Origin of the sequence: Pseudoalteromonas sp. S2721 (assembly GCF_005887425.1) — a bacterium.
GTDB lineage: Bacteria > Pseudomonadota > Gammaproteobacteria > Enterobacterales > Alteromonadaceae > Pseudoalteromonas > Pseudoalteromonas simplex.
In genome coordinates this window covers 115,343-173,013 of record NZ_PNCZ01000012.1, presented here as the reverse complement: position 1 = coordinate 173,013, position 57,671 = coordinate 115,343, and the positions used below count along the sequence as shown (strand labels likewise).

Here is a 57,671-nt window from a genome sequence, read left to right as displayed (position 1 = left end):
GTACCAAAGCTAATATTTGTTCTTTTTTTGGTATAGGGAGGGCTATATCGAAAGATCCAAGATTTAGTTCCTGATGTAAGAACTCTTAAAATTAAACCTTCGCCATCTGATAACTCATAATTTTTATCTGATGCTTTAGCTCTTTTTATTTGAGTATCATTTAATCGAGTTGCTACTTTAGGCATTGTTTGCACCTGCTGAATGTGGTCACTTTGAATTTATGGCCCATGGCTTTTGGCCTATCAATTTGGTGGGCCACTCTATGGTACATCGTTACCCGAAAAGTGCAAAACAACGTCGAACAGTACAGATACAAAAAACCCCTCAAACCTAGAAGATTTGAGGGGTTTCAGGTCGTCTTCGGTGGTAACCGAATACTGTATTGGTGGAGCTGGGGGGATTTGAACCCCCGTCCGAAAAGCCTCGACCTTTGGTACTACATGCTTAGTATCGTCTTTTAGTTAACCTTATACAGCTCGGACGAACACGATCTGCAAAGGCGAGGCCGCTTAGTTTTAGCCCTTCAACCCCGGCCAGGGTTTCCGTAGCGAGTCCGTGTAGGGTGACACTTCAGAACCGGGTCCACAGACATACACCGGAGAAGTGCTAGCGGGCTATTATGCCGCTAGAGCGTAGTTATCGTCGTTTGCGATTACTTTAAATTGCGGCTTTTTTACGAGGCCAACCGCACCTCGACATGCACCTCGGGCGTCTTGAATTCCGTCGAATCCTAATCAGCCCCTGAATTTGCTATCTCATTCAGAGTGTCTGTGCAGTATAACTGAGTAGCCTGTTCAGACTCAAGGCATTAATCGGGAAATTTTTGCTAAGTGCCTTTGACTGCTGAAATTTCAAGCAGGAAAAGTCAGTTTTATACATATTTTCACATTTTAATCATACAAATCCTTAACATAGTACAAAAGTTGTGCTGAAATAGGAAACGTTGTTACCCTTCTCCAAAAATAACCTGTAACAACACATAACTATAATAACAGGCAGTTTTTTACAGGGCTTTTCAGATGTCGATGTTTTCATTCGATGAACAAAGTGGCTATGTCTCTTTGTGTGAGCATCCTAGGGATGCGGGTTTTCCTACTACGAGTTCTCAATTAATTGAATTACTTGAGCAGTCGCCTTATGCCAACTACGAATATATTGATGCCAATATAGGTAAGTTGTTCATCCCTAGCAGCCAATATCAAAACCAATCTTTAGTGGTTGCTAAAGCCGTTGATGCTCACCTTGAAGTAAAAGTCGATGCTAAAAACATGGTGGTTGAAGCAAGCTTAACAACAGCCCGTGGCGGTAAAATTGTTAGCATGGATATGGCGCAAGAGGTGCTTGCAGCGGCGGGCGTGATTAAAGGCATTAGTTTACGTGCCCTTGATACCTTTTTAGGCCAACAATTTAAGCAACCACCCGGCGCCCATTACACCGCAATTGTTGCCCATGGCAGAATGCCTAAAGAAGGCACTGATGCTAAATTTGTACGCTTATGCTCTACAGCACAAGACCGCGTTCTTAGCCCGCAAGCGACCTCTGGCGGTAAAGTCGACATGCGTAATTTAGGTGCCATTATTACCGTTAAACCCGGCACGCCATTAATGCAACGAGTGCCTGCAACACCCGGCGAAGATGGCTTTACGGTGTTTGGTGATGTGATGCCAGCTAAGTCCGGTAAAGACTTACCTCTTGAGCCATTTGAAGGAACGCGTATCGATCCAAACAATAGCAATATGTTAATTGCCGATGCTAAAGGCGTGCCTGTTGCCCTACCCCGCGGTATGCGTGTGGACGATGTATTGTGCTTTCATCATGTTGATGTAAGTACTGGCCATGTCGAATTTGATGGCAGTGTCATTATCAGTGGTGATGTAAAAGATGGAATGCGCGTCAAAGCAACGGGTGATATCACTGTATTAGGCTTTGTTGAATCAGCCACAATTGAAAGTAAAAGTGAAGTCACCGTGATGCTTGGGGCTGTTGGCAGAAAGCGTGAAAACGTTGAAAACTTTACCTGTAACATCACTGCTTCGCGCACTATCTCTGTTGGTTATGCTCAGTACTGCCATATAAAAACAGAGCAGGATTTATTCATTGAACGTCAGGCTTTGCATTGTGATTTAAGCGCTCGTCGCCTTATTCGCGTTGGCAAAGCCAATAATCCGCGAGGCAAAATTATTGGTGGCAATATTTTAGATGCGATGCGAATTGAAACCGGCGAGCTTGGTGCGCCGTCAGGCACTAAAACACGGGTTTTCATTGCTCAGTACTGGCATGATTTACGCCAAAAGCAGCAGCAAATTAATGACTTTGAAAAACTATTAATGACCAAAGCAGCTGCCTTACAACAGGCTCGCAAAAAAGCCAATAAAATACCCGACCCAGCTCAACGTGCGCATTATATTAAAAAGATCACTGCCAGCGAGCAGCAGATTAAAATTAAAACAGCCAACACAAAGAAAAAGAAACACTTAGTGAAAATTAAGATTGCGCGCTTATTAGCAACAAGTCGCTTAAAAGTGAATGAATTAATGCATCCAGGGGTGGAGCTTAAGATAGCGCAAGAGAGTAAACAGTTTTCACGTATTTACCCTCCTAACATGGTACGATTTTTTGAAGGTAAGATCACTCAGTCGTTTTAACGGCTGAGTCTTGCTCCTCTTCTGTCGCTTCAGTTTCGGGCAATGGCCAACCGCCGAGTTGTTGCCAGCGATTAACGATTAAACAAAACAGTTCTGCTGTGCGTTCGGTATCATAAAGTGCTGAGTGAGCTTGTTTATTATCAAACTCAATCCCTGCCGCCCTACACGCTTTAGCTAATACTGTTTGCCCTAGTGCAAGGCCTGCCAATGATGTGGTATCAAAGCTAACAAATGGATGAAATGGCGTGCGCTTAATTTTACAACGCTCAATGGCGGCATTTAAAAAGCCGTGATCAAACGCTGCATTGTGTGCTACTACCACTGAACGCTGACAACCCGCTGCTTTTTGTGCCTTGCGCACAACTTTACAGATTTCTTTAATCGCTTCTTCTTCAGGCACCGCACCACGCAACGCAGAAAAAGGATCAATACCATTAAACTCTATGGCCGCTTGTTCAATATTCGCGCCTTCAAATGGCTCAACATGAAAATGCACAGTATGATCAATACTTAACACGCCGTCGTCATCCATTTTCAGTACAGATGCAGCAATTTCTAATAACGCATCGGTTTCTTTATTAAAACCTGCGGTTTCAACATCAATCACAACAGGAAAAAAGCCACGAAAGCGTTTTGCGAAAAGAGTTTGTTCAGTATTTTCCATAGTCTTCTTGGTTTGCCAGTGTAAGCTGGCTATTATGTCAAAAACCACGGCTACTCTGCTAGAGTAAATAGTGTGAAATCGCAGATTCTTACTGAGTTTTTAGGCACATTACTTGCTTTATATTAATCAGCTAGCCCTGTGTTTAGTGTGCTGAAGCAATTAAACACAAAAATTGCCAATTATTTGGCATTGATGATTTGTTGGAGAATTACCGTGATGAAGCTTTCATTACTTCCTTTAAGCCTAGGCCTATTAACCTCAGTTGCAAGTATAAATGCGCATGCAGCCATGCGTGAGTATACCGCTAATGCTGATATGTCGAACTGGCAAATGGTTAAAACATCTCGCTTAGAATGCCAATTAAATCATGAAGTTCCTTACTATGGTGAAGCAATTTTCAGCACCACTGCCAGTAAAAATAAAGACGTAAACTTTAACCTTGATATGGTCGTACGCCCAGATAACTACAGTATTGCTGGTCTAAAAGCCGTACCACCTAGTTGGCGTGCAGGTATGCCCGCTCGAGACTTAGCGAATATGAAACTATTACGCAAGTTTGACGGCGAGCTTGGCAACAAAACTGCTTGGGAAATGCTGACCGAACTTGAAAAAGGTTACCAACCGACATTTTATTACCAAGACTGGCAAAACAGTGCCGATAAAATTGCCGTTGGTTTATCGAGTGTCAACTTTAAGCAAGCTTATTGGGCGTTTTTACAGTGCCGAGATGCAATGCTGCCTTACAGCTTTGAAGATATTTCGTTCACAGTGATGAACTATGAGCCTAATACCAGCAAGCTGACTAAATCATCACAAAAACGCTTAGATAAAATTGGCGAATACTTAAAGTACGACACCAACATCGAATCTATTTCAATATCTTCTTACACCGACAGCTACGGTGGTCGCTGGAACAACCTCGAATTATCAAAAAAACGCGCTAAAGCGATTAAGGATTACATTGTTAGCTTAGGGGTTGATGAAAGCAAAGTAGATACCGATGGTTACGGTGAAAAGCGCCATGTTGCTAGCAATGACAACATTTTAGACCGAAACAAAAACCGTCGTTTAGTCATTCAAATTGCAAAAATGTAACCGCCGAAGCGGCTACTAGCTTTAACTCATTTCTACCGACTTCACACGTTTAAAGCGCTTTAACCACTTATCACCAAACTGAAAAAATGCGAGGCTAATCATAATGATGGTCGCGCCAACAATCAGAGCTTGGTCAATGGGCTCATCATTAAGTAAACCACCAATCGCGATTGCAAAACTTGGTGTGATCAGGGTTGTTAATGCGACCGTGCTAGCGTTCAACTTTTGCAATACATGAAAATACGCCAGCGCACCAATTAATGATCCAAACACACCTAAGTAAACAATTGAGTACAGTGATTTTGCACTCCACATCTGGCTATTAAGTTGGCCATCTACCAGCAACCAAGTAATAAAAAACAGTGGGGTTACAAAAACCAACGCACCAAATGTGGTGGCCATTGGATGAATAGCAATTCTTACCCGTTTGATCATCACACCGCTCAAACTAAAAAAGCACACTGCCATAAATACATATAACAGGCCACTAAGCTGCTCTACTCCCCCTTGAATATGGCGCTGGCTCACTAAAAATAAACCAATTAAGGCACAGCCAAGTGCGCCAAGCTTAATGGCGCTGAACTTAGGTTCGTTCAAGATCTTTTGCGCAAGTAAGCCCGATAAAATTGGCGCAAGGCCAAACATCAATGATATTAACCCTGAAGGCACTGTTTTAGCGGCCATGTAGCTTAATAACATGCCGCCAAAAATACCTATGCTTGAATAGCCATAAAGGAATAAAGCACGGCGATGCCAGGGCACTCGGATATTGGCAACAGCAACGACAAACGAAGCCAACACCAACCCCACCAGCATGCGTAAAAACACAGCCAAGGTTGGTGCTACCGTTTCACTACTCCAAACAATACCCAGTGGTGTTGTTGACCAAATCACCACCATTAAAAAATATGAGGCTTTAACAGGCACTAGCTTATTCCTTTAAAAAGGCGAAAAAAGCGGAAGAAAATTTAAAAGGGAAATAACCAACCGCTTAGAACGCGGTTAGTAAAACTTACTTAATTAACCGCAGCAAATAACAGACCATACGACTGATGAGGTCAGGCGCATACAATTGTTTGTTGGTCGTTGGTTTAGCTGCATCATGGTATTTAATAAAGTAAGTTGAAGAAGCTTAAGAATCCGCCTAAATGATGATTTTGTCAACACGAATACTCATGCTATTTGGCAAAAAGTTTTTTGCTGATTTCAACAGCCTGTTTGCACATGTAAATCATAGGTTACATTTAATTTCTTTGATTTATAACAAAACTATTTAAGTTTTGTTAAACAAGTTATATCTTGCTTGCCTCTCACGAAGTTTAAGGGGCAAAAAGTGCTTAAAAATAAAACAATAGGTAGCATGTTAATTGTTGCTGGCACCACCATAGGTGCAGGGATGCTGGCATTGCCTATCGCCTCCGCAGGGCTTGGTTTCACAACAGCGTTATCACTAATCTTTTTAACTTGGGTTTTAATGACCTACACAGCATTGCTGATGCTAGAGCTCCATCAATATGCCGACAGAGATGCAACCCTCAATACGTTAGCTAAGTCATGGTTAGGTAAACGTGGGCAATGGGTCGCTAACTTTTCGGTGATGTTTTTGTTTTACGCATTATGCGCTGCCTATATCGCAGGTGGAGGCGCGCAATTACAAGAAAAGCTCAACAATGGTTTATCGCTTTCTTTAGCGCCGCAAGTTGGCTCAGTTATTCTGGCTGTTGTGATTGGTACTGTGGTAACACTCGGTACCAGCAAAGTCGATAAGCTTAACCGCGTACTGTTCACGATTAAAGTGTGCGTACTAGCCAGCTTATTTTATATGCTGACACCTTATGTTCATGGCCAACACTTACTTGAAATGCCGATTGAACAAGGTCTGATTTTATCTGCAATCCCGGTGGTGTTTACCTCGTTTGGTTTTCATGGCTCTATTCCGTCGATAGTGAAATACGTGGGTTTAGATATCAAAACACTTCGTAAAGTAATGGTGGCAGGTGCAGCATTGCCTTTAGTGATTTACATTTTTTGGCAATTACTTAGCCAAGGTATGATGAGTCAAAGTGACTTACTACAAAGCCAAGGGTTACCCGGTTTTGTAAGCAGTGTTGCTAGCATTGCTCACAGCCCACATGTTGCCACCGCTGTGAACATTTTTGCTGATTTAGCATTAGCCACGTCTTTCTTAGGGGTGAGTTTAGGCTTGTTCGACTTTTTTGCTGATGCATTTAAAAAAGGTGATGGTAGTAAAGATCGTATCAAAACAGCCTTGATCACCTTTATTCCACCGCTAGGCTTTGCGCTATTCTATCCACAAGGGTTTATTATGGCACTTGGCTACGCCGCCATTGCGCTGGTTATTTTAGCGGTATTTTTACCGGTTGCTATGGTCTATAAGCAACGAAGCAGCAAACCTGATGTGGGTTACCAAGTTAAAGGCGGTAATATTGGCTTAGCACTGGCCGCCCTGTTTGGTGTGCTTATTATTAGTGCTCAAGGTTTACAAATGGCGGGGCTTATTCCAGCGATTGGTTAAACAGCCCATCAAAAAAAGCACCCTCGAGTGCTTTTTTTTGTACCTGTGTTTAAGGTGTAATGCCAATTCGCTTAATTAAGTAGTCTATTTTGAGGCAAGAAAACCTTGTTGATAACAAGACAAAAATTTCGTTATTTAGTTGTTCTAAATGAGAAATTTTTAACGCAGGTAGCGACAGGTTTAATCCCTCAAAATGATTAAGTATTATTGCGGATTGGTATAATTAAAACACCATCGCCTTACCTCGGCCTGATGCTTCAGAAGCTGCATCTAATTTACCGTCTTTATTGATGATCACATGCATATCACCAAAATGGCGTTCATCAAGTGTATAACCCATCTTCTCAAGCGCTTTAACAACCTTTGGTTCAAGACCTGTGTGGTATCTAATCACATTTTTAGGCCATAACTGGTGATGGAAGCGTGGGCTGTCTACCACTTGCTCTGCAGTCATATCAAATTCAACCGCATTTAAAATTGACTCATACACAGAGCTAATAATCGTGGTACCACCCGGAGAGCCAGTTACCATTTTAACTTTGTTATCCTGAAGTAGAATGGTGGGTGTCATTGAGCTCAACATGCGTTTATGAGGTTGGATTTCGTTAGCTTTACCACCAATTGCACCAAATACATTCATCACACCGGGTTTGGCACTAAAGTCATCCATTTCATCATTCAAAATGAACCCTGCGCCCGATACAACCACGCCGCTACCGAAGCTTAAGTTGATGGTCGTGGTATTCGCAACGGCATTGCCCCACTTATCTAGAATAGAAAAATGCGTTGTTTGCTCACTTTCGTGTAAACCTGGTTTGATGTTCTCGGTAGTTGAAATGGCATCTGGGCGAATTGTACTTGCACGATTACTAAGATAATCATCTGCAAGTAGAGCTGTTTTTGGCACCGCATAAAAATCTGGGTCACCTAAATATTCAGCTCTGTCGGCAAATACGCGTTTACCAACTTCAGCCAAAATATGAACATAGGTGGTTGAGTTGTGCTCAAGCGTTCCTTCTGGCTTTGCCAAGTCGTACATTTTTAGCCACTGTAAAATAGCAATACCACCTGAACTTGGCGGTGGTGATGTGAGCACTTCGTAACCGCGCCAATTACCTTTAATCGGTGTACGCGATTTAGCTTGATAAGCTTTTAAGTCTTGCTCAGTAATAATGCCGCCGTGTTGCTTCATAAACGTCGCAATGATCTTCGCTGTCTCACCTTCGTAGAAACCTGCTTTACCTTGATCGCGAATACGTTTCAGTGTGGCTGCAAGTTCCGGCTGCTTAAATACCTTATTTGCTTTGGCATCGGCAAAGTAATCAGCAAAGTTAATGTTTACCGACTTTTTGGCCATTCGCGCAATGTAACGCTCGATACTCGCAGCTAGCTTAGGATGCACAATAAAGCCCTGCTCGGCTAATTTAACCGCGGGCTCTAGTAGAGTCTTCCACTCTAAGCTGCCGTGCTTTTGATGGGCAAGCCACATACCAGCAACACTGCCCGGTACACCACTTGCGTGAATACCGTACACAGACATGTTATCAATAACATCGCCTTTATCATCAAGGTACATATCGCGATGAGCTGCAGCAGGGGCTGTTTCGCGGTAATCAATAAAATCACCTTTGCCATCTTTTTGGATCAGCATAAAGCCACCACCACCGATATTTCCAGCTTCTGGTAAAGTCACTGCTAATACAAACTGTGCCGCAATTGCCGCATCAACGGCGTTACCGCCTTGCTCTAAAATAGCGCGCGCCGTATCACTGCTGTAGCTATCTGGCATAGCGACGGCCGCTTGCTTTGCAAAGCTTGATGGATGAAAGAATATAGCGGTAACGATAAATAGATGTGCCGCGTATTTGACTAAACTTGCCATGGTACTTCCTTTTTCTTGATGTTATTTTAACCATTTAGACATGTGAAACCGATAAGGTCAATTAGTTACGATTAACTTAGCTAAGCTGCTCTTTAGGACATGAATAAAGTACTGCAGGTAATTCACCTTGCTCATCTTGATGGGTATAGTTTTTTACAAACTTAAGGCCCAGCTTTTCCATCAGCTTTATTGAGCCTAGGTTATCTTTAAGTGCTGTGGCACTGAGCAACTTTACTTCTTCTGGCTCGCTTACGGCTTTAGCAATGGCAAGTGCTGCCTCAGACGCATAGCCTTTGCCCCAGCTCATTCTTTTAAAGCGCCAGCCAATTTCTAAATCACTAAAATCAGGTTGTTCAAAAAAGCCCATGGGCCTGACTAATACCCAACCGATAAAGGTATTGCCCTCGATGATGTTTACTTGCCAAAGCCCCCAGCCTTTTTGCTCATTTCGATACGCATTCAAGCGTGGAATAAACACCTCTTTAATGCTCTGCATAGTGGATACTTTGCCGCGAGTGAGATGTTTCATTACCTCAGGGTCGTTATCGAGCTCATAAAGTAGCTCGGCATCATTTTCATCCATTAACCGAAAACTTAATCGTGCTGTTCTAGCTATATTCATTTTTTATTGCTTATACTGCTTAATAGTTAATTAACCATTAGAGAAAAATATGAACAAATTAGCAAGCTTAGTTTTATTAGGCTGTATTGCCTTAACAGGTTGTGATGACGCAGAGCAAGCCAAGAAAGATGCCAGCGAAGCAAAAGAGGAAGTAAAGCAAGCGCTAAATGATGCTTGGAGCGACGTAAAAAACGCCACCAATGAGTTTAACGACGACTCACTGCAAGAGTTACTCGAAGAAAGTAAAAAGATGGGCTTAAGCATGTATGATGACGGTAAAGAAATTGCCTTAGATGCATGGATTGAGAGTAAAGAAGCGGCTGGTGAGCTTTCTGAAAAAACCAAACAAAAAGCAAAAGAACTGGCTGAAGAATTAAGAGAAGCGCGCGAAAAACGCGAGCAAGAGAAAAATAATTAAAAAGAAAGGGCAAGTATTTACTTGCCCTTTTTTGTTAGTAATTAAAGCTCAAATTCTTTTTTGAATTTTAAGCCAAATTCACTGCGGTCATTGCTGCGCATTACGCCAACAAAACCAGATTGTTGTAATCGACCTACATCGTATACTTCGTTTAACACGTTCTCACCGTAAAGAGTCACTTCAAAGTCACCGTTCGGGTTTAAGTAAGAAATGTTGAAACCCACTAATTCACGAGAATCAATGTGTTCACTTTGGTTGTAAACTGATTGACCTTGCATATCGCTACGGTATGAATAGTTAGCGTTTACTGCCACTGTGCCACCGTTACTTAAATCAATGAAATAAGAAGGAGCGACCATCACAGTCCAACGTGGTGTAAGTGCTGGCGAGTCACCTTTACCAATACCTAATACGCCGTCATCTACTTCTGTGATTTCTGAATCTAGGTAACCAATTGCGCTACGAAGCGTAAAGTCATCTGTAAACGCAATTGTTGTTTCAAGCTCGATACCTTGTGCTTTAGACTCACCCGCATTTTCTACGATAGTAACGAAACCGCCACCTGCAGTTGGATCTGAGAATGGTAATGCTAGGTCTGTGTAGTCAGTAACAAACACCGCAAGCATCATAGATACATCTTCGTGTACTTGACCTTTAAGGCCTAGCTCGTAGTTAATTGCTTTTGTTTCATCGAAAGAAACAAATTGATCAGGACCACCAAATGGACGCGGTGGGAAACCACCTGTTTGATAACCTTTTTGGATTTGGCCATACACGTTCATGTTATTGCTAAGCTGGTACGACGCATTTAAATCCCATGTTACTGCATCAAAATCAGCACTTACGTATTTGCGTGTTGCAAACGTTGGGAATAAGGCATCGGCTTCTTTTTTATCTTTCGAATAACGAAGACCACCGCCCACTGTTAAATCGTCGCTTAGGTCATAGCTTGCATTGATATAAGCTGCGTATGAGTTAGTCTCTTGGTTGATATCAAAGTAACCGTAATCACCAAAAGACGCAGTAGTACCGTCGTTCAAAAGGCCATCTGGTGTGTTGAATGGGCTAAATACAAACGGACCAGAACTTGTGAAGCCATCTTCATTAAAGAAGTATAAGCCAGACACAAAGTCCATATTATCGAAGCTACCATTTAACTGGATTTCGAATGAATATTGATCTGCACCGCCTTCTTCAGGGAACTCTGATAAGTTAAGGGCAACAGCGTCATCATCAAGACCCCCTTCGTATTCTGAGCTACGGTAGCTTGTGATAAACTTAGCTGTATAGGTGTTATTGATATCCCAATCAGCTGTTAATGAAGTACCCCAGCCTGAGTAAGCCGTCGACTCAATACCCGCTACCGTCGTTGCTAAATCATCAGGATCGCTCGGTAACATGTCTTCTGTAAGTAATGGGAAATCACCATTGAATGGGTCATTCGGGTCAAGTGGCGCCGTTAGCTCAATTGTGTATGGTGATTGGCCTGATTCGTTATCAACACCATCAATTGAGAACACAAAAGATAAATCGCTACTTGCTTGCCATTTAAGCGCCATACGACCACTTAACTCTTGCTCTTCACCAATTTCTTTCTCTGGGTTAGCAAGGTTAATCGCTTCACCTACACCATCGCGTTGTTTATAAGACACGCTTGCCGACATGCTTACAGTGTCTGTAAGGCTGTTATTAAAGTAAACGTCACCGCCTAAACGACCACGGCTACCTACTTTTGCATTTGTAGTCACAATGCCTTCATCACCCGGTTGCTTAGTAATAATATTTACTGCACCACCTAATGTGTTGCGACCGTACAAAGTACCTTGTGGACCACGTAATACCTCTACACGCTCAACATTTGGTAATGATAAGTTAGAGCCCATTTGGCGACCAAGGTAAACGCCATCTAAGTAAACACCTACACCCGGATCAGTTGTGATCACATGGTCTTGTAAACCAATACCACGAATGAATACAGATGCATGTGCCGCATTACCTACACCGTAACGAGTGATGTTTAGGTTAGGTACGTATTTGCCAATGTCTTCTAGGTTACTCATGTTCGCTTTATCAATCAGGTTTTCACCGATTGATGTCACTGCTGTTGGCGACTCAAAAATGCTTTCTGTACGCTTACGCGCTGTTACTTCGATTTTTTCGAAAGCATCTTGTTTAGCAGTGGTTTTTTCTTGCTCAGCAAAGGCTGAAGTAGATAATGCAGCAACAATAGCTACAGTTAACTGTGAGAGGTGACGTAATTTCAATTAAAACTCCAAAGGATACCGTGTGTGTGTATTTTTACCCGTAAATTTCAGGCATAAAAAAAGACGCTTAGGTGTAAGCATCTTTCCTCTGGAGGGGTATTATATGTCAGTTTTGTGAAAATATGTATAATTTTTTTAATTTAATGCTGATTATATTAATTTAAACAATTAAATGTATGACAATTTGAATAATCTCTTCATTTAAATGACTATTGCAATTAAAATTATTGCGCAAATTCAAAGAGTAACATAACGGCAGTATAAATTTATCCTATTCCCACGCATTTAGTAGTAGTTAGATTATTCTATCGTAACACTTCAATTTGATTGAATTTCAAACAAGTAATAGTCTATGCTTTTATTTGATCCCATTTTGCAAGGAGCAAATTTTGAAATTACTCACCCCCTTTCGTGCTGCAATTTTAATGGCAGTCGCTGCGGTCTCATTGACCGGTTGCCAGCTTTCTTCAAGCGAACTACCCGCAATCAGTGATTCAGGAACAAAGAACTCAGGTCACGTAGTGTGGCATGATTTGATCACACCTAATTTGGCACAATCTCAAGCATTTTATGCCAGCGTGTTTGGATGGCAATTTCAAGCCGTTAACGACAGCTACACGCTGGCATCATTAGATGGAAAATTAATTGCAGGTATGGCAGAACTCGATAATAAACAAAATGCCAGCCATTGGCTGAGCCTTATCAGTAGTAAAGACATCGCTGGCGTTAGTGAAAAAACTATCAAAGCCGGAGGTAAAGTCTTAGTAAGCAGTACCGAAATTAAAGGCCGTGGCACTATTGCTGTATTAGAAGATCCACAAGGAGCTGTTTTTTCACTGATCAATGCCGTAAATGGTGACCCTGAAACTCAGCAAACTGATAACGGCTGGATTTGGCAAGAAGTATGGAGTGATAACCCAGAGCAGAGCAAAGCCTTTTACCAATCACTTGGTAATTATTCAGCACAAAGTAAACCGCTTAAAAATGGCAATTACAGCTACTTAGCCTTAAATGGCACACCTGCGATTGGCTTTGTAAAAAAACCAGATGCCGAGATTGGTAATACATGGGTGAATTACATTAAAGTAGCCGATATTGATGCAACCCTATTAAAAGTAACCTCGGCAGGCGGCATCGTATTGATGGCACCAAGTGACAAAGTACGAAGTGGCAGTGTCGCAATTATTCGTGATCCAGCGGGTGCTGGTATTGTTATTCAGGAACAAATGTAATGAATAAAAAAATAATTCGCCTAGCTGCTCTTGCGGCTGTAGTGTTAGTTTTAAATGCCTGCACCCCCTATGCAAGCCTAGATATTAATGCGCCGTTTAAAGTAGGCCCTGTGTACGTTAACCCAAGTATTGGCATTGGCGGTACACTTTAATCAATTTCAGGGCACTGCGTTTTAAACAAAGCGCCCTATCATTAGTGTTTTACTTTTAAGCGCTGTACCTGGGTCAGCACATCTTCAGCTTTGGCGCCTAGGTAAACGTAAATTGCCAGTGCAATCAACAAACCTACCACAGCAAACATCATCAATACAGCAGGTATAACATACTCAGTTTGCCCGAGTGCTGCTTTAAACATGGTTAGTAAGGCTTCTATCGATACTGCAATCAAAATTGTTGAGATAAAGCGTGTGATCGTACGTCTTGTTGAGCTGTGGCGAAAAATATCCTTATGCATGAGGATTTCTTCTTCTAGAATTGTTTTACCTAAATCAAAAATAGCCAACGCTAAAGTAACAAAGATAATAATAGTAAATGGTTTAAGCGGGTCTGACTGGGTGTCTTCGCTAATCACTAAGTCCACCATTCCAGCAAACACTTTATATAACAGATAGAACACCAAGCAAAACAAACAAGTGACAATCAAGCCATAACCTACCTTAAAGTAAGGTGTCATTCTGGCTCGTTTTGTGTCTCCCATAATAAATTCAATCAGTTCTGTTAAACACACATCGATGACTAAGAACTGCTGCAGATTATTACCTGCGGGAATTGTTTTAATAACAGAAATACACAAGTGCTTTGTCGCCGTGGAAATATACGGCGATGTAAAGTGCGGCTCCGGCGTAGCAGAAGCGAGTAAAAAATAAGGTCGAGCGCTTAAATCCTGCCCTGCACCAATATGAGTGAGCTTCTTTTTATATTGACGCTTAAAGCAGACATTATCACCTTGCTGAATGCCTTGTTCATTCAAGCAATATTGCAATTCTAGAAATGGATATTGATTAACGAGCTGTTGATAGGCTTGCTTGTTAGTCAACGATGCCTGAATGCTGGCAAGTATAGAAAGAAGCAGTTCATGAATAAGCTGTTGTTTCTCTTCATAACGTTCTATAGCACTTAAATAACTCATTCTGGCCATCTTGCTTCCTCAAAGTAGTGATATCAACTCTAGTTAAGCAAGGAAGACTCCAATTTTTATTTCAATTAATAATCAATTAGTTAATTTCGTGCACGGGAATGACATTAGAATAAAAGCACTATAAAGGTGCGCATTTTATTTTATGAAGCACTAAAACGAAAAAAGCTGTAACTCAGTGAGTTACAGCTTTTTAATTTTGGTGCGGATGGGGGGACTTGAACCCCCACGGCCGAAGCCACCACCCCCTCAAGATGGCGTGTCTACCAATTCCACCACATCCGCATACAATTCTGTATGTTGTTAAGCTTTAAGTTTACTTGAGGAATGAAAACTGCTTAACGCTAATTAGCAAAGCTAATTAGTTAGGTACGTCAGACGTTTTATCTTCTGTCGCAGGCACATCAGATTGTGCTGGCGTTACAGTTTCAACAGCTGGCGCAGCTTCTAGGTTTTCCCACTCATCAGTCTTTTTGATTTGACCTGCAGTAAGGTTACCTAGAACAATACTTAGTACGAAGAAGATCGTTGCTAAGATTGTTGTTGTTTTAGTCATGAAGTTACCAGCACCTGATGAGCCAAACACGGTACCAGAAGCGCCAGCACCAAATGATGAACCCATATCTGCGCCTTTACCTTGTTGGATTAAAACCATACCAACTAATGCTAAAGCAACAATTAAATAAACTACTAATAAAATTTCGTACATCTTATACGGTCCCTTTTGCACTTTCACAGATAGCAGTAAATGAATCTGCTTTAAGACTGGCACCACCAATAAGGCCGCCGTCTATATCTGGTTGTGCAAATAATAATTCGCTATTTTTTTCATTCACGCTACCACCATATAAGATGGTTAATTGCTGTGCTACATCGCTATCCGAAGAAGCAATCTTCTCGCGGATAAACTTGTGCACGGCTTGCGCTTGCTCAGGAGAGGCAGTCTTACCTGTGCCAATGGCCCAAACGGGCTCGTATGCTACCACAGAATTCTTCAGTGCTGCTACACCTAATTTGCTAATTACAGCATCAATTTGAGCTGCAACCACTAATTCAGTTTCGTTTGCTTCACGTTGCTGCTCGCTTTCACCCACACATAGGATAGGAGTTAAGCCAACTTGCTGCGCTCGCGCAAACTTATCTGCAACAACGTCATCTGACTCACCGTAAATGCTACGACGTTCAGAATGGCCAACTAACGTATAAGCTGCGCCTAGGTCTTTGACTAGCTGAGCATCTACTTCACCCGTAAATGCGCCTGCTTGATTTTCAGAGACTGTTTGCGAACCAAACGTGACGTTTTGTTGCTGCAAAGAACTCAACAATGGGAATGGTGGAAACACCACTATATCCAGTTCATCCGTTTGAACATTTTTAATAGCAGTTGATAACTGTTCAACAAGCTCTAAAGAGCCGTTCATTTTCCAATTACCTGCGACCATCGGCTTACGTGTTGCCATTATTCCACTCCACATTTGAAAGCGGGCAAGATACTAACTCGACTTGCCCGAAGTTACAAGAGGTTATTGTTATGCCTCGGTTTGTTTGCTCACAGTTTCGACAACTTCAGCTATTTTGCGAGCACTATCAAGTACAACTTTTTCTTGCTCAGCTTCAACCATTACTCGAACAACAGGCTCTGTACCTGATTTTCGAAGTAATACTCGGCCTGTATCACCTAATTGCTCTTCAACATGCGCTACCATCTCAACTACAGCTTGATCTTGCGTTGGATCGGTACCTTGTGGGTAACGAACATTGATCATTTTCATTGGGTACTTTGTAAAACCTGCCCCTAAGTCTTGCAACGTTTTATTCTGTGCAACCATTGCCGCTAACACTTGCAAGCTTGAGATAATGCCGTCACCCGTGCTGATTAAATCAAGATTTAATACATGGCCTGAGCTCTCACCACCGATTTTCCAGCCATTTTCTTGCAGTAGTTCCATCACGTAGCGGTCGCCTACTTTACTACGAGCAAAGCCAATACCGCGCGCTTTTAATGCATTTTCAAGGCCCATGTTAGACATAACAGTGCCAACAACACCCCCACCTAAAATATCGTCATTAGCGGCTTGGCAAGCAATGATATAAACAATGTCATCACCATCAAATACACGACCATTGTGGTCAACCATCATTACTCGGTCACCATCACCATCGTAGGCAATACCAACATCAGCATTGTGTTCTAATACTTTGCGTTTAAGCGTTTCAACATGGGTTGCACCACACTCTAGGTTGATATTTACCCCGTTTGGCTCACAAGCATGACAGATAACGTCAGCACCTAACTCACGCATTACTGACGGTGCAATGTGGTATGTAGCACCATTTGCGCAATCGAGTACAATTTTTAAACCTTCAAGCGATAAGCCTTGTGGGAATTGGCTTTTACAAAATTCAATGTAACGACCATCAGCCGTTTCTAAACGACGCGCTTTACCAAGTTTGTCAGAGGCAACGCAGGTCATTGGCTCATCCATCATGGCTTCAATTTCAAGCTCAACATCATCTGGTAATTTTAAGCCTCTGCTTGAAAAGAATTTAATTCCGTTATCATGGTAAGGGTTATGAGATGCACTAATTACAATACCCGCTTCAGCACGGAACGTTTGCGTTAAATAAGCAACCGCCGGCGTTGGCATTGGGCCTAACAAAACAACATCGATACCAGCGGCGATTAAGCCAGCTTCAAGTGATGTTTCAAGCATATAGCCAGAAATACGGGTGTCTTTACCAATAATGACTTTTTTGGTACCAATTTTTGATAAAACGCGACCTGCAGCCCAACCAAGCTTAAGCGCAAACTCTGGAGTGATTGGGAATTCACCCACCATGCCACGTACACCGTCCGTGCCAAAATATTTTCTTGTTTTACTCATTTGTAATTCCTTTAGTACATGCTTGCCAAACGCTAAGCACATCAACTGTTTCTTGTACGTCATGAACGCGAATGATTTTTGCACCATTTTGTGCAGCTATCAGCGCACCGGCAAGGCTTCCCGCTAAGCGTTCATTGGTATCTCTATTTAATAAATTACCGATCATTGATTTACGAGATAATCCCGCAAGAACCGGTAATTTGAATTGGTTAAATACATCAAACTTATTTAAGATTTGGTAATTATGAGCCAGTGTTTTACCAAAGCCAAAACCTGGATCTAAAATAATACGTTCAGACTGAATGCCCGCTTGCTCACACACGGCTAAACGCTCTGCAAAGAATTCGTTAATATCAGCAAATAAATCATCATAATATGGGTTACTTTGCATCGTACGAGGCTGACCTTGCATATGCATTAAACAAATTGCCACCTCAGGGTATTGTGCTAATACCTCTATTGCCCCTGGCTCTTGCAAAGCTCTGACATCATTAATGATATCAGCCCCTGCAATTATCGCTTGGCGCATTACCTCACTTTTGCTGGTATCAATAGAAATAATACAGTCGCTGGATGCTCTTAGCGCTTTAACTAAAGGGATAACGCGTTCAAGCTCATCCTCAAGAGATACATCAGGTGCCCCAGGGCGGGTTGACTCACCACCTATATCAATTATTTTTGCGCCTTGATTTAATAACGTTTTAGCTTGTTTGACAGCGCTGTCGAGTTGACAATAACTACCACCATCAGAGAATGAATCAGGAGTGACATTTAAAATCCCCATAACAACAGGGGAATCGAGGCGTAAAATGCGACCTCGCGGTAATTTAAGAGCGGTCATTTTTACTTAAACTTCCATGCGTTTGCTTCACTGGACTCCACTGGAATAGTGAGCCAATTTTATGCTACAAAAAAGCCCCGGCATCCGGGGCTTTTGCTTTTTATATTCTAGCGATTATTCAGCTTTGTCATCAAGGCTTGTTTCATCCTTTTTTACTGAATCATCAGATTTAGTTTCATTAACTACATGCTCAGCTTTCGCACTCGGCTTTTTATCGTCTGAACGGCGGTCATGAACATCACGTGGCTCACGTACAGGCTGACGTGCCATTAAGTCATCAATTTGACCCGCATCGATCGTCTCATACTTCATGAGTGCATCTTTCATTGCATGTAAGATATCAATGTTATCTTTAAGGATTTGCTCTGCACGTTGATAGTTACGGTCTGAGAATAAACGAACTTCGCTGTCGATAACTTTTGCTGTTTCATCAGACATGCTCATAGCACGGCTACCGCCGCCACCCATGTACATTTCGTTTTGATCTTCAGCGTAAAGTAACGGACCAAGTTTTTCACTTAGACCCCATTGGGTAACCATTTTACGAGCAATATCTGTTGCACGTTCAATATCGTTACTTGCACCGGTTGTCACTTTATCTTCACCGTAGATAAGTGCTTCAGCGATACGACCACCGTAAAGACTCGAGATCATTGACTCTAATAGCTCTTTTGAATGGCTTACACGATCTTGCTCAGGCAGGTACATAGTGACACCTAAAGCACGACCACGAGGAATGATAGACACTTTATACACTGGATCATGTTCAGGCACCATGCGACCAACAATCGCGTGACCCGCTTCATGGTAAGCAGTCATTTCTTTTTCCTGCTCACTCATCACCATGGTCTTGCGCTCTGCGCCCATCATGATTTTATCTTTTGCAGCGTCAAATTCTGCCATGCTTACAACGCGTTTGTTACCACGGGCTGCATATAAAGCGGCTTCGTTAACTAGGTTTGCAAGGTCAGCACCAGAGAAACCAGGTGTACCACGTGCAATTACCGCAGCTTCAACGTTGTCACCTAATGGCACTTTACGCATGTGAACTTTAAGGATTTGTTCACGGCCTCGAATATCAGGAAGACCAACAACAACTTGACGGTCAAAACGGCCAGGACGTAATAGCGCAGGGTCTAATACATCAGGGCGGTTCGTTGCAGCGATAACGATAATACCTTCATTACCTTCAAAGCCGTCCATTTCTACAAGCATCTGATTTAGCGTTTGCTCACGCTCATCGTGACCACCACCCATGCCAGCGCCACGTTTACGGCCTACTGCATCGATTTCATCAATAAAGATGATACAAGGTGCTGCTTTTTTAGCTTGCTCGAACATGTCACGTACACGTGATGCACCAACACCAACAAACATTTCTACGAAATCAGAGCCTGAAATTGTGAAAAACGGCACTTTAGCTTCACCAGCTACCGCTTTAGCTAGTAATGTTTTACCTGTACCAGGAGGACCAACCATCAACACACCTTTCGGGATGCTACCACCTAGCTTTTGGAATTTTGATGGGTCACGTAAGAAGTCTACAAGTTCAGTTACATCTTCTTTCGCTTCGTCACAACCAGCAACATCAGCAAACGTTGTTTTAACTTGGTCTTCACTCATCAGGCGCGCTTTACTCTTACCGAAAGACATCGCGCCTTTACCGCCACCACCTTGCATTTGACGCATGAAGAAAATCCACACACCAATAAGCAGTAACATCGGGAACCAAGAGATTAAAATGCTGGCGAGGAATGACTGCTCTTCTGGCTTAACGCCTTTGACATTAACGTTGCTTTTTAAAAGATCATTCAAGATGTCTTTATCATACATAGGCATGATGGTTTGAAAGCGCTCACCATTTGTTTTAGTACCAGTAATCGTACCAGTGGTGCTTTCAATTGAGACTTCTTGGATAGCGCCACTGCGAGCGTCGCTAACAAATTGAGTGTAACTTGTTTGGCGATCTGCCTGATCACCACCATTAAAGCTCTGGAACACTGACATTAGCACTACTGCAATGACCAGCCAGAGTATTAGATTTTTCGCCATATCGCTCAAGGAGTTAACCTCTTGTATCCAATTAATTTAAATTCAACTTAACGCAGCACAACTGTACTACAGTTTGTAACCTGTCGCCACTATATATACTTCCCGAGAGCGGGCACGTGACGCATCGGGCTTTCTAATTTTCACTGCTTTAAAGCTATTACGTACTTCTTGTAAGTATTGATCAAATCCTTCACCTTGGAAGACTTTGACACAAAACGCACCATTTTTCTTTAAAACTTGGTGGCACATATCTAATGCTAATTCGACTAAATACATACTACCCGCTTGGTCCACTGATGTATTACCACTCATATTGGGTGCCATATCAGAAAAAACTACATCAACATTTTTTCCGTCAATACGTGTTAATAGTGCATCAAGTACCGCTTCTTCACGAAAGTCACCTTGCAAGAAATCAACACCTGCTAAGGAATCCATAGGCAAGATATCACAAGCAATAACCTGACCTTTATCACCAACCTTTTCAGCTAAATACTGTGACCAACTTCCTGGCGCAGCACCTAAATCAACCACCGTCATCGATGGTTTGATTAATTTATCTTTGTTTTGAATTTCGTCTAATTTGAATACCGCACGAGAGCGCCAACCTTTCTTTTGCGCTTCGTGAACATAAGGATCGTCGAAATGTTCCTTCAGCCAACGCTTAGAACTGGCTGAATGTTTTTTATTTGCCATAAAATTAATACGTAACTAATTAGTAATATTCTCTAGATGGCGTTAGAATACCCTTAATTCAAGCCATATTCAGCAAAATTTGTAACATGATGAAATTATCGAACAAACAAAAGCAGTTTTTAAAAGGCCAAGCGCACAGTTTAAAACCTGTTGTATTACTTGGTGCAAACGGATTAACCGAAGGCGTTTTAGTTGAAATCGAAAGCGCTCTTGAAATCCATGAGTTAATCAAAGTTAAAGTTCCTACAGATGAACGTGAAACTAAAACATTGATTTTTGATGCAATTGTTCGCGAGACAGGCGCAACAAAACTACAAACAATTGGTCATACAATTGTACTGTATCGTCAAAGCGAAGAGAAAAAGATTCAATTACCGCGCGGTTAATCCTGCCTTGTGGAGTTTCGAATCAGAAAAAGCCAGCAAATTTGCTGGCTTTTTTGTAGGCAAAAATAATTTTCCATTAATTTGTAACTAAACTTTTTTACCTAAGCTATTTTTGCTCTCGCGTGAATTTAAGAACCCGATTGATAAACTCGGTAGTAAGCTCGTTAATTAACCCAGTTTCGGCATTAAGAACTAAGCTAAACCCGATGTTTAGATGCGGAAATACAACAATATCGCTGCGATAACCTTGTACCCAACCGCTATGGTAGTAAAGCACTTCATCATCATAATCATAAACACGCCAACCTAATCCATAATAAGCATCTTTTACATGTTCACGCCAAACCCTACGACGAGTTTCTTTTTTAGTATGTGTGTAAGGGCGGGTTTGTTTGATCAATGCCTCGAGTGGTAATACGTCAGGGTATTGCCCTAACTGTGCATTCAACCAAATCGCCATGTCATTTGCGCTGGCGTTCACTCCTGCAGCCGCAGGCACTTTATAATAGTTTTTCTTCAAGCGTGATGTATACCATCGTTTTCTGCCGCGCACATGAGGGTGAGCATAATTATCATCTTTCACCATCCCCTCAAAACCAACACTCGCATCCGCCATTTTTAATGGTGCAAAAATATACTCCGAAATCCAGTGTGAGTAATCCATCTGTGTTGATTGATAAATCACAGAATCAATCAAGCTAAACATCACATTTTGATAACCGTAACATTCACTTGGTTTGCAGATAGGCTCAACAGTCAATAGCCGCTCGACAATATCTGGGTAGCTCATACGCGACTCAATTAGGTTATCGTATGCGTTAGGTACCAAGCCACTAGAGTGACTCAATATGTGATAAATTTTTAAGTCATCTTTATAATCAGTATTAGCAAAAGCAGGAATAAACTTACTGATAGGGTCATCAATATTAAACTCCCCTTGTGCTGCCAGTTTAGCGGTTAATGAACCCGCAAAGGTTTTTGAGACGGATGCCAATCGAAAGCGGGTATGTTTATCGACTCTGCGGCCTTTTTCTATTTTTGTTCGACCAATACCGTTAATAAAATCATCATGACCAATATTTACAATTGCCAATGAGCCACCTGGGATCCCTTTACTTTTTAGTTTTCGGGTGAGGTGTTTATTATAATCAGCAACGAATGTTTGCCATTGCTTATCACTCGAAGCAGCTTCACCACTAACAAAAAGCAGTGTTAAAGAAAAAAGAAAGGAAATTAAAAATAAGCTGTACTTCATTATTTATTTTTTTAAGTCTGTTTAGGAAGTTTCTTATAACATAATATCATGAACTTTTGCCTCGACTAACGTACAATACGCTTAATCTTAATTATTTATGGGTAGATTATTTTTTATGCGCTTATTCGTGCTTTTATTTTTTGTTTTAATTTCAGTCGGTTGCGCCCTTAAACCAGAGCCAGCGCCGTTACTTACAATGCCAAAAAAACCGAGCTTACAGAGCCAGCGTTTTCAAGTTGAGTATCAAACAGAGCATGCATCACCTAAAGTAAAATCGGTACAGCTACCAGCTCATACAGTAAGTAAAAATCAAACCGTCATGATAGTTGCCGACAAAACCAGTGTCACAGATACACTGTACTCTCAACTAACTGAGGCACTTACAGCTAAGCAGTTAAAAGTCGTAGCCGAAAGCGCACAAGCAGATTATACCCTATCTATCCATCAGCTTGATCTTGAGCTTATTGAAGAAACAGAATACCAATTGGTGAAACCCAAAAAGCCACTTTCTTTATTCGATGAAGTCGCCAAGCAATACCCTGTTCAACAATGTGCGACTATTTTAGGCCAAGTAAGTATGCGTTTAACTCATAGAAAAACCGGTGATGTCGTGTGGTTTGCAAAATCGTCAATTGATAGCGCAAGCTTTCACCGCGAGCCGCTAATCTACAGCTTTGAGCAACAACAACTAATAAAGAATGAACTTGAAGTAGCCAGTTTTGTGCATGAGCAAAATTCAGAGCAAGCACGTATGGCACGTGTGAATAAAGACGTGACGATACCTGAGTATCAGACCATTACACGCATGGACATGTTAAAAAAAGAACAAGGCCCGTGTACCCGTACTGAAGTTAGTGCTCTTACGCCTATGATGCAATACTATCTTAGCAGTATCTTAATCGATAAAATCAAAGTTCAATAAGTAACTTTCGCTGTTTGTCTGCCCATAGGCAAACAGCGCCCTTCACTATCTCCTCAACATCATTTCATTCGTCTGTTGCTACATTTTTTTACAGATTACAGGAACTCATTAACAATATACTATATGCTATTACCCTTTCTTACAGACAGACAAGGAAGCCACGTTGCGAGCTCAAAGTACCCTATTTTTAATATGTTTAACCTTGCTAAGTGCCCCAAGCCTAGCAAGTAATCGCTATTATGCCGACAATACACTAGAGCCTAGCCAAGGCTTTGCATGGGACTGGGGCATAGGCGCTGGGTATTACATTGAAGACTCGTATCTAATAGGCATGGACTCTTACAATGATGGCTTTGAACCAGATATTCACCTTGCCATTACTTACAACAATTTTTACCTTGATTATGATCAAAGCCAACTTAGTGGTGGTTTGACTCTGGGTTATAGTGTTATCGACAAATTTGAATGGGGCTTAGACCTAGTAGGCACAAATGTTCAATCTGGTTTTGATGATACAGGCTTAACTTTTTACGGTGACGAAGTCATCGCAGAACTCGAAGGTATAAAAAGCCGTAATTATGATTTTGATGTTGGCCTTCGCCTATCACGCCGTTTCGAAAACTCACAAATCTCATTTGAGTATTTACATGATGTTTCTGGTACCCACAACGGCTGGGTGATGAATTCATTTTTTAGTCAGATTATCCCTTGGCGAAATTGGGAGTTCCGCTCTGGTGTTGGCTTAAGTGCTTACTCTAATGATTTTACTGACTATTACTTTGGAATTTCACCATCAGAATCTTTATTAACACGCCCTGTCTATGATCCTGATACCTCGTACAGTTTAATTTTTGAATTCCATGCTGAATACCCTATAAATAGGCATTGGGTGTTTCTAACTGGCTGGCTTTCAACCTGGTTTTCTAAAGACATTCATCAAAGCCCAATTATTTCGCAAGAGTATCAGCATAAAGCCAAGGTAGGCGTGCGTTATGTTTTTTAAGTATTGTGTAACGTTAACAATATTATTTGCAAAACCCGTGTTTGCCCAAGATCAAGCAAATACAGATAATGCGTTAGTTGCATTGCCTGATACATGCGTAGCCTTACGTGAAGGTAGAAATTGCTTTGCCGAGGTGGATATAACCTGGCAACAACATAATACTGGCAATTACTGCTTACGCAACGCTCAAAGTAAGCACATTATGCAATGCTGGTTAATGCAACAAAAAGGGCTATTTAGATACCAGTTTGATTCTGCTGAAAGTATTGGTTTCGAGCTAATAAATAGTAATAACGGTAAAGTTGTCGCAAGCACAGAAATACAATTGCAATGGGTCTATAAAAATCGTCAGAAGAAACGACGCTGGCGATTGTTTTAACTAGGAGTGAATAATGGAACATTATGGGACCATCTTATTGGTTGAAGATGATATATCTCTTGCCAATTGGGTTGCAGAATATTTAATCGAACAAGGCTACCAAACAACACTATGTCAACGCGGTGACCAAGTTGTTGAGCAAGTACGTAAAACAAACCCAGACTTGGTTTTGTTAGATATTATGCTACCAGGACAAGACGGTATTAGTGTGTGCCGTGACTTAAGGCAGTTTTATCAAGCCCCAATTATTATGCTAACCGCTCGTGATGATGAAATGGATGAAGTGATTGGCCTTGAAGTGGGTGCAAGCGATTATATGATGAAGCCCGTTCGTCCCCGTGCATTATTAGCACGTATTAAAGCGGCACTGCGCTCTAAAACTGATACGCAAGAGTCAACAGCCAACTCTGAACTAATAAATGTGGGTAAGTTATCAATTAATACTGAATCACGTACCGTTTACTTGGCAGATGAAGAAGTTCATATTTCAAGTGCTGAATACCTTCTACTCCATTACTTAGCAAGTAATGCAGGCCAAGTTGTATCCCGCGACTCTGTGTTTAAAGCGACGAAAGGTCGAGAGTATGATGGCTTAGACAGAAGTGTGGATGTGCTCATTTCATCGTTACGTAAAAAATTTAATGATGACCCACAACACCCTGAAAAAATTAAAACCATCTGGGGCAAAGGCTATTTACTTGTTGCCACGGCATGGCAATAGCATTGAGCGCCTGTGAAAAAGTTTTATCTTTCGCTACTTGGTAGTGCTTTACTTTCAATCATTGTTTTGGGTTGGCTAATTGATGCTTTCAGTCAGCAAACCCAAGCTCCTCAAGATGTGTTTTCTAGCGAAACACAAATGATTAAAGGTTTTGCAAAACAAATCGCCAAGCTTGACGCTAAACAGCGCGAGCAAGCTATCACGGATATTAATCAAGACTTTGCAGTGCAACTTGAGTATCGCCCGACGCAATCGCTTGCACTTCACCATTCTCTATTATCACAAATAACCCAACCTAGCGGTCTGATCCTCGAAGATCAACAAGGCTACTATTTACTTTATAGTGAAGCCGCTTTAGGCACGCACCACTTAAAAATGCGTTTAGATAAAGACTTAACACACGAACAAGGCAACGATGTGTTACTCACCTTGTTGTTCTACGCTGGGTTATGCGTATTTATGGGCTTTATCATTGCGCCACTAGCCAAGCGTTTAACCGTTTTAAACGAAGCAGCAAAACGCTTTGCCAAAGGCGATTTAAAAAGTCGTATTCACTTATCTCATTTTACCTATATCAAAGATGTTGAGCTAACATTCAACCGTATGGCTAGCCAAATCGAAAAACTGCTTGATGAAAATAAGTTGATGGCATCGAGTTTATCTCACGATATTCGCACACCTATCGCCTGCTTGCGGTTTGGTCTTGAAGCAGCGCAAGATTGTAGTAGTGAAGAAAAGCGCCTTGAGTATCTTGCTCGCATGGAAAACGACTTAGATCAAATGGAGTCAATGCTAAAGAGTTATCTGGCATTTGCTACCCTTGAGCAAAAAGCGAATCAATTGACCTTCAATCATTCTGATTTAGAAACCTACATCCTTACACTCATTCATCAAATTGAACCTAAAGTAGAACAACATGGCTTACGCATTAATCACCGCGTTGAAGGCGAAGATATTTGTGCTGATTTGCACTGGTTAGCTCGGGCCATTGTTAATTTATTAAGTAATGCTTGCGACTTTGCTGAATCTGAAATTTTACTCAGTGCAACCAGTACCAGTGAACTCGTTACCATAAAGGTTGAAGATGACGGCCCGGGTGTCAGCGAACAAAACTGGCAAAAAGTATTTAGTCCATTTTTCCAAGAACAAACACATCGAAATCGGGATGGAGAAAGCTACGGGCTAGGTTTAGCCATTGTCGCTAAAGTTGCTGACTGGCACCACGGCACCGTCAGCGTTACAAAGAGCGAACAGCTCAGAGGCGCGTGTTTTACTCTTTCAATTCAAAATAAAAGCCTTTAAACATGTTTCAATTACGTTAATTGTCTCGTATTGTAGAGAACAATTGCACGAAATGTACGCTGACTTCAAAGATAACAATATATAGAACGAATTTGACCTAGATTAACTCTTTTTATTTAGTGTTAATTCAAGTAGATTGTCAGCGCCGTCACAAATAGAGAAGTAACAATAATATGAGCGCATCACGTGGGGAGTTCAGCTCCCGCTTTGGATTTATTATGGCAGCAGCAGGCTCTGCTGTTGGCTTAGGAAATATTTGGGGTTTCCCAACACAAACTGCAAGTAATGGCGGTGCCGCATTTTTAGTGGCTTATTTAGTGTTAGCATTTTGTCTTGCTTATCCTGCTTTAATGGCTGAGTTAGTGATTGGTCGTCATGGTCAAGCTAATGCAGTTACTTCACTTCGAAAAGTAACAAATCAAGCATGGCAAAAAAAGTTTGCCTTCATAGTTGGCTTTGGCGGTATTATTTGTGCGGGCCTAATCCTAAGCTTCTATGCGATAGTGGCTGGCTGGATGCTGAGCGCTACACTTGAACCCGCAGCACAATTAGTGGGGCAAGAGCAAGCTAGCACTTGGCTTAGTGAGCAGTCACTATCAAGAAACCTTATATTAACTGCTACATTTATTATTTTAACCGTTGCGATTATCTCTAAAGGCGTCGAAAACGGCATTGAAAAATGGTCGAAGCGCTTAATGCCTGCCCTGTTAGGTATTTTGTTTATGCTGATCATCTATGTAATGACTCAAGATGGCGCAATGGCAGGCCTAAAAGCGTATTTAGTGCCAGACTTTTCATCGATTTTAAACCCTGAGTTATTAGTGAATGCGTTAGGGCAAGCATTTTTCTCACTATCGCTTGGTACCAGCGTAATGATCATCTACGGCTCATACATCAGCAAAAAAGAGAACTTAGTATCGTTAGGCGCTTATGTGACTTTAATCGATGTGTTCATTGCATTTGTTGCCGGTTTACTCATTATTCCTGCGATGTATGTAGCACAGGCACAAGGTGTTGAGATTTTCTCTGCAGAAGGTGCACTACTTTCAGAAGATACCTTAGTATTCCAAGTTCTGCCGGCACTTTTCACCAGCATGGGTGATGTGGGTATTTTTGTTGGCTTTGCTTTTTTCGCGTTAATGAGTATTGCAGCGTTAACCTCATCGATTTCGATGCTAGAAGCACCTGTTTCCTATGCTGTTGAACGCTTTGCGTTAAAGCGTGTGCAAGCAACATGGATCATTGGCGGTATTATTGCGCTCATTAGTTTTACAATTGTCTTTAACTTAGGCACCTTGTTTGGCTTTGTGATCACCTTAACCACTAAGATTGGTCAACCGATTCTAGGCTTAATGTGTTGTATTTTTGTTGGTTGGATTTGGCATCGCGCGTCGTTACTAAAAGAAATTCAACAAGGGTGCCCTGAAGCTGCCAATAGCTTCTTCTGGAAAGTATGGCCATGGTATATCAAGTTTATTTGCCCACTAGCCATTTCACTGGTATTTGCTAACTCTCTGTTAAGCTAAAAAAATGTTTATGTTTGAAGTGGCCATTTAGGCTACTTCAAACACATATCTTGATGTGGAATGCCATCTTCTAGGTAATCATCGGCCACATTTTCAAAACCAAATTGCTGATAAAACCCTGTTAGATAACACTGAGCACCAATCATAATCGCTTTGTCAGGCCAATGCTCTTTACATGTGTCTATCGCAGTTTGCACCAACTTACTCGCCAAACCTTCACCACGAAATTGCTCTGCTACCAGCACACGACCAAATGCGCTAAATTGCTCATTCTTTTTATAGCATCGTGCATAGGCTGCCACCTTCAGGCCTTTGAACAAGAACACATGTTGGGTCAGTTCATTGTTATCTACTTCATCAATTTCTGGGTAAGGGCAAGTTTGCTCTACCACAAATACATCAACCCGCGCCCGTAAAATGGCAAATAACTCATCTTTACTGAGTTCGTTATAACTTTTAATAGAAAACATAATGCTCCTTAATGAAGACAAAAAACCCAGCCGTAGCTGGGTTTTAACTCGCTATTCAGTCGTTAATCTTTAAGCAAATAATCGCTCTAGCTGATCACACAGCTGCGACAGGTTTACATGATCATGCTCAATCGTTAAATCGACATAACCGTCCCCCCTAAAGGCACGGTCAAGCTCGATTAATACATGAGTTTTATGTGCTTCAGGCACAAACGACAACTCAATCTCTTGTAAGCCAAATAGGCTTCGGCTATTTGGGCGATATTCAAGTTCTTGATAACAGCCTGAATGCGATTGAAAAGTAGGCGCTTTTAAATAACCCTTTTCTACATCTGCTTTCACTAAGCTAAAACCAAGTCTATCCATCGCTTCCATTAACGTGCTCACGGCATCATTAGGATAAATGTGTAATGCATCACGATCAGTGGGATCAAGGGCTAGATCAATGTCTAAGCCTGTTTCAAGCCAAACATGCGATTGGTTATAACCAGCGTTAATTTCAGTGATCGGGGTTTCAGAATGTAGGCGTGCTTCAAATGGGATATGCTTTTCAGCGCCCGCGGCAATCATGCCAATATCTGTAATTCGCCATTTTTCTATCACATGGTTTGTAAAATACTCACCGTCATCACTTTCAACTTTCACACGGGTCATAAGTGCTAGGTCTAAACCCGAAATTTCTTGATCAACATCACCACCTTTGATGACTATCACGGCATTAAATTTTTGACCAGGTTGTAAATGCTCTGTCTCAAGTACAGTGTCAACTTTTGCTGCACCAATACCTACTGATGCAAGGATTTTCTTAAACATCTATTCTCCTTAAGCCAGCTTCTTAGTTATGGCTTAAATTCCTTTGTTAATGCATCTTAACCACAATTAAAAGCTATTGTCAGCGAAAAAATGTTGCTTTTGGCGGATTAATCAATAAATCATGGATAAGTGCTTATTTTTTGAACTCTTCTTGCTCGATATTGTTTTCCAATAACGAATATTTCGCTACACTGCTAGCAAATGAAGCTAAAAGAACAATTATGGAACTTATCTACTTTGCTACCGCTTTCGTGTTTGGCTTTGCCATTTATCAATTAAAGCTACCTCCTCTCATCGGCTTTTTATTAGCAGGCTTTGCGCTTAATCTTTATGGCTATAAAACAACCGAACTACTAAATACATTAGCAAACCTCGGTGTAACACTATTACTTTTTAGCATAGGTCTAAAACTTAAAGTGTCTAATTTAATGAAACCGCAAGTGTGGGCGCCTGCCTCAATGCACATTGTTCTGAGCAGCACGCTGTTTAGTGGTTTTATGTTACTGCTAGGTGCCCTTGCACTGCCTTTATTTAGTGAACTTACTTGGCAAAGTGCATTGTTAGTCGGCTTTGCTTTTAGCTTTTCAAGTACCGTATTTGCCGTAAAAGTATTGGAAGAACGCGGTGAGATGGCAAGCCTGCATGGTAAAATCGCCATTGGCATTCTAGTTATGCAAGATATCTTCGCTGTTATCTTCTTAGCCATCAGTACAGGTAAAGCACCGAACATGTGGGCACTGGCATTATTAGTGGGATTGCCTATTTTACGTCCAGTGATGTTTTGGGTATTAAATCGCTCAAAACACGGTGAACTATTACCTTTATTCGGGTTTTTCTTTGCACTAGTTTTAGGTTACCAAGCATTTGAATTTGCAGGTCTTAAAGGTGATTTAGGTGCGTTGATTATCGGTATGATGTTCGCATCACACAAAAAAGCAGGTGAGTTATCAAAGTCATTACTGAATTTAAAAGATGTGTTACTGGTTGGCTTTTTCTTAAATATTGGTTTGAATGCCGAACTGACAAGTCACGCAGTGATTGTTGCACTTATCATTATACTCGTCTTGCCACTAAAAGTTGCACTTTATTATGTACTGACAAACGCATTTAAGTTACGTGCTCGTACTTCGTTATTAAGTGCATTTAGCTTAGCCAATTACAGTGAGTTTGGCCTGATCGTTTGCGCAGTTGCAGCTACCAGCAATTTAATTACTTCTGAATGGCTGGCAGTTATGGCTATTGCAGTTTCAATCACATTTGTTTTAGCCTCGCCTCTTAACAAACGATCAAATGAGATTTATGTCAAAATCGAACATTGGCTACTTAAATTTGAAAGTGACAGCCGTCTTGCTGAGGAACTACCTGTTAATTTAAATGATACTAAAATCGTGATATTTGGCATGGGCCGTATTGGCACGGGTGCTTATGAAACGATTAGCCAAACCCATCCAAATCTTGTCGCGGGTATTGATATCAAACCTGATGTAGTAGAAAAGCACATCAAACGCGGTCGTCGGGTATTACTCGCTGATGCAACAGACCCTGATTTTTGGCAACGTGTAAATCATTCACATGTAGGTATGGTAATGCTCGCTATGCCTAAACATATGCAGAATATTTTTGCTTTGGAGCAACTACGAGCCTCAGGTTATCAAGGACAAGTTACTGCAATTGCCAATTATCCAGATCAGCAAAAAGAACTAGAAGATATGGGCGTTGACTCTACTTATAACTTTTATTTAGAGGCAGGAAGTGGTTTTGCAGAGCATGTAAAGCAAAAACTTTTTTCTTAGCACCTAAAATAATTATTGGTACTTAAGGATGGTGCCAATAATTATCTCTAAAATTTTCAGCAAGTTGCATAGTCAGGTTAAAATCACCTGTTTTTTAGTTCCCTTTATTAGGTCAACTCTATTTACAAAGCTTTACATGTAGATTAGCAATCACCAATAAAAAAAGAGTAGAATCCTAAGAGTACTAATAGCTTAGTATCTATTTTTAACACAAAGAAGTGACACAGTATAAGCATATTACGACTAGCATATGCGTAACTGTAAACTGATTAGGGTTGTTTAAATGAAGAATAAGTTTACCAACGAAGTTTTGGCAGACACGGATGATGCGCGTTCTGGGAAACTTTCAGACATTCAGCAGCAGCTTGATGAATTACAACAAAATGGCATGACCCCAATGGATATAAGGGCGGTGCTTTTTAACAAGATGCTCGATATCTATCAGGTACCTAATGATCACTTTCTGAGAGATGCAGAAACACCAGAAAGAATTGATGATCCGTCTATTGCATTGCAATTGCAACAGCTCGGTTTTTCAAAAAAACCTCGATATCAATTACACTAACTACTAGGCATTACTCTAGTAGTATCTATTCTGAGGGCCTACCTCCCTCACTAAATAGGCTGTTTCTTGCCCGTCACAGCCTATTTTCTCTCTTATTTTTACCGTATCATCTAGCTTTAAAATTTCTTTGAGATAAAGATGGATACAGCTGAACTCAAACGTGCCATAAATACTAAGATGCCATTTGGAAAGTATGCTGGCCGCCCTTTATTGTTACTCCCTGAGCCTTATTTAGTTTGGTTTAAACAGCAAGGATTTCCAGACTCTAAATTAGGAGCACAACTGGCGATGATGTATGAAGTGAAGCTAAATGGCCTAGAAAAAATGCTCATGCCATTATTAAATGAAAATAATTAAACTTTTTACGAACTTTTATAAATTGGTGCGGTCTATTACTTTGCTACTTGTTTATTTTTGGTTTTAATCTTTAAAAAGCGCCCTAGGCGCTTTTTTTATGCCTGTAATTTAAAGCGAGTTACTTTTAAATAAATGAATAGTAAATTTAGCTCCACCTAATGGTGAATCACACACCTCAGACTGCCCTTGATGCCAACTAACAATTTTAGCAACAATCGCAAGGCCTAAGCCAAAGCCGCCGGTTTTCTTGTCACGGCTTTTATCTAGACGAGTAAATGGCTTAAAAATACTTTGCCACTCAGACTTAGCTATCCCTGGGCCGTCGTCTTCAACACTTATTTGTATTGAATCACCCAACTCTTCAAGGCTGACATGAATTTTATGGTTTGCGTATTTTTGTGCATTGCCTAATAAATTTTGAATACAACGCGCCATAAAATGCTCGTCACACTCATAGTAAAGCTGCCTAGGCGCACTCACTGCTACATCGATATCAGTAGCAAATTCGAGCTTATTCACGACACTGTTAATAAGCGCTGTAAGGTCACACGAACGTGGCTTTAAGCTTGGTTGATGCGAATCAAGTCGTGCGTATTCAAGCATCTCAGACACTAGCGCTTCAAGCTCAGCAATATCAGCCTGCATATTATCTATATAACTATAAGATTTCTCATTTTCAATTTGCTCTTCAAGCATAGCAACGGCAAACTTTAAACGCGCCAACGGCGTTCTAAACTCATGAGAAACAGAAGAAGTCAGTTCTTGCTGCGCAGCTAGTAGGTACTGAATACGCTCTTGCATAGCATTAAGCGTGCCTGTAATTGGCAAAAAAAATGATTTAGATGCATCACGCAATTCGAAATCTTGCGAGCCGCCTACCGCCTCACAAGCTAAAGTGAGTTTGTTAAAGTCTCGCCAAAGTAACAAGCTCCAAAGACCAATAGGAAGACCAATAATGGCTAGTAATAAAAAATAGGGCCAAACAGAGCTAAAGTTAGGATTTGATATTGAGAGTGGACCAACTTGTAATAGCTGAGTCTCATTAATAGTAATGTACCAAATTACCTTCTGCTGCTGATTAAAAAGATACAGATAGTGATCATTTTGTAATTGTGTTTTGAGGTTTGTTGGTAGAGCGAGATCAGTTAAATCAATTAGCTCGCTATTAAACTCTTGCTGTAATTTAGCTAAGCCATTGTCAGTTTGACTTAATAGCCATAATGATTTACCAAACTCTTGATCTAGAGCGATTTGTTGCTGTGTGTCTTCATAGGGCCATAACTGCTCTATGACCCCACTAACAAGAAACAGAGAAACTATTATGTAAAGATATAAGCTAGCAAACAGTTTCCCCATTAATGATTACATATCCCATGCATCAGAAACGAACAGGTAACCTTGCCCCCAAACTGTTTTAATTCGGTATGGTTTATCACTGTTATCACCTAATTTCTTACGGATACGCGATACACGTACGTCAACGGTTCGGTCTAAACCATCATATTGACGACCAATCATATGTTGATGAACATGCTCACGACTTAACACTTCACCTGCATTTGAAGCAAGCAACCAAAGCAGCTCAAACTCATGAGAAGTCAGTGTAATTTCACTGCCTTTAAGTGTAACAATGCGGCTAGTTTTATCAATGGTTAAATCGCCAAAGCTAAGCTCTTCTGGTGCTTTGTTTGTAGCTTGACCACGGCGTAACAATGCGTTGATGCGCGCTAATAATACGCGTGGTTCTGCAGGCTTAATAACATAATCGTCTGCACCTAGTTCAAGCCCAATTACTTGATCAAAGTCTTCACCTTTTGCTGTAAGCATTAGAATTGGTAAGTTGAATTTATCGCGTACCTGACGGCAAACACTAAAGCCATCTTTACCCGGTAACATGACATCTAAAATCATTAAATCAACTGGATTGTTCTCAAGGTATTCGAAAACTTCATCGCCGCGTTCAAGGACCGCAACATCCAATCCATTATGCTGAAGGTAATCGCGTGTTAACTGCTGTAAGCCGAGATCATCTTCAACAAGTAAAATCTTTGCCATTGGTTGCTCCTGATTTAAAAAAAGCTCCACGGTGAACGTAACCTACGCCTCGTTGTTTTTGCTTCAGTGCTTTGCACTTCGACTTTTGTGGTCGCAACTTTGCTCCCCGTGTGCGGATTGACTAAGGAGTATATTGTTTCAACCTGAACCCGCGCTTTATGGCTATAAAGCCCATTATTACTATCAGTCCAGCATTGAATTTGCTGGTTATTTTGGTATAAACACAGATCTTGAGGTTGAGCAGTTTTCCAGCTAATTTTTAATTCAAGATCACAAAATTCGTGCTGTTGTAATACAACACACACTTTTGGTGTAATATCAAACTGAGTCGCTTGTGCATAGCTTGGGGGAGCCCAAATAACAGCAACAAACACACACAGACTAAAAACAAAATACTTCATATTAAAAAATATGATTGAATCCTATAAAAGCAGTCATCGAATACGTGTGTTCAAAAAGCGGACTGTCATCCACGGCTGAGTAGTCATAATATGCTAAATGAAAACGAAGAGAGTTAGTCTCACCTAGAGGCCAACGGGCGTCGATTTTAGCATAAGGTTGCCAGCTACTGCCAACCTCTATTTCTCCGTATGATGATTCTTCGGCCGATAAACCATAAAAATAATCATTTAATTCGTTCGATTTATACCAAACACCTAAGCTCGGTGCGATACTTAAACGACCTAACTGATGGTGAGATTGCCATTGTAAGGCACTGCGAGCCCCTTTATAAACCCCGGAGACATCAGCTAGAACCTGAACAGAGAATACATGATTACTGCGGATATAGTGATAGCTCAAGCCCGCATCTAAAGCCCAGCGTCTTTTTTTTACGTCATTTGTTGTGACAACAGACTTTTCAACTAATTCATCACTACTCGTTGATTCAACAACGAAGCTATTTGACGTTTGCAAGGCAAATACATTACTAGGATGAAAATCTATAAAAAAACGGGTCTCGGGGTTAAATTCAGTGACAATGTTAACAACATGTGTGTCGCTTTCATGAAGGGAATAGCCTAAGCGACCATTATCAAAAAACCATTGTTCACCATAAAAAGCAACCTCTGGTAGCAGTATTAAAGGTAAATTGTCACCTCCATGCAATGGGTTTGTAATTACCCCAGCCCCAGTATTAACACTTAAGTGCCACTGCTCAGTATCAATTTGTTGATTTGCCATACGGCTTTCACGTTCAGTGCGAGTAGAATCATCAGCATACGCTTGACCCACACATACTAGCGCCAAAGCATAGAAAACTACGCAGAACCTGATCGTCAGAAACTTCATTATTATTTTACGACCAAAGAAAATTTTGCAATGTCAGCATAATATCAAGATGTGAACAAACTGTCCTCAGCAGGTTACAAGTATTCACAAATTTGATACATATTTCGATTAAGTTTGTTACTCCTCGACAATCTCTATGCGATTGCGACCATGTTCTTTAGCTAAGTAAAGCGCCTTATCAGCTTTAGCAATGAGCTGTTCAGGGTTACTATTTTTAGCTTTTATCGCAATACCAAAACTAGCCGTTACTTGACTCAACACCTTATCAGAATTTGACTTCTTGATTTGTAATTTAGCGATAGTTTGGCGAAGTAGCTGTGTGAAATTAGTCATATCACTAATACTTGCAAACTGGGCCGTAAAGCAAAACTCTTCACCACCGTAACGATAGACTTGGCCAATACTGGAAACATGCTTTAATAGCTTAGCAGACACTGCTCGTAATACTTGGTCCCCTTTTTGATGTCCAAAGTTATCATTAAATGATTTGAAATGATCAATATCTATCATGGTTAATACTGATACTTGAGCTAATTCATTGTTTTTACAAAAACGCTTTATATCCTCATCAAACTTGCCACGATTCAATAACCCTGTTAATGGATCTCTTTGCGCTTTATCTTTCGATCTAATCAACTCTTGTTTTAAGTCGGTAATTTCTGCATAAGCTTGTGCTAGTTGATTTTGAAAGTCCTGTGCCCTACTTTGTAAGGTCGCTGACTCGTCACTTAGACGTTCTACACAATCAAGTACATCATCAAAGCCTGTTTCTTGGCTGATATCTGCATTTTTTAGTTTCAAATGGCATTCTTGAAGCGTTTGGTTAAACTCTGTTGAGTAATTTATTGCTTCATTGATGTCTTGATGTACCTTTCCAACAACATCATTAAAACCACCTGATAACTGATAAAACAATGCTAAATCATCACTAGATAGAAACTGGTTGAACAGCGCTTTAGCATGCTCGTGGCTGCACGTTTTAAATTCATCAATAATTTTATCTAAAGCATCATTAAGTTCGGGGGTTTTATTGCTGACATACGCATACCAAATCGCATAATTTAGCGGTGTTATTGGCATCTTGTACTTAACCATGAGAGGAATAGCTTGTTTTAAACAGTGACTTGAATAACTTAGTGAATGCTCGGCTTGCGCAGAAAGTATCATGATTCTAGGCCATGAAAATTTTATTATTTTAAATTACGTTAACAACACCTTGAAAAAAAGCAATAAAAATGGATTTTATCCATTTAAAACCAGTAAAAAACACGAAAAATAAATGCAAAAACCAATACTAAATAACTATCAAAAATTAAACCTTTTATACCAACATCAAATCGTTAACGCTAAATAGCTTGCTGAGTAAGTGATTGAGCAATGCTCCAGATAGCATTGAGCGCAGGATCATGGCGCTCTTTATTCAAAACAGCTAAACCAATTTCGAAACCAGCAACAGTCTGCTCAGCATCACTTACGATTTGCACTTTATCTTTAAGCGGACTGTTGTCCAAAACTATCTTAGGCACCATGGCAATACCCAAACCTAAGCTCACCATAGACACCATCGCTTCATGGCCTGCAACCTGAGCGTAAATTCGGCCGTGAATATTCTTTTTACGCCACCACTGCTCAAGACGTTGCCTTGATAATCCTTGCTCAGCAACAATAAACTCTAAATCTGACCAATCAATTTGTTCACTGGCAGAAAGCTTTTCGCTGATCGGGCACGCTATTTTTGGTGCTATCAATACTAATGGTGAGTACCCGACACTGGTAAAGGCAATTTGCCCAGGTAGCTTTAAAGGTTTTGCGGCAATTGCCATATCTTCATGGCCATCTAAAACACGGTTTATTGCAAGAGCGGGATCACCGGTATTAAGGGTAATTTCAATATATGGATGTTGCATTCGCAATTGCTCGAGTATTTGATGTAAAAAACTATATGAGGCAGTTACAGAACAATAAATACTGACATTGCCATAAACATGCTGTTGCGGCTCTTGCACATTAGCCTTAAAACGATGCCAGTTAGCCAGCGTCGCATTTGCGTACTCAATGAATGACTCACCTTCGCGAGTTAATTTGACAGTGCGATTATCCCGATTAAAGAGTACCACCCCAACCTCTTCTTCGAGCTGTTTAATATTACGGCTCAAAGTTGGCGCACTGATATGGCAAAGCTCACTCGCTCTGGCAAAGTGTAGCGTCTTGGCTAACGCTAAAAAGTAATTAAGATGTTTGTGATCCATACCGCCACCATTTCATTTTATGAAATACTTTAATTCAAATATATCATTTTACGCAAGGTAAAAAATTGCATAGTGTTAATACATACAAAGAACATCACGTCGGTTCTTTGATTTTCTAACAAAATTGTATTTATAGGACACTAACAATGGCGAATTATTTTAATACTCTTCCTTTGAGAGAGCAGTTAGCGCAATTAGCGCAGTGTGAATTTATGGACCCAGCAGAGTTTGCTGATGGTGTAGACGCTTTAAAAGGGAAAAAACTCGTTATTGTCGGTTGTGGCGCACAAGGCCTTAACCAAGGTTTAAATTTACGTGACTCAGGCTTAGATGTTTCTTATACATTACGTGAATCAGCAATTACTGAGCGCCGTCAATCTTTCTTAAACGCATCTGAAAACGGTTTTACTGTAGGCACGTATGAAGAGCTTATTCCAACAGCAGATGTAGTTTTAAACTTAACACCTGATAAACAACATACGGCTGTTGTAAATGCCATCATGCCATTAATGAAACAAGGTGCAACACTTGCTTATTCACACGGCTTCAACATTGTTGAAGAAGGCATGCAAATCCGTGAAGATCTAACTGTTATTATGGTTGCACCTAAGTGCCCTGGTTCAGAAGTACGTGAAGAGTACAAACGTGGCTTTGGCGTACCAACATTAATCGCGGTTCACCCAGAAAACGACCCTCAAGGCCATGGTTTAGCGCAAGCTAAAGCGTATGCAGCAGGTACCGGTGGTCATCGTGCGGGTGTACTAAAATCATCATTCATTGCAGAAGTTAAATCTGACTTAATGGGTGAGCAGACGATTCTATGTGGCATGTTACAAACTGGTTCACTACTTTGCTTCGATAAAATGGTCGAAAAAGGCATTGATGCAAGTTACGCGTCAAAACTAATCCAATATGGTTGGGAAGTGATCACTGAAGCACTTAAGTATGGTGGTGTAACTAACATGCTTGACCGTTTATCAAACCCAGCAAAAGTGAAAGCATTTGAATTAAGTGAAGAGCTTAAAACAATCATGCGCCCACTTTATAACAAGCAAATGGACGATATCATCAGTGGCGAATTCTCACGCGGTATGATGGCTGATTGGGCTGAAGATGACGCAAAATTACTCGCATGGCGCGCAGAAACTGCCGAAACTGCATTCGAAAAGCAACAAAATACCGACCAAGAAATCAGCGAGCAAACATTCTTCGACCAAGGTATTTTAATGGTTGCAATGGTTAAAGCAGGTGTTGAGCTTGCCTTCGAAACCATGACTGCAGCAGGTATCATCGCAGAATCTGCTTACTATGAATCACTACACGAAACGCCGCTTATCGCAAACACTATTGCTCGTAAGAAGCTTTTCGAAATGAACCGAACTATTTCAGATACTGCAGAGTATGGCTGTTACTTATACAACCACGCGTGTTTACCACTTTTACAAGACTTTATGAAAGACATCGATACAGATGTGATTGGTAAAGGTCTTGATAGTGCGAGCAACCAAGTCGATAACCAAACCTTGATTGCCGTGAATAAAGCACTACGCGAGCACCCGGTTGAAATCATTGGTAGCAAACTACGTGGTTACATGTCAGCAATGAAGAAAATTGTTTAACCCTGGAAAGTAAGTTTCGCTTGTTAGAAACCAAGCCCAATTGCTTATATGCTTTGGGCTTTTTTTTTGTCCCTACATTGATTCGTCATCTGTAAAGTGTATGCTAAAATTACTGACTTAAATGTTGTAAACTAAGACACTTTCATGGCGTTAAATCAATTCACCATCACTAAAAAAATTACCCTACTTGGCAGTTCTATCGCCCTCATTGTTGCTGCGTTAATCGGCGCAACAGCGATATACAGTGCAAAACAAATCATTGAACAGCGAATGATTGAATCGGAACTACCGAGCAAACTACAAGCAATTGATAATTATATTACTCACGATATAAATCAAATGATCAGTGCAGCTGAGCAACTCTCCAGTAACGAGTTTGTATTAGAGTGGGCTAACTCTGGCAATACAGATGATAAAACACTGCTAAAAGAGCTTAACCGCCTTGTTACCCAGTACGATCTAGCAACGGCTTCTTGGGCTAACCGTGAAACAGCACAATATTGGAACCAAGACGGTTTCTTGCGCGTTTTAACTAAAGAGCAAGATGGTTGGTTTTTCGCGTTTACTAACACCGCACAACCCTTTTCGATCAGTATCTATCAAGAGTCACCGACTGATGTAAAAATGTTTGTGAACCACCAGCAAACTAATGGCATTGGTTTAGCAGGCCTTGCAAAAAGTATCGACGATATGCAGGGCATGCTTAAACGCTTTCAAATAGAAGAAACCGGTTTTGTATTTGTTGCAGATAAAAACGGCCTAATTCAGCTGCATAAAGACGAAAACAAAGTCGCTAAAGCTAAGTTGGATGACGTTTACAAAACGGGTATCACGCGTACTCTGCTAACGCAAAGCGACTTCAATTTACAAGAAATCAACCTTAATGGTGAAGCAACCTTAGTGGCGGCAAGCCCAATTAAAAACACTGATTTGTTTGTTATTGCCCAAGTGCCAAAGCACGAAGTGTTTTCGAGCATTCAAGTTTTACAATGGCAAATCATCAGCTTTGCGATTGTGATTGCGTTGATTGCAAGCTTTGCAGGTTTAGTACTGGCACGTACGCTTTCATCGCCGCTGTCGAAAATGGCTGAGTTGTTCACCCGTTTAGGCTCTGGTGATGCTAATTTAGCGTATAGACTTCCTGACTCTGAGCAACCTGAACTTGCAAACTTATCAGCGGGCTTTAACCAATTTATCTCTAAGATTGAAACTGCAATTAGCCAAGTTGCTCAAGAAAGTAGTGAAATTAGACAAAGCGCCGATCATGTGTTTCAGCAAGCACAAAAGAACTCAGTGGCGCTTGATAATCAAAAAGAGCAAACTATCTCGGTTGCTGCGGCGATTAATGAAATGGGTGCAACAGTGCAAGAAATTGCCTCAAGCGCAGCGAACACGGCTAAGCTCACTGAGAATAGCAAGCAGAACACTGAACAAAGCCATACTCAGGTAACGCAAAGTAAAGAAGCAATAATTGAATTGGCATGTGATATCGATAATATCACCGAGCAAGTAAACGAGCTGGCAAACAAAACACAAGCGATTGCCAGTATTGTCGACTCTATCAGAGGGATTTCGGAGCAAACCAACCTATTAGCACTTAATGCGGCAATTGAGTCTGCTCGTGCGGGTGAGCACGGTCGAGGCTTTGCTGTTGTAGCTGATGAAGTTAGAGCGCTTGCAAATCGCACGTCGCAATCAACAACTGAAATTCAAACCATGATCAGTGAACTAACAAATACGTCTGATTTAGTGGTTAATCATATCAATCATTCGAAATCACAAGCTCAATTGAGCGTTGATGCAATGCAGAGTTCTGTTGAATTACTTAATGCCATTAACGATGCTGCCAATGAAATAAACGATATGGCAACCTTAATCGCAACTGCAACTGAAGAGCAAAGTAATGTAGTGGCAGATGTCGGTCGTAACATTGAGCAAATAAGTGACATTAGTGATAACGTTATGCGTGAACAAATTGATAGTGAACAAGCAATCAAAGACTTAGCAAACAGTGCGCAAACCCTTGATGACCTTGTTGCAACTTTTGATAAACGCTGACACGTTTTGTAACAGTTAACCCTGACCCTTTTTCATTCACGGCCTATACTTAAATGGTATTAGGCCAAGAATTAAGAGGGTCAAATGAAATTACCTAGCATTGTTTTCGCCTCAAGCTTTTGCTTATTAACAGCGTGTAGTAGTACAGAAAATAACACCGCCCCACCACCACTTGCTTTGGTGCAAAGTAATACGTTTACCCAAACCTCAGTTGAAACCCAACAAGAAATTTTTGCATTAAGCAAACATGTCAAACAACAACTTGACAGTACTTTTCCCAAAGATGGTCGATCATTGCAAAGTACTAAAGGCTTACTCAGGTTTCTATTACAAAATGGCGATGCGTCTTTATCTTATCAATCTGGTGCGACCTTAACGGCCAATCAAGCCTACGAAAATTTAAATGCTAACTGTTTATCGTTATCGATTTTAGCCTACAGCCTCGCTGACTATCTTGGCCTCGAAGGGCAATTTCAAAAAGTGCATATCCCAGAGTATTGGGCGCTGGATAATGGTTTTAACTTACTCACAGGGCATATCAATTTGAAAGTGAGTGAATCAACAAAACAAGTGTTAAATCGTAAAGTTATATACCCTCAAGAGCGCTCTTTGGTGATAGACTTTGACCCTAACAGTCGCCAAGAGGCGTTTAAAACCAGCAACATCAACAAAGCCCGCATCACAGCGATGTTTTATAACAATAAGGGCGCAGCTGCGATGTTAAAACATGATTACGACACTGCTTTTAGCTATTACAAAGCAGCAGTTGATATTGATAGCAACTACTCAGGTGCATGGGGCAACCTTGGGGTATTATTCAGATTAACGAGTGACTACCAAAGTGCTGAAACAGCCTATCAGTATGCGATTAGTTTAGATCCTGACAACAACACCGCGCTAGGCAATTTAGCAAGACTCTATAACCTGACCGATCGTAAAGAGCAAGGCCAAGCTATATTAGCCATGCTTGACAAGAAACGCCGAGCAAACCCTTATTACCATATTTCTTTAGGTAATGATGCCTATACGACCAGCCGTTACCAAGATGCCATAAAACACTACAAAAAAGCCCGTGACTTAAATTCAACCCTGCATGATACTGATTTTGGTTTAGCCAGAACCTATTATCAATTGGGTGACCTAAAACTGGCTAAAAAGTATTTAACTATGGCAAACAATAAAGCTGACTTTGATCATGATAAACAGCGTTACGAAAGTAAATTACAAGCGCTTCGCTCGCATACTGCAAAACTTATTGATTATCGCTAGTGCTGCACTGATAAGCACAGGGCACGCTTTTGCCAATACAAACTTAGTACAAGACGTTATAACGCTAACATCGCCTCAATTTGCTGGGCGAAAAACGAATACCGAGGGCGCTAAATTAGCCGCCGATTTCATAGCAGAGCGCTTTGTCGCTCTTGGCTATTCAGTAAATGAACAAATTTTTACTTATCAATCAGGTTTCTTTAGTGAGGCGGTTGGGAGAAACATTGTTGCGATAAAAAATAGCCCTTGTGAAAAGTGTAAAAAAATTATTTTTACAGCCCATTACGACCACCTTGGGCAACAAGGCAGTCGGCTTTACCCGGGTGCCAATGATAACGCCAGCGGCGTTGCAGCTTTACTTTATTTAGCTGACCACTTTGCACAAAGCCCTCAGCGCTATCAGTTAGTGTTTGTTGCAACCGATGCCGAAGAAAATGGCCTACATGGTAGCGATTACTTGGTATCGACACTTAATACAGACAAAATAAAACTTAACATTAATTTAGATATGCTTGTTGTGAATCCACGAAAACCGCGTATCTATGCATTTTTAGATAAGCAATCATTAGCGCACTATAAAGATGACATTAAAGCTTTGTCTGATGAGCAGCTAACCTTTATGGCAACTAGCTCGTCGGCGAGGCTGAATCGATTATTTGATCTCAAAGTTGATTGGCGCAGAGCAAGCGACCACTATTCGTTCGCTAAAGCGAAGATCCCATACATTTACTTTGGTATCGGACACGATAAACATCATCATCAAACTACCGATACAACAGAACATATCAACTTTATTTTATTTGAAGCTGCGATGAAGAAAATAGCTCTATTTATTGAAAAGCTTGCAAGTTAGCTACTTTGGTAGCTCAGAGGTTAAAACAAACTGCCTTTTTTGCGCTTTGCTAAGCTTTTTTACGCTTATTTCAAGTTTAGTTGCTTCACTACGGTTACCCACTTGCTGTTGATAGATAAGTGTTAAAGGCCCCTTGCCTTTGAGGTTTTTAGCCCCTTTTCCCGCTTGATGCTGCATAAATCGCTTTTCAACATTGGTGGTGATCCCCGTATACCAATGACCCAAACGTGTTTGCACTATGTACAAATGCCACAGACTCTCTGAATTATCATTGTTTTTTATAGGCTGCTGTAAACTTTCTGGGTTTGCTGTGGTCAAATTTGTGCCTCTTGATTGTTAATCGCATTTGTGTAAAAACAATTACTGAAAAGGGTTTTACCTTCAGTGACTAATCGGTATCATGCAGTGTATAAAAAATAAGGATTCAAACAAATAATGCAGTCGTTTAAAACTTTTTCTTTTTGGTTAGTACTTACCCTTACTTTAAGTGCTACAGCAGGGTGTTCAAGCTGGGTTTACCGAATCAACATTCCTCAAGGTAACTTCTTAGAGCAATCAGATGTAGATAAGCTACGTGTTAATATGACGCGCGAGCAAGTACTGTATGTACTAGGCAAGCCAGTCGCTGAAGACTCATTTGATAAAAATACTTGGCACTACCTTTACGTATTCAATCTTGGTCGTAGCAACGAGCAACGTAAATCACTCACTATTAACTTCGAAAACGATAAGCTTGTTTCGTTATCGGGTGACTATGAACAACCTAGCGAATTTAATACGCCGCTTGAACAAGAGTAATAGCAGCGCAAATTATTAAGGGTAGCCTAGGCTACCCTTTTTTATGCCTTATTAAGCGGACGCCCGCCTGTAATTTTATTAGCTCGGCCCTCTTCTTTGGCTTTTTCAGCACGGCGCCTGCGTGCATCCTTTGGATCAGCAATAAGAGGTCGATAAATCTCAATACGATCGCCATCTTTTACTTCTTGATTCAGTTTGCAAGTACGATTCCAAATCCCAAGCGTTAAATTATTTGCGTCTATTTCTGGGCACTTCTCGATAATGCCCGACTTAATCACCGCTTGCTCAGCGGTAGTACCTACAGGCACTTCGACCAGTAAACTGGTTGCTGTTGTTGGTAAGGCGAAAACCACTTCAACAGTGATCATGGGCGAACTCCATATACAGTTTTAGCGCGTTGAGTAAATGCATTAACCATATTCTTAGCGACTTCGTTAAATACTTTTCCGAAAGCCAGCTCAATAAGCTTACTAGCAAATTCAAACTCAAGATGCAGTTGCACTTTACAAGCTTTATCGTCCAGCGGTAAGAAATGCCATTTACCCTGTAGCTTTTTGAATGGGCCATCAACTAGGCGTAGCGCAACCGTTTGCTCATCAATAAAGGTATTTTCGGTAGTGAACCACTTTTTTAAACCTGCTTTCGATATTTCTAGACTAGCTGTCATACCACTGGCTTGTTGTGTAATGATTTTAGCATCAGAGCAATGTGGTAAAAACTCCGGATATGCATCTACATCATTCACTAAATCAAACATTTCTTTGCTGCTGTACATTACCAGCGCACTTTTTTCTATTTGCGGCATATTCACTCCCAACTTTGTCGGCGAATTTTAGCAAGCTTTGACTATTTACCCAAATATTAGTGACGCGAAAATTTCTGCAAAGCCTTAAAAAAGCGATGTAAAAACGCTGTTTTTACGTATAATATGAGCCACTATGGCTAAGAAAAAATCATCTAAATCGACAAGTAATACCATCGCGCTAAACAAAAAAGCACGTCATGAGTATTTTTTACACGATAAGTTCGAAGCAGGGGTTGAACTACAGGGCTGGGAAGTAAAAAGTATCCGAGCTGGTAAAGTAAACATCTCTGAGACTTATATTCACATTAAAAACGGCGAAGCATTTTTACTTGGCAGTCAAATTCAGCCTCTCAACAGTGCTTCTACTCACGTAATTTGCGATCCTTTAAGGTATCGTAAGTTACTTTTAAATAAGCGTGAAATCGATCGTCTTATCGGTGCTACAGAACGCGAAGGTTTTTCATTAATCGCAACTGCAATGTACTGGAAAAAATGCTGGGTGAAGTTGGAGTTCCACCTTGCTAAAGGTAAAAAGATGCACGACAAACGTGAAGACGGAAAAAATAAAGATTGGGCGCGTGAAAAAGAACGCCTGATGAAACATAAAGCTTAATTTATGAAATGAGCCTAACCTTTTTGTTAGGCTCGTACCCCCTACCAGTCCTGACTCTTACCACTTAAGAACCTTAACATCTTAATAAACCCATACTTTTTTGCTATTTCATTCACCGCTATTTACATGGTATCAATCTTTGTCGTGATTAATTCACAACACTTTCACAATTATACAAGGATTGAAATATATGAAGAACACCCATCGCTTTATACAACGACCTCTCTACGCATTTACAGTTGCCGCATTAGCAGGCACCAGTTTTATGTCTGTTGCTGCACAAGAAGATGGAGCTGAAAAGGTCGAGCGTATTGAAGTTACAGGTTCTCGCATCAAGCGCTCGGACATTGAGGGGCCATCACCGGTTCAATCAATCAGTCGTGCAGACATCGACAACATGGGCTACGATAACTTACAACAATTATTAGAACGTATGCCTGTTGCAGGTAATGGTACATTTTCTACTCGCGGTAATAACCAAGACTCCACAGCCAATGGTGCTGCAGCTGTTAGCCTTAGAGGTTTAGGCTCTGATGCTACATTAGTACTAATTAACGGACGCCGTGTATCTATCAGTGCTTTTGCAGAAAGCATTACCAATTCATTTGTTGATATCAACTCGATTCCAGTCTCTGCGATTGAACGTATTGATATTTTAAAAGATGGTGCATCTGCTATTTATGGTTCTGATGCAGTTGCAGGTGTAGTTAATATCATCTTAAAGAAAGATATTAATGGCCTAGAAGTGAACCTTGGTTATGGCGGTACTGATGGTCCTAACTACGAAGAAAAAACAGCAAGTTTAGTATGGGGTACCAGTACAGAGAAAAGCAGCGCATCAATTATTATTGATTACTTTAACAACACAGCACTCTCATCTGATGAAATGGGCCGCCTAGGCACAGCCAACCAAGAACCATACGGTGGTATGGATTTTCGCTCATCGCGTGGCTTCCCGGGCTACTTCTATGTAGATGGTGAAAAAACCATTGATCCAGCCTGCCCAGCAGAAAATGCAACCGCAAGTGGCAGCTGCTTATTTGACTACGGCCCGTATGGTTACGTAACCCCAGCATCTGAGCGTGTCGGTGCTATCTCACAATTTGAATATAACTTCGACAATGGTATTTCAGCTTTCTTAGAGGTTGCAGTACAACATAATACGTCGCAAGCAGCAGGTGCACCGACTCCGCTTGATGAAGATGCAGGCCTTACAGTACCTGCAAGCCATCCTAACAACCCGTTTGGCCAAGATATCGAAATTGGTCGCTACAGAACCGTAGATGCCGGCCCTCGCCAATGGGATATTGAATCTGATACGCTTCGCTTTGTTGCCGGCCTAAAAGGTGAAATAAATGACTGGAGCTGGGAAGCAGCTGTTCAAAAAGGTCGCAGTGAATCAATGCAAACAGGTAATAGAAGCCAAGGTTGGGTGCGCACTGATTTCCTACAACAAGAAATCGATGCAGGTAACTATAATCCATTTGGTGGCACCTATAATGACCAGGCAGTGATTGACCGTATCACCACAAGCTTAGTGCGCCGTGGTGAGTCTCATATGACCTCATTTGATGCAAATATTAGTGGTGAAGCATTCAGCTTTGGCGATGATGTAGTAATGATGGCTGCAGGTATTGAATACCGTGAAGAAGATGTGAGCGATATTCCAGACGACCAATTCCAGCGTGGTTTAATTTTTGGTACTGAGTCTGTATCAGCCGCTGCTGAACGCGACCAATACGCAGCTTACATTGAGTTTTCAATTCCGCTGGCTGATAACCTAGAGCTGCAACTAGCTGGTCGATACGATGACTACAGCGATTTTGGCTCAACTACAAACCCTAAAGTAGCTGTTCGCTGGGCACCAACTGATTCAATCACTGTTCGTGGTTCGTGGGCTCAAGGTTTCCGCGCGCCTTCACTGGCACAAATTGGTTTAGGTCCGTCGGAAGAAAGTCAATTCTTTGTAGATACTTACCGCTGTCAGGCAACAGGGCTTGACTGTAACGCTCTAGATTACAATATCCAATTTGCAGGTAACCCAAACCTTGAAGCTGAGGAGTCAGAGTCATGGAATGTTGGCTTTATCTGGGCACCAACCGCTGAATTTGGTTTTGGAATCGATGTATGGAGCATTACACAAGATAATAAGATAGATGAGCAAGAGTTCGGCCCTATCTATGATGAAAACTGTAATGATCAAAACAGCACTGTCTGCGTGCGTTTAGCACCACAAAATGGTCAAAGCTTAGGTGTAATCCAAAAAGTTTATAGCACCTTTGAAAACGTCTCATCACAAGAAGTATCAGGTGTCGATGTATCGGCTAACTACACACATGCGATGAACGATTACGGCTTCTTAAAATTCAATTTAGAATGGGCTTACCAAAACGAATTTAAGAAAGATGGCCGCGATTACACTGGCGAATATCGTTATCCAGAAAACCGTTGGATTTTCTCAACAAATTGGGAAATGGGTGACTTCAACACGAATGTGAACGTTAGTTACACGGGCGAGTTTGAAGATACGCCAGATATCGACTTTGACGGTAATTTAGACTTTGATAGCAACACATCACGTATGGTTGATTCACAAACGCTGGTTGATTTACAAACAGCGTATAACTTCTCAGAGAAAATCAAACTTTCTGTGGGTGTGAATAACGTGTTTGATGAAGATCCTCCGTTTGCAATCGGTGATGGCGATGGCGACTTATATGGCTATGTATCAAGCGTACATAACCCTCGTGGTCGTTATTTCTATACTAAACTAACGATGCGTTTTAATTAATCTTGTTGTGCTTAAAAACAAAAACCCGCCAATTGGCGGGTTTTTTAATTCTTTAACTAAGGCCTAAATTATAGGTCGCCTTCGTTTTCAGAAAGGAACTTAGCAACACCTTCAGGGCTTGCGTCCATACCTTTTTTGCCTTCAGTCCAACCAGCTGGACATACTTCACCGTGCTCGCTGTGGAACGCTAGCGCGTCAACCATGCGGATCATTTCGTCGATGTTACGGCCTAGAGGAAGGTCGTTAACTACTTGGTGACGTACGTTACCTTCTTCGTCGATAAGGAAAGAACCACGGAAAGCAACACCTGCTTCTGGGTGCTCAACATCGTATGCTTGACAGATTTCGTGTTTAACGTCTGCAACTAGTGCATATTTAACTTGACCAATACCACCGTCAGCAACGGCAGTGTTACGCCATGCATTGTGTGAGAATTGTGAATCGATAGAAACACCAATTACTTCAACGCCACGCTTTTGGAACTCTTCAAAACGCTTGTCGAAAGCGATTAACTCTGAAGGACAAACGAAAGTGAAGTCTAACGGGTAAAAGAAGATAACTGCTTTTTTACCTTTGATAGTTTCTTTTAGGTTGAAGTTTTCAACGATTTCACCGTTACCAAGAACAGCTGCTGCAGTAAAGTCTGGTGCCTGACGGCCAACTAATACACCCATTTTTATCTCCAAATATTTGAGTTTATTTCCAATTGCCTAAGCAATACTCACATAGATATGGTTACTAAAACGCAAAAACCAAGTGTAAGTATTGATAAATTGCAAGATAGTGTAATGAGGTTACAGACAAATGAACAATCGAAAAAAGCGATATGCCTAATCGGAAAAATTGATTTATTAAAATATTACGTAACTCTTGAAGCAAACAATCGCAAAGAGCTGCAAAATCAGCAGCTAAAATCTGATAAAATATGCCGAGCTAAGCAACTAGGTAGAAAAATGAAAGTTTTGATCACAGGTTCAGCAGGTCGGGTTGGCCGTGCAATTTATATCAAGTTAATGAGCAATTATAATGTCGTTGGGATGGATAAAGCGCCTTGCTCTACAGCTGACTTTGTGGGTGATATTCGTGACCAACACTTAATTCAGAGAGCTCTTCAAGACATCGACGTGATAATCCATACAGCCGCTTTACATGCCCCTCATGTTGGCCTGCACTCTGACGACGATTTTTACACTATAAATGTGGAGGCGACAGAACAACTGGCACTGTTAGGTATAGAAGCAGGCGTAAAACAGTTTATTTTTACCAGCACCACAGCGCTCTATGGTTCAGCTTCAACGCCATTAGGTCAAGCGGGTTGGGTAAACGAGGATATTATTCCAAAGCCAAAATCCATTTACCATAAAACTAAAATCGCCGCTGAAGCCAAGCTTGAAGCTATTTCAATAAAGCACAAATTACCAATCACAGTATTACAGATGTCTCGCTGTTTTCCTGAACCTGCAGATACGATGGCGCTATTTCGTAATAGCCGTGGCATCGACGCTCGCGATGTTGCCAATGCTCATTTATGTGCAATCGAGAAAAAACTAAGTGGTTTTAATCGCTTTATTATTTCAGGCGTTACGCCTTATTCAAAAAAAGATTGCCAGTCGCTTTATAAGCAAGCAGATAAAGTCATTATTGAAAAAATCCCAGCATTAGCAGATGCATTCAAGGAGCGAGGCTGGCTATTACCAACGAGTTTAGACCGAGTATACGATTCAACTAGAGCGCAGCAGCAACTTGGCTGGAATCCCAAACATGATTTTAATAGTGTTTTAGCAATGCTTGATGATGAAAGCGCTGAAGTACTCCCTGTGCTTAAAAGTAACTAACAAAAAACCCAGCTTTTAGCTGGGTTCTTAAATGAATATTAGTTACGGTCGCTTAGTCCATGATATCTTCTGGCATATCACCACGAATTTGTTGCCAAATTTCACCTGTTTGATGACCATATTTACGCATCATTGAAATCGCACCGTCGTGTTCACGACGCTCTGCCAGTTCTGTTAAATCTTTATAAAATTGACGCGCTAATTCACGAGTTCGAGAATCAGAGAAGTAGTGGCAGCCAATTTTTGAGTAGAAACCTTTAAAGCCATTTAGGATAAGAACGTAAATGCGGTTATTACCCGCAACTGCTAATTCATGGTGAACTTTATAATCGTAATCAGCAAATGCTTGCGCACTGTCTTCTAGCTCTTCACTTTGCGATAAAATTTCAATTACACGCTCAGGAGCAAGCTTAATAGCCGCACGGGTATAAATTGCGCTGATATTTGTGCGTGCAGAAAGTAATTGATCTGTAAGCTCTGGCATTTTGTCTTCATCTAGTCGCGCTAGCGTTTCTAAAATGTTCAGGCCCGAGGTTTCCCAGAAGTTATTTACACGGGTAGGTTTACCGTGCTGAATCGTTAGCCAGCCATCACGGGCTAGACGCTGAAGTACTTCACGTAAGGTTGTACGTGTAACACCTATCAGCTCAGATAATTCACGCTCAGCTGGAAGAATTGAGCCAGGCGGAAAGTCACCATTCCAAATAGATTCAACAATGTATTCTTCAGCAAAACCTGCTGGGCTTTTCGCTTTAAAAATTCTCATTCACTTTCCACTTGAGTTAGCAACTACTTTTACCGCATTTGGTGTTCAACTCACTGATTGTACCAGATGATAAGCAACTAACAAGTAAACTAACTCGGCAGTACATAAAAATCTATAAGATCTAGTTAAATAAATGGCCTTTTGGATTAAAAGTACATCAAATAACAATACTATCGATATAATCAATTTCTATTTATTAACAATAATAACCAGCACTGATATAGGTATGGCCATGCAGCAGCGCGTTTTACCAGCTCTATTTAAAAATTTTTTAGGAACTTCACCAAAGTGGTACAAATACACCATTATTGCGTTTTTACTAATCAACCTGGTGTTATTTCAACTTAACCCTTATCTGGCAGGATGGGTATTAGTGTTAGAGTTTATTTTTACTCTCGCCATGGCACTTAAATGTTACCCGCTACAACCGGGTGGTTTACTGGCAATTGAAGCCTTGTTTATCGGCATGACAACAGCAGGTCAAGTTGAACATGAGATAGTACAGAATATCGATGTGATCCTGTTACTTATCTTTATGGTTGCTGGTATCTATTTTATGAAAGACTTACTTTTATATATCTTTACAAAGCTGGTTGTTTCGGTACGAAGTAAAACCGTATTATCCCTGTCGTTTACGATAGCTGCCGCATTTTTATCTGCTTTCTTAGATGCGTTAACGGTGATGGCCGTTGTTATTGCCGTCGCGATGGGCTTTTACAGTATTTACCACAAGGTAGCATCAGGCAAAGACTCCAGCAGTGAGCATGATATTAATGATGATAACCAAGTTCGCCCAGTCAATCGTCAAGAGCTTGAAGAGTTTCGTGCTTTTCTTCGTAATTTATTAATGCATGCATCCATAGGTACTGCCTTAGGCGGTGTTTGTACTATGGTAGGCGAGCCACAGAACTTGATCATTGCAGAGCGTGCAGGCTGGTTATTTGGCGAATTTTTCTTCCGAATGTTGCCTATTACTTTACCCGTTATGATTGCAGGTATTGCCACTACTTTCTTACTCGAAAAAACCAAAACCTTTGGTTACGGCGCAAAACTCCCTGCCCCCATCCACACGATTTTATCGGATCATGCTAAAAAGCTAGAGAAAAAACGCACTACACGCGACAAAGTAAACCTAGCGATTCAAGCTTTCATTGCTGTTTGGTTGATCATAGGTTTAGCCCTTCACTTAGCCACTGTTGGTTTAATTGGTTTGTCTGTTATTATTTTTGCCACGGCCAGTGCAGGTATTATTGAAGAGCACCAATTAGGTAAAGCATTTGAAGAAGCTCTACCATTCACAGCGTTACTTTGCGTATTCTTCTCAATTGTTGCAGTTATTATCGACCAGCATTTATTTACACCTGTGATCGCATGGGTACTTACTTTCGAAGGTCAGCTGCAACTGGTGATGTTCTTCATTGCCAACGGTATTCTTTCGATGGTCAGCGATAACGTGTTCGTGGGTACTGTGTATATCAATGAAGTGGCTGCTGCGTTACAGGCAGGTCAAATTACCCGTGATCAATTTGACCTATTAGCTGTGGCAATTAACACAGGTACTAATTTACCAAGTGTTGCTACGCCTAATGGACAAGCTGCCTTCTTATTCTTGCTTACATCAACATTAGCCCCTGTGTTAAGACTATCTTATGGACGCATGGTATACATGGCGCTACCTTATACCATAGTGTTGACGATTGTTGGCTTGAGCATGACCTTATTCAGCCTTTCAGATATGACTGACTTGCTGTATCAATGGGGCTTAATCAATCACCATAGCGGTGCGTTACCTGGCTCATTAGGTGGTCATTAAAACGATTATTTAAAACAAAACATTTGCAACCAAAAAGCCCGCTTGATGCGGGCTTTTTTGATAGAGCTCTTTTTTGCTAGATTAGCTGTTTAATCAAGCACTTTCGCGTCGTTTGCTTTGTTGAGTAAGCTGCGGCTTTGCGTTAAGAAATGTGCAGTTGCATCAGAGAAGTATTCTTTTGCATCAGCAAATGCGGCAATCAATGATGCTTTATCCCCTGCTTTAAGCTTTTCTAGCGTGTCTGCAAAAGTATCTTGGTAGTTGGCAAGCAGTGCTTCTACATCGTCGAATTGTGCTAACATTATGTCAGAGTAAAGCTCTGGCGATTGGGCAAATAAGCGCCCGACCATCATTAACTCTAACTGATAAATGGGTGATGAGCAGCTGCGAAGCTCTGCAAGTGTATGGCTTTGCTTGGCAAGAAACTGGCCATATACAAAAGTTGTTAAGTGACGCATAACCTGAATGATCTGCATTGCTTCATCGTGTTTTTTAGCATCCATTTCAACTACTTGGCAGCCCCAAACTTGTAGTTGTGCCATTAACCCTTTAGCTACTTCATGATCTCGCCCTTCACACACGACCACCGTTTGTTTTACCCAATGTGAAATATCTGGGCCAAACATGGGGTGTAAGCCAACTACAGGGCCGCTATGAGCCGCCATAAGTGCTTTTAAAGGTTTTTGCTTAACAGAGGTAATATCAACCAGCAAACAGTCATCATCAAGTGTCGGTAGCGCAGCGACAACTTGCTCAAGTGCATTAATTGGCACACTGACAAGAACCAATTTTGCCCCTTTTAATATCGTCTCACTTTGTGCTTGCTGTGCTTTATCTAAAATACGCACTTCATAACCTGAACGAGTAAATTGTTGAGCAAATAACTGGCCCATGGCACCTTCACCACCCACAATTACAATGGGTGATAATTGGGGTGCAACACAGGCAAGGCTACCTTGTTGGTTTTGATACGCTTCACGCATCATACGACGCAATATATCTTCAACTAACTCAGGGTTAACCCCTTGTGCGACAGCTTCTTGACGACGAGCTGCAAGTAACTCAGCCTCGCGATCTGGGGCATGTAATGGTGCACCGATTTGTTGCTTAATTGCGCCTATTTTTTCTGTAATCCCATTACGCTTTGCCAGTAATGCCACCAATTGCGCATCACATTCATCTATTCCTGCTCTTAAATCAGCTAGATCATTCACTGTTACCACGTTACTACACCTCAAACCCTATAAACGTAAATATTTATATACAAAAAAGTAAAGCTTTTAATACAAATTATAGTAACAGGATAACAGCCAAAGCACAAAGCCCCAACGTTCTTGTAGCATAGCTTATAAAGGGATAAATAGGAGTAAGTAGATAGGTTAGAAGGGAGTATTTCTCAGAGAGGTAAATTATTTTTGTGGTATAAAAACCAAAACGGGTTGCAACCTAAGGCTGCAACCCGTTTTATTTTGCGTTGTAAAACAGCGCGTATTAGTTAAGTTTTTCTCTAATACGTGCAGATTTACCAGAACGCTCACGTAGATAGTAAAGTTTCGCACGGCGAACTGCACCGCGACGTTTAACTGAGATACTATCGATAAGAGGGCTGTGCGTTTGGAATACACGCTCAACACCTTCACCGCTCGAGATTTTACGAACTGTGAATGCTGAGTGAAGACCACGATTACGCTTAGCGATTACAACACCTTCAAAGGCCTGTAGACGCTCTTTGTTACCTTCTTTTACACGTACCTGTACAACTACTGTATCACCAGCGCCGAATGCTGGTACGTCTGTTTTAAGCTGCTCTTCTTCAAGCGCTTTAATAATATTTTGGTTTACTTTTGCCATTATATTTCTCACTTTCCTAGGTGTAACTGTCTTCTAGCCACAAGCTTGTTGGTACTCTTGCTGAAATTCAGCAAGGAGTGCCGCTTGCTCCTCAGTCAGAGCTAGGTTATGCAACAAGTCAGGACGACGAAGCCAAGTTCTACCAAGTGACTGCTTTGTGCGCCACTTAGCGATTTCTTGGTGGTTTCCGCTGAGTAATACAGCAGGCACCTGTTTATCATCCAATGTCTCTGGCCGTGTATAGTGAGGACAATCAAGCAAGCCATTCGAAAATGAATCCTGCTCAGCTGACTGGTTATGACCTAACACCCCTGGTACTAATCGTGCTACTGCATCAATTAGCGTCATCGCGGGTAGCTCACCACCACTTAAAATAAAATCACCAATTGACCATTCTTCGTCAACGTATGATTCTATGATTCGCTCATCTATACCTTCATAGCGACCTGCAATTAAAATCAGCTTTTCTGATTGTGCAAGCTCGCTTGCACCTTGCTGATCTAATTTGCGCCCTTGCGGGGACATATAAATTACTTTTGCACCATCACCTGCCGCTTTTTTGGCGTCAAGGATAGCTTGTTTCAATGGTTCAACCATCATTAACATGCCAGGACCGCCCCCGTAAGGACGATCATCCACGGTTCTATGCTTATCAGTGGCATAGTCACGTGGGTTCCAACAGTTAAAGTCGATTAGACCATTTTTAACTGCGCGACCTGTTACCCCTTGGGTGGTAATCGCATCAAACATGTCCGGGAAAAGGCTTATCACCCCTACCCATAGCGAACTCGTTTGTGACATTAAAACCCTGGGTCCCAGTCTACGGTAATTTCTCTTGCATCATGTTTAACTTCTTTAATAACAGAATCTGTTAAGAAAGGAATTAAACGCTCTGCTTGGCCAAATGCATCTTTTTTGTTTGCTTTCACAACCAAAACGTCATTTGACCCTGTCTCCATTAGGTCATCAACAGTGCCTAAGTTATAACCTTTATCAGTTATAACAGACATGCCGATCAGATCTCGCCAATAGAATTCACCTTGCGGTAATTCTGGTAGCTGCGCTGCATCTACTGAGATTTCTGCATTGGTTAAAGCCATTGCTTCGTCTCGGTCGTTTACTTGCGCAACTTTAGCGATAAAGCCTTTGTTGTGGCGACGCCAGTCGACCACTTCTAAGGTCTGCCATTTACCTTGTTGCCCTATCAACCATGGGCTGAAATCGAAGATCCCTTCGGGATCATCAGTAAATGAATGCACCTTAAGCCAGCCCTTTATACCATACGGGGCACCGAGCTTTCCTACTGTAATATACGAGGTGTTCTCTTGACTCATGGTTACTCTTACGCCTATTAAGCCGCTTTACGAGCGTCTTTAACTAACTTAGCTACGCGATCTGAAAGAGATGCGCCTTGACCTACCCAGTGATCAACACGAGATAAATCTAAACGTACTTTTTCTTCCTGACCAGAAGCGATTGGGTTAAAGAAACCTACTTTCTCGATGAAGCGACCGTCACGCGAGAAACGGCTATCCGCAACCACAATTTGATAGAAAGGGCGTTTTTTAGCGCCACCACGTTGCAAACGAATAGTTACCATACCGTCCTCTACATTAGATTGACTGTTTTCATTAATAAGATTTACTCCCCAATACGGGAAGCTGGGGAATTGTACGAGTTTTTTGCAACATTGCAAGTAAGAACTGCTGCAAAATGTAAGTTTAGTTGATTAAACACTGATCTGGGCTTTAAATCTTACATGCAGCTAACAACTACGCATAAATTATCTACAAAAAAAGGAGCTATATGCTCCTTTTTATACATTTAATAGACAGTACTATTAAAATTTAGGGCCACCACCCATCATCCCTGGTGGTAACATGCCTTTCATGCCGCGCATCATTTTCTTCATGCCACCTTTGCCTTTCATCTTCTTCATCATCTTCTGCATTTGCGTAAATTGCTTAAGCAGTTTATTGATTTCTTGCACCTGAGTACCAGAACCTGCCGCAATACGTTTTTTACGCGAGCCTTTGATGATTTCAGGACGGGCACGCTCTTTTGGTGTCATAGAGTTGATGATGGCTTCCATTTGTACGAAAGTTTTATCACCCATCTGGCCTTTTACAGCGTCTGGTAGGTTTTGCATGCCTGGCAGCTTATCAAGCATCGACATCATACCGCCCATGTTCTTCATCTGACGAAGTTGCTCAGCAAAGTCATCTAATGTGAAGCCATCACCTTTAAATACTTTTTCGGCAACTTTAGCTGCTTTCTCTTTATCTACTTTCATTTCGACTTCTTCGATTAATGAAAGTACATCACCCATACCTAGGATACGAGAAGCAATACGGTCAGGGTGGAATGGTTCAAGAGCATCAGTGCGTTCACCCACACCCATAAACTTAATTGGCTTACCGGTAATATGACGAATCGATAATGCAGCACCACCACGGGCATCACCATCGGTCTTGGTTAAGATCACACCACTTAGAGGAAGCGCCTCATCAAATGCTTTTGCAGTGTTTGCCGCATCTTGACCTGTCA

58 protein-coding genes, 1 tRNA gene and 1 other RNA gene (2 of these 60 running past the window's edge) are annotated in these 57,671 nt (G+C 41.2%); 25 read left to right on the top strand and 35 right to left on the bottom strand.

The features are described 5' to 3' along the window. Both CWC02_RS06070 and ssrA read right to left on the bottom strand, forming a co-directional pair. Positions 1-185: the beginning of an integrase domain-containing protein gene (locus tag CWC02_RS06070; RefSeq protein WP_138617019.1), read on the bottom strand. It extends 1,009 nt beyond the left edge of the window; only the first 185 of its 1,194 coding nucleotides appear in the window; the start codon lies at positions 183-185; its stop codon lies off the left edge, out of view. A gap of 198 nt (positions 186-383) precedes the next feature. Continuing rightward, positions 384-742: a transfer-messenger RNA gene (gene ssrA, locus CWC02_RS06065) on the bottom strand. 277 nt (positions 743-1,019) lie between these two features. On the opposite strand from ssrA, the gene CWC02_RS06060 reads away from it, so the two are divergent. Next, entirely contained in the window at positions 1,020-2,645 is a 1,626-nt protein-coding gene (locus CWC02_RS06060) for a FapA family protein (protein ID WP_138617017.1), read from the top strand. Here CWC02_RS06060 and rnt read toward each other — a convergent pair. Then, positions 2,629-3,309 carry a ribonuclease T gene (gene rnt / locus CWC02_RS06055; protein WP_138601594.1) on the bottom strand — a complete coding sequence of 227 codons (681 nt, stop codon included), beginning with the start codon at positions 3,307-3,309 and terminating at the stop codon, positions 2,629-2,631. The genes CWC02_RS06060 and rnt overlap by 17 nt on opposite strands. A gap of 216 nt (positions 3,310-3,525) precedes the next feature. Here rnt and CWC02_RS06050 point away from each other — a divergent pair, with 216 nt between their 5' ends. Continuing rightward, entirely contained in the window at positions 3,526-4,404 is an 879-nt protein-coding gene (locus CWC02_RS06050; RefSeq protein WP_054561850.1) for a flagellar protein MotY, read from the top strand. A gap of 21 nt (positions 4,405-4,425) precedes the next feature. On the opposite strand, the gene CWC02_RS06045 is transcribed toward CWC02_RS06050, so the two are convergent. Further along, positions 4,426-5,331 carry a DMT family transporter gene (locus CWC02_RS06045; protein ID WP_138617015.1) on the bottom strand — a complete coding sequence of 302 codons (906 nt, stop codon included), beginning with the start codon at positions 5,329-5,331 and terminating at the stop codon, positions 4,426-4,428. Between the two features lie 406 nt (positions 5,332-5,737). Here CWC02_RS06045 and CWC02_RS06040 point away from each other — a divergent pair, with 406 nt between their 5' ends. Further along, the gene (locus CWC02_RS06040; RefSeq protein WP_138617013.1) at positions 5,738-6,940 is read left to right on the top strand and encodes an aromatic amino acid transport family protein; all 1,203 of its coding nucleotides are present in this window, start codon (positions 5,738-5,740) and stop codon (positions 6,938-6,940) included. A gap of 223 nt (positions 6,941-7,163) precedes the next feature. On the opposite strand, the gene ggt is transcribed toward CWC02_RS06040, so the two are convergent. Beyond that, positions 7,164-8,822, bottom strand: coding sequence for a gamma-glutamyltransferase (gene ggt, locus CWC02_RS06035; RefSeq protein ID WP_138617011.1), 1,659 nt, complete (start codon positions 8,820-8,822; stop codon positions 7,164-7,166). Positions 8,823-8,898: 76 nt separating this feature from the next. Then, entirely contained in the window at positions 8,899-9,444 is a 546-nt protein-coding gene (locus tag CWC02_RS06030) for a GNAT family N-acetyltransferase (protein WP_138617009.1), read from the bottom strand. A gap of 49 nt (positions 9,445-9,493) precedes the next feature. On the opposite strand from CWC02_RS06030, the gene CWC02_RS06025 reads away from it, so the two are divergent. Continuing rightward, positions 9,494-9,862 carry a hypothetical protein gene (locus CWC02_RS06025; RefSeq protein ID WP_138617007.1) on the top strand — a complete coding sequence of 123 codons (369 nt, stop codon included), beginning with the start codon at positions 9,494-9,496 and terminating at the stop codon, positions 9,860-9,862. Positions 9,863-9,903: 41 nt separating this feature from the next. Here CWC02_RS06025 and CWC02_RS06020 read toward each other — a convergent pair whose 3' ends face one another. Continuing rightward, positions 9,904-12,126: a TonB-dependent receptor gene (locus CWC02_RS06020; protein ID WP_138617005.1), complete on the bottom strand. Its 2,223-nt coding sequence runs from the start codon at positions 12,124-12,126 to the stop codon at positions 9,904-9,906. Between the two features lie 389 nt (positions 12,127-12,515). Here CWC02_RS06020 and CWC02_RS06015 point away from each other — a divergent pair, with 389 nt between their 5' ends. Beyond that, positions 12,516-13,358 (top strand): VOC family protein, encoded by an 843-nt coding sequence (locus CWC02_RS06015; RefSeq protein ID WP_249364080.1) that lies wholly within the window; start codon positions 12,516-12,518, stop codon positions 13,356-13,358. Next, positions 13,358-13,510 carry a hypothetical protein gene (locus CWC02_RS20735; RefSeq protein WP_166338975.1) on the top strand — a complete coding sequence of 51 codons (153 nt, stop codon included), beginning with the start codon at positions 13,358-13,360 and terminating at the stop codon, positions 13,508-13,510. The genes CWC02_RS06015 and CWC02_RS20735 overlap by 1 nt, the downstream gene beginning before the upstream one ends. Positions 13,511-13,551: 41 nt before the next feature. Here CWC02_RS20735 and CWC02_RS06010 read toward each other — a convergent pair whose 3' ends face one another. The 8 genes from CWC02_RS06010 to rlmE all read right to left on the bottom strand — a co-directional run bounded on the left by CWC02_RS06010 (position 13,552) and on the right by rlmE (position 20,967). Continuing rightward, positions 13,552-14,496, bottom strand: a complete 945-nt coding sequence (locus tag CWC02_RS06010) for a general glycosylation pathway protein (RefSeq protein ID WP_138617003.1) — start codon at positions 14,494-14,496, stop codon at positions 13,552-13,554. 197 nt (positions 14,497-14,693) lie between these two features. Further along, a tRNA-Leu gene (locus CWC02_RS06005) sits at positions 14,694-14,778 on the bottom strand. 76 nt (positions 14,779-14,854) lie between these two features. Then, positions 14,855-15,202 (bottom strand): preprotein translocase subunit SecG, encoded by a 348-nt coding sequence (gene secG / locus CWC02_RS06000; protein ID WP_054551698.1) that lies wholly within the window; start codon positions 15,200-15,202, stop codon positions 14,855-14,857. A gap of 1 nt (position 15,203) precedes the next feature. Next, entirely contained in the window at positions 15,204-15,953 is a 750-nt protein-coding gene (gene tpiA / locus CWC02_RS05995) for a triose-phosphate isomerase (RefSeq protein ID WP_054551699.1), read from the bottom strand. 69 nt (positions 15,954-16,022) lie between these two features. Continuing rightward, positions 16,023-17,378 (bottom strand): phosphoglucosamine mutase, encoded by a 1,356-nt coding sequence (gene glmM, locus CWC02_RS05990; RefSeq protein WP_054551700.1) that lies wholly within the window; start codon positions 17,376-17,378, stop codon positions 16,023-16,025. Further along, the gene (folP, locus tag CWC02_RS05985) at positions 17,371-18,219 is read right to left on the bottom strand and encodes a dihydropteroate synthase (RefSeq protein ID WP_138617001.1); all 849 of its coding nucleotides are present in this window, start codon (positions 18,217-18,219) and stop codon (positions 17,371-17,373) included. Before folP ends, glmM begins: the two co-directional genes overlap by 8 nt. Positions 18,220-18,333: 114 nt before the next feature. Continuing rightward, positions 18,334-20,271 carry an ATP-dependent zinc metalloprotease FtsH gene (ftsH, locus tag CWC02_RS05980; RefSeq protein WP_138616999.1) on the bottom strand — a complete coding sequence of 646 codons (1,938 nt, stop codon included), beginning with the start codon at positions 20,269-20,271 and terminating at the stop codon, positions 18,334-18,336. Between the two features lie 66 nt (positions 20,272-20,337). Then, on the bottom strand, positions 20,338-20,967 hold the full coding sequence (gene rlmE, locus CWC02_RS05975; protein WP_054551703.1) for a 23S rRNA (uridine(2552)-2'-O)-methyltransferase RlmE: 630 nt from the start codon (positions 20,965-20,967) through the stop codon (positions 20,338-20,340). 89 nt (positions 20,968-21,056) lie between these two features. Here rlmE and yhbY point away from each other — a divergent pair, with 89 nt between their 5' ends. Then, positions 21,057-21,353, top strand: a complete 297-nt coding sequence (gene yhbY, locus CWC02_RS05970; RefSeq protein WP_054551950.1) for a ribosome assembly RNA-binding protein YhbY — start codon at positions 21,057-21,059, stop codon at positions 21,351-21,353. Positions 21,354-21,459: 106 nt separating this feature from the next. Here yhbY and CWC02_RS05965 read toward each other — a convergent pair whose 3' ends face one another. Continuing rightward, positions 21,460-22,608 carry a serine hydrolase domain-containing protein gene (locus CWC02_RS05965; protein ID WP_138616997.1) on the bottom strand — a complete coding sequence of 383 codons (1,149 nt, stop codon included), beginning with the start codon at positions 22,606-22,608 and terminating at the stop codon, positions 21,460-21,462. Between the two features lie 115 nt (positions 22,609-22,723). Between CWC02_RS05965 and CWC02_RS05960 the strand changes: the two genes are divergently transcribed. The 6 genes from CWC02_RS05960 (at position 22,724) to CWC02_RS05935 (ending at position 28,461) form a co-directional block, all read left to right on the top strand. Further along, positions 22,724-23,530, top strand: coding sequence for a hypothetical protein (locus tag CWC02_RS05960; RefSeq protein WP_138616995.1), 807 nt, complete (start codon positions 22,724-22,726; stop codon positions 23,528-23,530). Between the two features lie 163 nt (positions 23,531-23,693). Further along, positions 23,694-24,533, top strand: coding sequence for a MipA/OmpV family protein (locus CWC02_RS05955; protein ID WP_138616993.1), 840 nt, complete (start codon positions 23,694-23,696; stop codon positions 24,531-24,533). Then, positions 24,523-24,912, top strand: a complete 390-nt coding sequence (locus CWC02_RS05950) for a DUF3019 domain-containing protein (RefSeq protein ID WP_054551707.1) — start codon at positions 24,523-24,525, stop codon at positions 24,910-24,912. The genes CWC02_RS05955 and CWC02_RS05950 overlap by 11 nt, the downstream gene beginning before the upstream one ends. 13 nt (positions 24,913-24,925) lie before the next feature. Then, positions 24,926-25,633, top strand: coding sequence for a response regulator (locus CWC02_RS05945; protein WP_054551708.1), 708 nt, complete (start codon positions 24,926-24,928; stop codon positions 25,631-25,633). Between the two features lie 12 nt (positions 25,634-25,645). After that, on the top strand, positions 25,646-26,935 hold the full coding sequence (locus CWC02_RS05940; protein WP_138616991.1) for a sensor histidine kinase: 1,290 nt from the start codon (positions 25,646-25,648) through the stop codon (positions 26,933-26,935). 173 nt (positions 26,936-27,108) lie between these two features. After that, complete coding sequence (locus CWC02_RS05935) at positions 27,109-28,461, top strand: sodium-dependent transporter (protein WP_138616989.1); 1,353 nt, start codon at positions 27,109-27,111, stop codon at positions 28,459-28,461. A 32-nt stretch (positions 28,462-28,493) separates the two neighbouring features. Here CWC02_RS05935 and CWC02_RS05930 read toward each other — a convergent pair whose 3' ends face one another. Together CWC02_RS05930 and CWC02_RS05925 are read right to left on the bottom strand one after the other, a co-directional pair. After that, complete coding sequence (locus tag CWC02_RS05930; protein ID WP_371352058.1) at positions 28,494-28,934, bottom strand: GNAT family N-acetyltransferase; 441 nt, start codon at positions 28,932-28,934, stop codon at positions 28,494-28,496. Between the two features lie 66 nt (positions 28,935-29,000). Beyond that, a complete protein-coding gene (locus CWC02_RS05925) occupies positions 29,001-29,744 on the bottom strand; it encodes a sporulation protein (protein ID WP_054551711.1) in 744 nt (247 codons plus the stop codon). 221 nt (positions 29,745-29,965) lie between these two features. On the opposite strand from CWC02_RS05925, the gene CWC02_RS05920 reads away from it, so the two are divergent. From CWC02_RS05920 to CWC02_RS05910, 3 genes are all read left to right on the top strand, one after another. Further along, a complete protein-coding gene (locus CWC02_RS05920) occupies positions 29,966-31,537 on the top strand; it encodes a cation:proton antiporter domain-containing protein (protein WP_054551712.1) in 1,572 nt (523 codons plus the stop codon). A 283-nt stretch (positions 31,538-31,820) separates the two neighbouring features. Then, positions 31,821-32,102 (top strand): hypothetical protein, encoded by a 282-nt coding sequence (locus CWC02_RS05915; protein ID WP_054551713.1) that lies wholly within the window; start codon positions 31,821-31,823, stop codon positions 32,100-32,102. 138 nt (positions 32,103-32,240) lie between these two features. Next, positions 32,241-32,459, top strand: coding sequence for a DUF3820 family protein (locus CWC02_RS05910; RefSeq protein WP_054551714.1), 219 nt, complete (start codon positions 32,241-32,243; stop codon positions 32,457-32,459). Between the two features lie 108 nt (positions 32,460-32,567). Here the strand turns inward: CWC02_RS05910 and CWC02_RS05905 are convergent, their stop codons facing one another. The 6 genes from CWC02_RS05905 to ilvY form a co-directional block, all read right to left on the bottom strand. After that, positions 32,568-33,815, bottom strand: a complete 1,248-nt coding sequence (locus CWC02_RS05905; protein ID WP_054551715.1) for an ATP-binding protein — start codon at positions 33,813-33,815, stop codon at positions 32,568-32,570. Positions 33,816-33,821: 6 nt separating this feature from the next. After that, a complete protein-coding gene (locus tag CWC02_RS05900) occupies positions 33,822-34,514 on the bottom strand; it encodes a response regulator (protein ID WP_054551952.1) in 693 nt (230 codons plus the stop codon). Between the two features lie 14 nt (positions 34,515-34,528). After that, entirely contained in the window at positions 34,529-34,915 is a 387-nt protein-coding gene (locus CWC02_RS05895; protein WP_054551716.1) for a DUF3019 domain-containing protein, read from the bottom strand. Position 34,916: 1 nt separating this feature from the next. Further along, positions 34,917-35,747 carry a MipA/OmpV family protein gene (locus CWC02_RS05890; RefSeq protein WP_484277968.1) on the bottom strand — a complete coding sequence of 277 codons (831 nt, stop codon included), beginning with the start codon at positions 35,745-35,747 and terminating at the stop codon, positions 34,917-34,919. Positions 35,748-35,921: 174 nt separating this feature from the next. Continuing rightward, positions 35,922-36,971: a GGDEF domain-containing protein gene (locus tag CWC02_RS05885; protein ID WP_138616985.1), complete on the bottom strand. Its 1,050-nt coding sequence runs from the start codon at positions 36,969-36,971 to the stop codon at positions 35,922-35,924. A 179-nt stretch (positions 36,972-37,150) separates the two neighbouring features. Beyond that, positions 37,151-38,053, bottom strand: a complete 903-nt coding sequence (gene ilvY / locus CWC02_RS05880) for an HTH-type transcriptional activator IlvY (protein ID WP_054551718.1) — start codon at positions 38,051-38,053, stop codon at positions 37,151-37,153. Positions 38,054-38,199: 146 nt separating this feature from the next. Between ilvY and ilvC the strand changes: the two genes are divergently transcribed. The 4 genes from ilvC to CWC02_RS05860 all read left to right on the top strand — a co-directional run bounded on the left by ilvC (position 38,200) and on the right by CWC02_RS05860 (position 43,852). After that, a complete protein-coding gene (gene ilvC / locus CWC02_RS05875) occupies positions 38,200-39,672 on the top strand; it encodes a ketol-acid reductoisomerase (protein WP_138616983.1) in 1,473 nt (490 codons plus the stop codon). A 144-nt stretch (positions 39,673-39,816) separates the two neighbouring features. Further along, a complete protein-coding gene (locus CWC02_RS05870; RefSeq protein ID WP_054551720.1) occupies positions 39,817-41,730 on the top strand; it encodes a methyl-accepting chemotaxis protein in 1,914 nt (637 codons plus the stop codon). Between the two features lie 84 nt (positions 41,731-41,814). After that, entirely contained in the window at positions 41,815-42,999 is a 1,185-nt protein-coding gene (locus CWC02_RS05865; protein ID WP_138616981.1) for a tetratricopeptide repeat protein, read from the top strand. Further along, on the top strand, positions 42,986-43,852 hold the full coding sequence (locus tag CWC02_RS05860; RefSeq protein ID WP_171043821.1) for a M20/M25/M40 family metallo-hydrolase: 867 nt from the start codon (positions 42,986-42,988) through the stop codon (positions 43,850-43,852). The genes CWC02_RS05865 and CWC02_RS05860 overlap by 14 nt, the downstream gene beginning before the upstream one ends. Here CWC02_RS05860 and CWC02_RS05855 read toward each other — a convergent pair whose 3' ends face one another. Further along, entirely contained in the window at positions 43,853-44,170 is a 318-nt protein-coding gene (locus CWC02_RS05855) for a GIY-YIG nuclease family protein (RefSeq protein WP_054551723.1), read from the bottom strand. A 117-nt stretch (positions 44,171-44,287) separates the two neighbouring features. Between CWC02_RS05855 and CWC02_RS05850 the strand changes: the two genes are divergently transcribed. After that, on the top strand, positions 44,288-44,650 hold the full coding sequence (locus CWC02_RS05850; RefSeq protein ID WP_054551724.1) for an outer membrane protein assembly factor BamE: 363 nt from the start codon (positions 44,288-44,290) through the stop codon (positions 44,648-44,650). 41 nt (positions 44,651-44,691) lie between these two features. On the opposite strand, the gene CWC02_RS05845 is transcribed toward CWC02_RS05850, so the two are convergent. Together CWC02_RS05845 and CWC02_RS05840 are read right to left on the bottom strand one after the other, a co-directional pair. After that, complete coding sequence (locus CWC02_RS05845) at positions 44,692-45,018, bottom strand: RnfH family protein (protein ID WP_138601550.1); 327 nt, start codon at positions 45,016-45,018, stop codon at positions 44,692-44,694. Next, positions 45,015-45,455 carry a type II toxin-antitoxin system RatA family toxin gene (locus tag CWC02_RS05840; RefSeq protein ID WP_054551726.1) on the bottom strand — a complete coding sequence of 147 codons (441 nt, stop codon included), beginning with the start codon at positions 45,453-45,455 and terminating at the stop codon, positions 45,015-45,017. The genes CWC02_RS05845 and CWC02_RS05840 overlap by 4 nt, the downstream gene beginning before the upstream one ends. 133 nt (positions 45,456-45,588) lie before the next feature. Between CWC02_RS05840 and smpB the strand changes: the two genes are divergently transcribed. Then, complete coding sequence (smpB, locus tag CWC02_RS05835; RefSeq protein ID WP_054551727.1) at positions 45,589-46,068, top strand: SsrA-binding protein SmpB; 480 nt, start codon at positions 45,589-45,591, stop codon at positions 46,066-46,068. 265 nt (positions 46,069-46,333) lie between these two features. After that, positions 46,334-48,859: a TonB-dependent receptor gene (locus CWC02_RS05830; RefSeq protein WP_228482563.1), complete on the top strand. Its 2,526-nt coding sequence runs from the start codon at positions 46,334-46,336 to the stop codon at positions 48,857-48,859. A 68-nt stretch (positions 48,860-48,927) separates the two neighbouring features. Here the strand turns inward: CWC02_RS05830 and CWC02_RS05825 are convergent, their stop codons facing one another. Continuing rightward, positions 48,928-49,533 (bottom strand): peroxiredoxin C, encoded by a 606-nt coding sequence (locus CWC02_RS05825; RefSeq protein ID WP_054551729.1) that lies wholly within the window; start codon positions 49,531-49,533, stop codon positions 48,928-48,930. A 279-nt stretch (positions 49,534-49,812) separates the two neighbouring features. On the opposite strand from CWC02_RS05825, the gene CWC02_RS05820 reads away from it, so the two are divergent. After that, positions 49,813-50,694: an NAD-dependent epimerase/dehydratase family protein gene (locus CWC02_RS05820; protein ID WP_138617084.1), complete on the top strand. Its 882-nt coding sequence runs from the start codon at positions 49,813-49,815 to the stop codon at positions 50,692-50,694. A 52-nt stretch (positions 50,695-50,746) separates the two neighbouring features. Here CWC02_RS05820 and fadR read toward each other — a convergent pair whose 3' ends face one another. After that, positions 50,747-51,460 (bottom strand): fatty acid metabolism transcriptional regulator FadR, encoded by a 714-nt coding sequence (fadR, locus tag CWC02_RS05815; protein ID WP_054561887.1) that lies wholly within the window; start codon positions 51,458-51,460, stop codon positions 50,747-50,749. Positions 51,461-51,692: 232 nt separating this feature from the next. Here fadR and nhaB point away from each other — a divergent pair, with 232 nt between their 5' ends. Continuing rightward, on the top strand, positions 51,693-53,273 hold the full coding sequence (gene nhaB, locus CWC02_RS05810) for a sodium/proton antiporter NhaB (protein WP_138616975.1): 1,581 nt from the start codon (positions 51,693-51,695) through the stop codon (positions 53,271-53,273). Positions 53,274-53,362: 89 nt separating this feature from the next. Here the strand turns inward: nhaB and tyrA are convergent, their stop codons facing one another. The 6 genes from tyrA to ffh form a co-directional block, all read right to left on the bottom strand. After that, entirely contained in the window at positions 53,363-54,496 is a 1,134-nt protein-coding gene (gene tyrA / locus CWC02_RS05805) for a bifunctional chorismate mutase/prephenate dehydrogenase (RefSeq protein WP_138601546.1), read from the bottom strand. A gap of 268 nt (positions 54,497-54,764) precedes the next feature. Then, complete coding sequence (rplS, locus tag CWC02_RS05800) at positions 54,765-55,124, bottom strand: 50S ribosomal protein L19 (protein ID WP_054551733.1); 360 nt, start codon at positions 55,122-55,124, stop codon at positions 54,765-54,767. Between the two features lie 33 nt (positions 55,125-55,157). Then, entirely contained in the window at positions 55,158-55,925 is a 768-nt protein-coding gene (gene trmD, locus CWC02_RS05795; protein ID WP_054551734.1) for a tRNA (guanosine(37)-N1)-methyltransferase TrmD, read from the bottom strand. Continuing rightward, positions 55,925-56,458 (bottom strand): ribosome maturation factor RimM, encoded by a 534-nt coding sequence (rimM, locus tag CWC02_RS05790; protein ID WP_054551735.1) that lies wholly within the window; start codon positions 56,456-56,458, stop codon positions 55,925-55,927. The genes trmD and rimM overlap by 1 nt, the downstream gene beginning before the upstream one ends. A 17-nt stretch (positions 56,459-56,475) precedes the next feature. Then, positions 56,476-56,724: a 30S ribosomal protein S16 gene (gene rpsP / locus CWC02_RS05785; RefSeq protein WP_054551736.1), complete on the bottom strand. Its 249-nt coding sequence runs from the start codon at positions 56,722-56,724 to the stop codon at positions 56,476-56,478. 240 nt (positions 56,725-56,964) lie between these two features. Beyond that, positions 56,965-57,671, bottom strand: partial view of a signal recognition particle protein gene (gene ffh / locus CWC02_RS05780; RefSeq protein ID WP_054551737.1) — the 3' portion only. It continues 670 nt past the right edge of the window; only the last 707 of its 1,377 coding nucleotides appear in the window; its start codon lies off the right edge, out of view; it ends in the stop codon at positions 56,965-56,967.

What these genes read in the sequence shown, in the direction of transcription:
- CWC02_RS06060 (WP_138617017.1), top strand. Translation starts at nt 1,020, where the DNA reads ATGTCGATGTTTTCATTCGATGAACAAAGTGGCTATGTCTCTTTGTGT.
- rnt (WP_138601594.1), bottom strand. Translation starts at nt 3,309, where the DNA reads ATGGAAAATACTGAACAAACTCTTTTCGCAAAACGCTTTCGTGGCTTT.
- CWC02_RS06050 (WP_054561850.1), top strand. Translation starts at nt 3,526, where the DNA reads ATGAAGCTTTCATTACTTCCTTTAAGCCTAGGCCTATTAACCTCAGTT.
- ggt (WP_138617011.1), bottom strand. Translation starts at nt 8,822, where the DNA reads ATGGCAAGTTTAGTCAAATACGCGGCACATCTATTTATCGTTACCGCT.
- CWC02_RS06030 (WP_138617009.1), bottom strand. Translation starts at nt 9,444, where the DNA reads ATGAATATAGCTAGAACAGCACGATTAAGTTTTCGGTTAATGGATGAA.
- CWC02_RS06025 (WP_138617007.1), top strand. Translation starts at nt 9,494, where the DNA reads ATGAACAAATTAGCAAGCTTAGTTTTATTAGGCTGTATTGCCTTAACA.
- CWC02_RS20735 (WP_166338975.1), top strand. Translation starts at nt 13,358, where the DNA reads ATGAATAAAAAAATAATTCGCCTAGCTGCTCTTGCGGCTGTAGTGTTA.
- CWC02_RS06010 (WP_138617003.1), bottom strand. Translation starts at nt 14,496, where the DNA reads ATGGCCAGAATGAGTTATTTAAGTGCTATAGAACGTTATGAAGAGAAA.
- secG (WP_054551698.1), bottom strand. Translation starts at nt 15,202, where the DNA reads ATGTACGAAATTTTATTAGTAGTTTATTTAATTGTTGCTTTAGCATTA.
- tpiA (WP_054551699.1), bottom strand. Translation starts at nt 15,953, where the DNA reads ATGGCAACACGTAAGCCGATGGTCGCAGGTAATTGGAAAATGAACGGC.
- glmM (WP_054551700.1), bottom strand. Translation starts at nt 17,378, where the DNA reads ATGAGTAAAACAAGAAAATATTTTGGCACGGACGGTGTACGTGGCATG.
- folP (WP_138617001.1), bottom strand. Translation starts at nt 18,219, where the DNA reads ATGACCGCTCTTAAATTACCGCGAGGTCGCATTTTACGCCTCGATTCC.
- ftsH (WP_138616999.1), bottom strand. Translation starts at nt 20,271, where the DNA reads ATGGCGAAAAATCTAATACTCTGGCTGGTCATTGCAGTAGTGCTAATG.
- rlmE (WP_054551703.1), bottom strand. Translation starts at nt 20,967, where the DNA reads ATGGCAAATAAAAAACATTCAGCCAGTTCTAAGCGTTGGCTGAAGGAA.
- yhbY (WP_054551950.1), top strand. Translation starts at nt 21,057, where the DNA reads ATGAAATTATCGAACAAACAAAAGCAGTTTTTAAAAGGCCAAGCGCAC.
- CWC02_RS05965 (WP_138616997.1), bottom strand. Translation starts at nt 22,608, where the DNA reads ATGAAGTACAGCTTATTTTTAATTTCCTTTCTTTTTTCTTTAACACTG.
- CWC02_RS05960 (WP_138616995.1), top strand. Translation starts at nt 22,724, where the DNA reads ATGCGCTTATTCGTGCTTTTATTTTTTGTTTTAATTTCAGTCGGTTGC.
- CWC02_RS05950 (WP_054551707.1), top strand. Translation starts at nt 24,523, where the DNA reads ATGTTTTTTAAGTATTGTGTAACGTTAACAATATTATTTGCAAAACCC.
- CWC02_RS05945 (WP_054551708.1), top strand. Translation starts at nt 24,926, where the DNA reads ATGGAACATTATGGGACCATCTTATTGGTTGAAGATGATATATCTCTT.
- CWC02_RS05935 (WP_138616989.1), top strand. Translation starts at nt 27,109, where the DNA reads ATGAGCGCATCACGTGGGGAGTTCAGCTCCCGCTTTGGATTTATTATG.
- CWC02_RS05925 (WP_054551711.1), bottom strand. Translation starts at nt 29,744, where the DNA reads ATGTTTAAGAAAATCCTTGCATCAGTAGGTATTGGTGCAGCAAAAGTT.
- CWC02_RS05920 (WP_054551712.1), top strand. Translation starts at nt 29,966, where the DNA reads ATGGAACTTATCTACTTTGCTACCGCTTTCGTGTTTGGCTTTGCCATT.
- CWC02_RS05915 (WP_054551713.1), top strand. Translation starts at nt 31,821, where the DNA reads ATGAAGAATAAGTTTACCAACGAAGTTTTGGCAGACACGGATGATGCG.
- CWC02_RS05910 (WP_054551714.1), top strand. Translation starts at nt 32,241, where the DNA reads ATGGATACAGCTGAACTCAAACGTGCCATAAATACTAAGATGCCATTT.
- CWC02_RS05905 (WP_054551715.1), bottom strand. Translation starts at nt 33,815, where the DNA reads ATGGGGAAACTGTTTGCTAGCTTATATCTTTACATAATAGTTTCTCTG.
- CWC02_RS05900 (WP_054551952.1), bottom strand. Translation starts at nt 34,514, where the DNA reads ATGGCAAAGATTTTACTTGTTGAAGATGATCTCGGCTTACAGCAGTTA.
- CWC02_RS05895 (WP_054551716.1), bottom strand. Translation starts at nt 34,915, where the DNA reads ATGAAGTATTTTGTTTTTAGTCTGTGTGTGTTTGTTGCTGTTATTTGG.
- CWC02_RS05885 (WP_138616985.1), bottom strand. Translation starts at nt 36,971, where the DNA reads ATGATACTTTCTGCGCAAGCCGAGCATTCACTAAGTTATTCAAGTCAC.
- ilvY (WP_054551718.1), bottom strand. Translation starts at nt 38,053, where the DNA reads ATGGATCACAAACATCTTAATTACTTTTTAGCGTTAGCCAAGACGCTA.
- ilvC (WP_138616983.1), top strand. Translation starts at nt 38,200, where the DNA reads ATGGCGAATTATTTTAATACTCTTCCTTTGAGAGAGCAGTTAGCGCAA.
- CWC02_RS05870 (WP_054551720.1), top strand. Translation starts at nt 39,817, where the DNA reads ATGGCGTTAAATCAATTCACCATCACTAAAAAAATTACCCTACTTGGC.
- CWC02_RS05865 (WP_138616981.1), top strand. Translation starts at nt 41,815, where the DNA reads ATGAAATTACCTAGCATTGTTTTCGCCTCAAGCTTTTGCTTATTAACA.
- CWC02_RS05850 (WP_054551724.1), top strand. Translation starts at nt 44,288, where the DNA reads ATGCAGTCGTTTAAAACTTTTTCTTTTTGGTTAGTACTTACCCTTACT.
- CWC02_RS05845 (WP_138601550.1), bottom strand. Translation starts at nt 45,018, where the DNA reads ATGATCACTGTTGAAGTGGTTTTCGCCTTACCAACAACAGCAACCAGT.
- CWC02_RS05840 (WP_054551726.1), bottom strand. Translation starts at nt 45,455, where the DNA reads ATGCCGCAAATAGAAAAAAGTGCGCTGGTAATGTACAGCAGCAAAGAA.
- smpB (WP_054551727.1), top strand. Translation starts at nt 45,589, where the DNA reads ATGGCTAAGAAAAAATCATCTAAATCGACAAGTAATACCATCGCGCTA.
- CWC02_RS05830 (WP_228482563.1), top strand. Translation starts at nt 46,334, where the DNA reads ATGTCTGTTGCTGCACAAGAAGATGGAGCTGAAAAGGTCGAGCGTATT.
- CWC02_RS05825 (WP_054551729.1), bottom strand. Translation starts at nt 49,533, where the DNA reads ATGGGTGTATTAGTTGGCCGTCAGGCACCAGACTTTACTGCAGCAGCT.
- CWC02_RS05820 (WP_138617084.1), top strand. Translation starts at nt 49,813, where the DNA reads ATGAAAGTTTTGATCACAGGTTCAGCAGGTCGGGTTGGCCGTGCAATT.
- fadR (WP_054561887.1), bottom strand. Translation starts at nt 51,460, where the DNA reads ATGAGAATTTTTAAAGCGAAAAGCCCAGCAGGTTTTGCTGAAGAATAC.
- nhaB (WP_138616975.1), top strand. Translation starts at nt 51,693, where the DNA reads ATGCAGCAGCGCGTTTTACCAGCTCTATTTAAAAATTTTTTAGGAACT.
- rplS (WP_054551733.1), bottom strand. Translation starts at nt 55,124, where the DNA reads ATGGCAAAAGTAAACCAAAATATTATTAAAGCGCTTGAAGAAGAGCAG.
- trmD (WP_054551734.1), bottom strand. Translation starts at nt 55,925, where the DNA reads ATGTCACAAACGAGTTCGCTATGGGTAGGGGTGATAAGCCTTTTCCCG.
- rimM (WP_054551735.1), bottom strand. Translation starts at nt 56,458, where the DNA reads ATGAGTCAAGAGAACACCTCGTATATTACAGTAGGAAAGCTCGGTGCC.
- rpsP (WP_054551736.1), bottom strand. Translation starts at nt 56,724, where the DNA reads ATGGTAACTATTCGTTTGCAACGTGGTGGCGCTAAAAAACGCCCTTTC.